Origin of the sequence: Streptomyces sp. V2I9 (assembly GCF_030817475.1) — a bacterium.
Classification (GTDB): domain Bacteria; phylum Actinomycetota; class Actinomycetes; order Streptomycetales; family Streptomycetaceae; genus Streptomyces.
This window is the reverse complement of sequence record NZ_JAUSZJ010000002.1, coordinates 700172-756876: the sequence shown is the minus strand read 5'-3', so window position 1 is coordinate 756876 and position 56705 is coordinate 700172. Positions and strand designations below refer to the sequence as shown.

The following is a 56705-nucleotide window of genomic DNA, read 5'->3' as shown; positions in this document are numbered from 1 at the left end:
CGACGGAAGGCACCGCACGATGACGATCTCCACCCGGGGGGCCCGGACCCCCGCCGTACTCGTCCTGGAGGACGGCCGCGCCTTCCGCGGCCGCGCCTACGGGGCCGTGGGGGAGACCTTCGGCGAGGCGGTGTTCTCCACCGGCATGACCGGCTACCAGGAGACGCTGACCGACCCCTCGTACCACCGCCAGGTCGTCGTCATGACGGCCCCGCACGTCGGCAACACCGGCGTCAACGACGAGGACCCCGAGTCGGGCCGCATCTGGGTCTCCGGCTACGTCGTCCGCGACCCCGCCCGCAAGCCCTCCAACTGGCGCTCGCAGCGCACGCTCGACGAGGAGCTCGCGGCCCAGGGCGTCGTCGGCATCAGCGGCGTCGACACCCGCGCCCTCACCCGCCACCTGCGCGAGCGCGGCGCGATGCGCGTCGGGATCTTCTCCGGCGAGGCGATCCCCGACGAGGGCACCCTGCTGGCCAAGGTCCGCCAGGCCCCCGAGATGACCGGCGCCGACCTCTCCGCCGAGGTGGCCACCAAGGAGAGCTACGTCGTCCCCGCGATCGGCACGAAGAAGTTCACCGTCGCCGCGATCGACCTCGGCATCAAGGGCATGACCCCGCACCGGATGGCCCAGCGCGGCATCGAGGTCCACGTGCTGCCCGCCACCGCCACCCTGGAGGACGTGTACGCGGTGGAGCCGGACGGCGTCTTCTTCTCCAACGGCCCCGGCGATCCCTCCACCGCCGACCACCCGGTCGCCCTCATGCGCGGTGTCCTGGAGCGCTCCACCCCCCTCTTCGGCATCTGCTTCGGCAACCAGATCCTCGGCCGCGCCCTCGGCTTCGGCACCTACAAGCTGAAGTACGGCCACCGTGGCATCAACCAGCCGGTGCAGGACCGCACCACCGGCAAGGTCGAGGTCACCGCGCACAACCACGGCTTCGCCGTGGACGCCCCGCTGGAGAAGGTCTCCGACACGGAGTTCGGCCGCGCCGAGGTCTCCCACGTCTGCCTGAACGACCAGGTCGTCGAGGGGCTCCAGCTCCTGGACCGGCCCGCGTTCAGCGTCCAGTACCACCCCGAGGCGGCCGCCGGCCCGCACGACGCCGCGTACCTCTTCGACCGCTTCGTTTCCCTGATGGAGGGCCAGCGTGCCTAAGCGCTCCGATATCCAGTCCGTCCTGGTCATCGGCTCCGGTCCGATCGTCATCGGCCAGGCCGCCGAGTTCGACTACTCCGGCACCCAGGCGTGCCGCGTCCTCAAGGCCGAGGGCCTGCGCGTCATCCTGGTGAACTCCAACCCGGCGACGATCATGACCGACCCGGAGATCGCCGACGCCACCTACGTCGAGCCGATCACCCCCGAGTTCGTCGAGAAGATCATCGCCAAGGAGCGCCCCGACGCGCTCCTGCCCACCCTCGGCGGCCAGACCGCGCTGAACACCGCGATCTCCATGCACGAGAACGGTGTGCTGGAGAAGTACGGCGTCGAGCTGATCGGCGCCAACGTCGAGGCGATCAACAAGGGCGAGGACCGCGACCTCTTCAAGGGCGTCGTCGAGGCCGTCAAGGAGAAGACCGGCTACGGCGAGTCCGCCCGCTCGGTCATCTGCCACTCCATGGACGACGTGCTCGCCGGCGTCGACACCCTCGGCGGCTACCCCGTCGTCGTCCGCCCCTCCTTCACCATGGGCGGCGCCGGCTCCGGCTTCGCCCACGACGAGGAGGAGCTGCGCCGCATCGCCGGACAGGGCCTCACGCTCTCCCCGACCACCGAGGTGCTCCTGGAGGAGTCCATCCTCGGCTGGAAGGAGTACGAGCTGGAGCTGATGCGCGACCGGAACGACAACGTCGTGGTCGTCTGCTCCATCGAGAACTTCGACCCGATGGGCGTCCACACCGGCGACTCCATCACCGTCGCCCCGGCCATGACGCTCACCGACCGCGAGTACCAGCGGCTGCGCGACGTCGGCATCGCGATCATCCGCGAGGTCGGCGTCGACACCGGCGGCTGCAACATCCAGTTCGCCATCGACCCCGCCGACGGCCGGGTCATCGTCATCGAGATGAACCCGCGCGTCTCCCGCTCCTCGGCGCTCGCCTCCAAGGCCACCGGCTTCCCGATCGCCAAGATCGCCGCCAAGCTGGCCGTGGGCTACACCCTGGACGAGATCCCCAACGACATCACCGAGAAGACGCCGGCCTCCTTCGAGCCGACCCTCGACTACGTCGTCGTCAAGGCCCCGCGCTTCGCCTTCGAGAAGTTCCCCTCCGCCGACTCCACCCTCACCACCACGATGAAGTCGGTCGGCGAGGCCATGGCGATCGGCCGGAACTTCACCGAGGCCCTCCAGAAGGCCCTGCGCTCACTGGAGAAGAAGGGCTCGCAGTTCGCCTTCACCGGCCCGGTCGGTGACAAGGCCGAACTGCTCGCGGAAGCGGTCCGCCCGACCGACGGCCGCATCAACACCGTCATGCAGGCCATCCGTGCCGGTGCCACCCAGGAGGAGGTCTTCGACGCCACGAAGATCGACCCCTGGTTCGTCGACCAGCTCTTCCTGATCAAGGAGATCGCCGACGAGCTGGCCTCCGCCGAGCGCCTGGACGCCGACCTGCTCGCCGAGGCCAAGCGGCACGGCTTCTCCGACGCCCAGATCGGTGAGATCCGCGGGCTGCGCGAGGACGTCGTCCGCGAGGTCCGGCACGCGCTCGGCATCCGCCCGGTCTACAAGACGGTCGACACCTGCGCCGCCGAGTTCGCCGCGAAGACGCCGTACTTCTACTCCTCCTACGACGAGGAGAGCGAGGTCGCGCCCCGCACCAAGCCGGCCGTGATCATCCTCGGCTCGGGCCCCAACCGCATCGGCCAGGGCATCGAGTTCGACTACTCCTGCGTGCACGCCTCCTTCGCCCTGAGCGACGCCGGCTACGAGACCGTCATGGTCAACTGCAACCCCGAGACCGTCTCCACCGACTACGACACCTCCGACCGGCTCTACTTCGAGCCGCTCACCCTGGAGGACGTCCTGGAGATCGTGCACGCCGAATCGCTGGCGGGGCCGATCGCCGGCGTCATCGTGCAGCTCGGCGGCCAGACCCCGCTCGGCCTCTCCCAGGCGCTCAAGGACAACGGCGTGCCCGTCGTCGGCACCTCCCCGGAGGCCATCCACGCCGCCGAGGACCGCGGCGCCTTCGGCCGGGTCCTCGCCGAGGCCGGACTGCCCGCCCCCAAGCACGGCACCGCCACCACCTTCGGCGAGGCCAAGGCCATCGCCGACGAGATCGGCTACCCCGTCCTCGTACGGCCGTCCTACGTCCTCGGCGGACGCGGCATGGAGATCGTGTACGACGAGACGCGCCTGGCCTCGTACATCTCCGAGTCCACCGAGATCAGCCCCACCCGGCCGGTCCTGGTCGACCGCTTCCTCGACGACGCCATCGAGATCGACGTGGACGCCCTCTACGACGGCCACGAGCTCTACCTCGGCGGCGTCATGGAGCACATCGAGGAGGCCGGCATCCACTCCGGCGACTCGGCCTGCGCCCTGCCCCCGATCACCCTCGGCGGCTTCGACATCAAGCGGCTGCGCGCCTCGACCGAGGGCATCGCCAAGGGCGTCGGCGTGCTCGGGCTGATCAACATCCAGTTCGCGCTCTCCGGCGACATCCTCTACGTCCTGGAGGCCAACCCGCGCGCCTCCCGCACGGTCCCCTTCACCTCGAAGGCGACCGCCGTCCCGCTCGCCAAGGCCGCCGCCCGCATCTCGCTGGGCGCGACCATCGCCGAGCTGCGCGAGGAGGGCCTGCTGCCGAGGACCGGCGACGGCGGCACCCTGCCGCTGGACGCGCCGATCTCCGTCAAGGAGGCCGTGATGCCGTGGTCGCGCTTCCGCGACATCCACGGCCGGGGCGTCGACACGGTCCTCGGCCCGGAGATGCGCTCCACCGGCGAGGTCATGGGCATCGACTCGGTCTTCGGCACGGCGTACGCCAAGTCGCAGGCCGGCGCCTACGGCCCGCTGCCGACCAAGGGCCGCGCGTTCATCTCGGTCGCCAACCGGGACAAGCGCTCGATGATCTTCCCGGCCCGCGAGCTGGTCGCCCACGGCTTCGAGCTGCTGGCCACCTCCGGCACCGCGGAGGTCCTCAAGCGCAACGGCATCAACGCCACCGTCGTGCGCAAGCAGTCCGAGGGCGCCGGGCCGAACGGCGAGAAGACCATCGTCCAGCTCATCCACGACGGCGAGGTCGACCTCATCGTCAACACGCCGTACGGCACCGGCGGCCGGCTCGACGGGTACGAGATCCGCACCGCGGCCGTGGCCCGTTCCGTACCGTGCCTGACCACGGTCCAGGCGCTCGCCGCCGCCGTCCAGGGCATCGACGCCCTCAACCACGGCGACGTCGGGGTCCGTTCCCTCCAGGAACACGCGGAACACTTGACCGCGGCACGCGACTAGGGAGCGTCCGGAGAGGGGGACACCGAGAACGGTGTCCCCCTCTCCGCGAGCCCGTCGAGCCCCGTCGAGAACCGAGCACCCGAGGACAACTCCCCATGTACAAGCTCTTCTTCCGGCTGATCTTCCAGCGGATGGACCCCGAGCAGGCCCACTACGCCGCCTTCCGCTGGATCCGCCTCGCCGCCCGGATCCCCGTCCTGCGCACCTACGTCGCCGCCGCCCTCGCCCCCCGCTACGAGGAACTGCGCACCGAGGCCCTCGGCCTGCGGATGCACGGCCCCTTCGGGCTCGCCGCCGGCTTCGACAAGAACGCCGTCGCGATCGACGGCATGGCGATGCTCGGCTTCGACCACATCGAGATCGGCACCGTCACCGGCGAACCGCAGCCCGGCAACCCCGCGAAGCGCCTCTTCCGGCTGGTCGCCGACCGTGCGCTGATCAACCGCATGGGCTTCAACAACGAGGGCTCCGCCGCCGTCGCCGCCCGCCTCGCCGCCCGCAACCCGGTCTTCCGCACCACCGTCGGCGTCAACATCGGCAAGACCAAGGTCGTCCCGGAGGCCGAGGCCGCCGCCGACTACGTGAAGTCCACCGAGCGGCTGGCCGCCCACGCCGACTACCTGGTCGTCAACGTCTCCTCGCCCAACACCCCCGGCCTGCGGAACCTCCAGGCCACCGAGTCGCTGCGCCCGCTCCTCACCGCGGTCCGTGAGGCCGCCGACCGCACCGTCACCACCCGGCGCGTCCCGCTGCTCGTCAAGATCGCCCCGGACCTCGCGGACGAGGACGTCGACGCGGTCGCGGACCTCGCCGTGGAACTGGGCCTGGACGGCATCATCGCCACCAACACCACCATCGCCCGCGAGGGTCTGGGCCTGACGTCCGGCCCGGAGCTGGTGGGGGAGACCGGCGGACTCTCCGGCGCGCCCCTCAAGGAGCGCTCCCTGGCGGTCCTGAGCCGTCTGTACGCCCGCGTGGGGGACCGGATCACGCTCGTCGGCGTCGGGGGCATCGAGAACGCCGAGGACGCCTGGCAGCGCATCCTCGCCGGAGCCACCCTCGTCCAGGGCTACAGCGCCTTCATCTACGAGGGCCCCTTCTACGCCCGCGCGATCCACAAGGGCCTCGCCGCCCGGCTCGCCGCCTCCCCGTACGCCACCCTCGCCGAGGCCGTCGGCGCCGAGACCCGGAAGAAGGCCGCCCCGTGACCCCCGAACCCTTCGGCGCCCGGCTGCGTCACGCCATGGATACCCGCGGGCCGCTCTGCGTCGGCATCGACCCGCACGCCTCGCTGCTCACCTCCTGGGGCCTGGACGACGACATCGCCGGTCTGGAGCGCTTCACCCGGACCGTCGTGGAGGCGCTGGCCGAGCGGGTCGCCGTCCTCAAGCCGCAGTCCGCGTTCTTCGAGCGCTTCGGCTCGCGCGGCGTCGCCGTCCTGGAGAAGGCCGTCGAGGAGGCGCGGTCGGCCGGCGCGCTCGTCCTGATGGACGCCAAGCGCGGCGACATCGGCTCCACCATGGGGGCGTACGCGGCGACCTACCTGGACAAGGACTCGCCGCTCTTCTCGGACGCGGTCACCGTCTCGCCGTACCTGGGCTTCGGCTCGCTGCGCCCGGCGCTGGACGCCGCGGCCGTCTCGGGCGCGGGCGTCTTCGTCCTCGCCCTCACCTCCAACCCGGAGGGCGCCGAGGTCCAGCGGGCCACCGCGGCCGACGGCCGTTCGCTCGCCCAGCTGATGCTCGACCACATGGCCGCCGAGAACGCCGGGGCGACCCCGCTCGGCTCGGTCGGCGCGGTGGTCGGCGCGACGCTCGGCGACGCCGGGGTGAACCTGGCGATCAACGGTCCGCTCCTCGCGCCCGGCATCGGGGCCCAGGGAGCGACCCCCGCGGACCTCCCGGCGGTCTTCGGCGACGCGGTCGGAAACGTGGTGCCCAGCGTGAGCCGGGGCGTGCTCCGCCACGGACCGGACGTGTCCGGGCTGCGCGAAGCCGCCGAACGGTTCGCGGAAGAGGTCCGTGACGCCGTGTCCGGCAGTTGACCCTGACACGTTTACAGCGTGTTGACGAATTACTGACGGGAAACCTGGTTGAAATGCCCGGAAAGTCCTGGTCGGCCACAGCTGACCAGGACTTTTCGTCTGTTCTCGCTGACTACGGCGGCCCTTGGCGCTAGTCTCCGACGAGAGCGGGGAGCACAGTGTGTTCTCCGCTCACCTGGCGGGGGGCGTCCAGCGTCCCGCCGGTCCGTATCCGACAGATCGACATCCGAGGTGACGTAGGCGTGGCTCTTCCGCCCCTTACCCCTGAACAGCGCGCAGCCGCGCTCGAAAAGGCCGCCGCGGCTCGCCGGGAGCGGGCCGAGGTCAAGAATCGACTCAAGCACTCCGGCGCCTCCCTCCACGAGGTCATCAAGCAGGGCCAGGAGAACGACGTCATCGGGAAGATGAAGGTCTCCGCACTGCTGGAATCCCTGCCCGGCGTCGGCAAGGTCCGCGCCAAGCAGATCATGGAGCGTCTCGGCATCTCCGAGAGCCGCCGGGTCAGGGGTCTTGGCTCCAACCAGATCGCATCCCTGGAGCGTGAGTTCGGCGGCAGCCCCGCCTGACGTTCTCAGGCACCCCTGAGAACCTGGATAATCGCCCCATGGCTGCAACATCCCGGGGGACGTCCCCCGTACCCCCGGACGTACGTCCGCGGCTGACCGTGCTCTCCGGCCCCTCGGGGGTCGGCAAGAGCACGGTCGTCGCCCATATGCGCTCCGTGCACCCCGAGGTCTGGCTCTCCGTGTCGGCGACGACACGCAAGCCGCGCCCCGGGGAGCGCGACGGCGTCCACTACTTCTTCGTGGACGACGAGGAGTTCGACAAGCTCATCGCCAACGGCGAACTGCTGGAGTGGGCCGAGTTCGCGGGCAATCGCTACGGCACACCGCGCCGCGCCGTGCTGGACCGCCTGGAGGCCGGCGAACCGGTCCTCCTGGAGATCGACCTCCAGGGCGCCCGGCTGGTCCGCCAGTCGATGGCCGACGCGCGTCTGGTCTTCCTGGCGCCGCCGAGCTGGGAGGAGCTGGTGCGCCGGCTCACCGGCCGGGGCACCGAGCCCCCCGAGGTCATCGAGCGCCGGCTCGCCGCCGCGAAGGTCGAACTGGCCGCCGAGGCGGAGTTCGATACGACGCTGGTCAACACCTCCGTCGAGGATGTCGCACGCGAGCTGCTAGCCTTGATGCTTCAGGCCTAGATCCAGGCGATCGTCCAGATCTCCTCGATCTTTGATCTACACCCCCTTCGGAAGGCAGAGAGTGTCCTCTTCCATCACCACGCCCGAGGGCATCATCAACCCGCCGATTGATGAGCTCCTCGAGGCCACCGACTCGAAGTACAGCCTGGTGATCTACGCGGCCAAGCGCGCCCGCCAGATCAACGCGTACTACTCGCAGCTCGGTGAAGGCCTCCTCGAGTACGTCGGTCCGCTCGTCGACACCCACGTGCACGAGAAGCCGCTGTCGATCGCGCTCCGCGAGATCAACGCCGGTCTGCTGACGTCCGAGGCCATCGAGGGCCCCGCGCAGTAACGCGACAGCACCACGGCACCTTCACTCCAGGCCCGACGGCCCGTCCGTCGGGCCTGAGGTGTGTCCGGGGCCGGATGAACGCGCCGCGCGCGGTGAGGCAGCATGGGGACGGGACGTCGCAGCGCGATGGTGCGACGTCATGGTGCCGAGTGCGGGGAGACGCAGTGGACAAGCCGAAGGTGGTCCTGGGGGTCAGCGGGGGCATCGCCGCCTACAAGGCGTGCGAGCTGCTGCGCCGGCTGACCGAGTCCGGTCACGACGTACGGGTCGTGCCGACCGCCGCCTCACTGCACTTCGTGGGGGCGGCCACCTGGTCGGCGCTCTCCGGCCACCCGGTCTCCGACGAGGTCTGGCAGGACGTCCACGAGGTCCCGCACGTGCGGATCGGTCAGCGGGCCGACCTCGTGGTGGTCGCCCCGGCCACCGCGGACATGCTGGCCAAGGCTGCCCACGGGCTCGCCGACGACCTGCTCACCAACACGCTGCTGACCGCCCGCTGCCCGGTGGTCTTCGCCCCCGCGATGCACACCGAGATGTGGGAGCACCCGGCCACCCGGGAGAACGTGGCGACCCTGCGCTGCCGGGGCGCGGTCGTCATCGAGCCCGCGGTCGGGCGGCTCACCGGTGTGGACACCGGCAAGGGACGGCTCCCCGACCCCGGTGAGATCTTCGAGGTCTGCCGCCGGGTGCTGGCGCGCGGGGTCACCGAGCCCGACCTCGCGGGCCGCCATGTGGTGATCAGCGCCGGCGGCACCCGCGAACCCCTCGACCCGGTCCGCTTCCTGGGCAACCGCTCCTCCGGCAAGCAGGGTTACGCGCTGGCGCGGACCGCCGTGGCCCGAGGGGCCAGGGTCACCCTGATCGAGACCGGCACCGGGCTGCCCGACCCCGCCGGGGCCGATGTCGTGCGCGTCGGCACGGCCGTCCAGCTCCGCGAGGCCGTGCTGAAGGCCGCCCCCGACGCGGACGTCGTGGTGATGGCCGCCGCCGTGGCCGACTTCCGGCCCGCCGCGTACGCCACCGGCAAGATCAAGAAGAAGGACGGCGAGGAGGCGCCCGCCGTCACCCTCGTCCGCAACCCCGACATCCTCGCCGAGGTCTCCGCCGAGCGGGCCCGGCCGGGACAGATCGTCGTCGGATTCGCCGCCGAGACCGACGACGTCCTCGCCAACGGCCGGGCCAAGCTCCGCCGCAAGGGGTGCGATCTCCTCGTGGTCAACGAGGTGGGGGAGCGCAGGACCTTCGGCGCGGAGGAGAACGAGGCGGTCGTCCTCGCCGCCGACGGCCGGGAGACCCCGGTTCCGTACGGGCCCAAGGAAGCCCTAGCCGACACGGTGTGGGATCTGGTTTCCGAAAGGTTCCGTTCGAGGTGACGATCCGCCCCTCGGGTGAGCGAAACCATCCCATAAACCTCAAGTCGGCGGCCTGCGTGAGCGGATTGTCCTATCGGTGAGGTGCGTGGCGCACGTCACGAACCTCCCAAAGAGCGAGACACCTGGTCCGGCCGCCGGATGCGACCGATAAGCTGGCGGGCGGCACGCACCGAGCGCAGCTCTCGGACGCGCCACCCATGATCAGCCAGCAGCCGCTGCAACCCCAGGGAGCGATGTGTCCCGCCGTCTCTTCACCTCGGAATCCGTCACCGAGGGTCACCCCGACAAGATCGCTGACCAGATCAGCGACACGATTCTCGACGCGCTCCTGACCGAGGACCCCTCCTCGCGCGTAGCCGTCGAGACCTTGATCACCACCGGACTGGTGCATGTCGCGGGCGAGGTCACCACCAAGGCCTACGCCGACATCCCCACCCTCGTGCGCAACAAGGTTCTGGAGATCGGTTACGACTCCTCCAAAAAGGGCTTCGACGGTGCTTCCTGCGGCGTCTCGGTGTCGATCGGCGCCCAGTCGCCCGACATCGCCCAGGGCGTCGACACCGCGTACGAGCAGCGGGTCGAGGGCGACGAGGACGAGCTCGACAAGCAGGGCGCGGGCGACCAGGGCCTGATGTTCGGGTACGCCTGCGACGAGACCCCCGAGCTGATGCCGCTCCCGATCCACCTCGCGCACCGCCTCTCCCGGCGGCTGTCCGAGGTGCGCAAGAACGGGACCATCCCCTACCTGCGCCCCGACGGCAAGACCCAGGTCACCATCGAGTACGACGGTGACAAGGCGGTCCGGCTCGACACGGTGGTCGTCTCCTCGCAGCACGCCTCCGACATCGACCTGGACTCGCTGCTCGCCCCCGACATCCGCGAGTTCGTCGTCGAGCACGTGCTCGCGCAGCTCGTCGAGGACGGCATCAAGCTGGACACCGAGGGTTACCGCCTCCTGGTGAACCCGACCGGCCGTTTCGAGATCGGCGGCCCGATGGGCGACGCCGGCCTCACCGGTCGTAAGATCATCATCGACACCTACGGTGGCATGGCCCGCCACGGCGGAGGCGCCTTCTCGGGCAAGGACCCGTCCAAGGTCGACCGCTCCGCCGCCTACGCGATGCGCTGGGTGGCCAAGAACGTCGTGGCCGCCGGTCTCGCGGCCCGCTGCGAGGTCCAGGTCGCGTACGCGATCGGCAAGGCCGAGCCCGTCGGTCTCTTCGTCGAGACCTTCGGCACCGCCGCGGTCGACACCGAGAAGATCGAGCACGCGATCGGCGAGGTCTTCGACCTCCGCCCGGCCGCGATCATCCGGGACCTCGACCTGCTCCGCCCGATCTACGCCCAGACCGCCGCCTACGGCCACTTCGGACGTGAGCTGCCCGACTTCACCTGGGAGCGCACCGACCGCGTGGACGCGCTGCGTGCCGCCGCCGGTCTCTAGGACGGCCGATTCCAGCAGGGCACGACGGCGGGGCCCGGACACCGAACGCGGTGGCCGGGCCCCGCTGCCGTGCCCCGGTCGTTGTCCGAGCTCTCTGGTAGGAATGCAGCTGTGAGCAGCGAGAACGAGCCCTCCGCCGAGCCCGGAGCCGGGGCGCCGGAACAGCTTGCGCTGATCCGGGAGACGGTGCGCCGGGCGAAGGTGCCGCGTGCCAAGCCGCGGACCTGGCGCGGCGCGGCCCTCGCCCGCGAGCTGCCCGTCGCCCGCGTCCTGGTCAACAAGGGCGTCCTCCACCTCGACCAGTTCTTCGACTACGCGGTCCCCGAGGAGCTGGACGCCGACGCCAGGCCCGGCGTCCGGGTGCGGGTCCGCTTCGGCGCCGGGGGGCGCAACGTCCAGGGCGGGCGACGCGAGGGCGGCGGCCTGATCGACGGCTTCATCGTCGAGCGCCGTGCCGACTCCGACTACCAGGGGGCACTGGCCGCCCTCGCCTCCGTGGTCTCCCCGGAGCCGGTCCTCGGGCCCGAGCTGCTCGCGCTCTGCCGCGCGGTGGCCGACCGGTACGCGGGCAGTCTCGCCGACGTCGTCCAGCTCGCCGTCCCGCCCCGCAACGGCCGCGCCGAGTCCAAGCCCTCCCCGGAACCGCTGCCGCCGCCTCCGGCCCCGGAGCCGGGCACCTGGGAGCGGTACGCCCAGGGCCCGGCCTTCCTGCGCGCACTGGCCGAGGGCGGTGCGCCGCGCGCCGTGTGGACCGCCCTGCCCGGACCGTACTGGCCCGCCGAGATCGCCGGGGCCGTCGCGGCGACCCTCTCCTCCGGGCGCGGCGCCCTCGTCGTCGTCCCGGACGGGCGGGCCGCGGCACGGGTCGACGCGGCCCTGACCGAGACGCTCGGCTCGGGCAGGCACGCCCTGCTGACCGCCGAGTCCGGGCCCGAGAAGCGCTACCGCCGGTGGCTCGCCGTACGCCGGGGCTCGGTACGGGCGGTCGTGGGGACCCGTGCCGCCATGTTCGCGCCTGTCCACGACCTCGGGCTCGTCGTCGTCTGGGACGACGGCGACTCCAGCCACAGCGACGACAACGCCCCCTTCCCGCACGTCCGCGAGGTCCTGGAGCTGCGGGCGGCGCAGGGCCGCTGCGGCTTCCTGCTCGGCGGGACGAGCTGCACGGTCGAGGCTGCCCAGCTCGTGGAGAGCGGCTGGGCGCTGCCCCTCCTCGCGGACCGCGAACGGCTGCGCCGGGCCGCACCCCTGATCCGTACGGTCGGGGACGGCGAGCTGGCCCGCGACGGCGCCGCCCGATCGGCCCGGCTGCCCAGCCTCGCCTGGGGGGCGGTGCGCGACGGACTGCGCAGCGGCCCGGTGCTGGTCCAGGTGCCCCGCCGGGGTTACGCCCCCCGCCTCGCCTGCGAACGCTGCCGCACGCCCGCCCGCTGCCGGCACTGCGCCGGCCCTCTCCAGGCCCCGGACCAGCGGGATCTGGACTGCGCCTGGTGCGGGCGGGCCGAGGGAGGCTGGCAGTGCGCGGAATGCGGCTCCACCCGGCTGCGCGCCAGGGTCGTCGGGGCCCGCCGCACGGCGGAGGAGCTGGGCCGGGCCTTCCCCGCCGTGCCCGTCCGCACCTCGGGGCGCGACCACATCCTGGACGCGGTGCCCGGTACCCCCGCCCTGGTCGTCTCCACGCCGGGCGCGGAGCCCGTCGCCGAGGGCGGCTACGCGGCGGCCCTGCTGCTCGACGGCTGGGCCATGCTCGGCCGCCCCGATCTGCGGGCGGGGGAGGAGGCGCTGCGCCGGTGGACGGCCGCAGCGGCCCTGGTGCGCGGGCAGGACGAAGGGGGCACGGTGGTGATCGTGGCCGAGCCGACGGAGCGCGCGGTGCAGGCGCTGGTGCGCTGGGACCCGGCGGGGTTCGCCCGGCGGGAGCTGGCGGAGCGGGCCGAGCTGGGTTTTCCGCCGGTCTCCCGGATGGCCTCGGTGACCGGTCCGGCCGACGCCCTGGCCGCCTTCCTGCACGCGGCCGGGCTGCCGCCGGAGGCCGAGGTCCTGGGACCCGTGCCGGTCCCCTCGGCCGAGCCGGGCAGGCCCCGCAGACCGGGCGACGCCCCGCCGGGCGAGAGCTGGGAGCGGGTCCTGGTGCGGGTGGTTCCGGGCCGGGGCGCGGCGCTCGCCCGCGCCCTGAAGACGGCGCTCGCCGCCCGGATGGCCAAGGGCGCGACCGAGCCGATCCGCATCAGGGTCGACCCGCCCGACATCGGCTGAGGCGGGGGCGCGGACCTGCGCCGTCCGGCCGGCCGCCCCGGACAGCGGAGCGCCCCACCGCGCGACCGGCACGGCGGGGCAGCGGAGCGGACGGAGGGTCAGCCGTTGCGGGGGCCGGGGAAGACACCGGGACGCAACTCCTCGCGGGCCGCCTTCTGGCCCGCCGAAGGCTGCGGCGGCATCGAGCGGGCGGCGGGAACCGAGGGCAGCGGGGAGCCGGGCCCTCCGGCGGAGGCCCCGGACAGGCCGGTGGAGACGGACACCGGGCGCGCCACGGACGTCGTCTCGCCGCCCGTCTCGGCGGCCGGCTGCGGGGTGGCGCGGCGAGCCCCGTAACGACGGTGCACCGCCTGCTTGGTGACGCCGAGGGCGGAGCCCACCGCGTCCCAGGAGAAGCCCAGCGAACGGTCGAAGTCCACCGCCGCGGTGACCAGGGTCTCGACGCTGTCCCGCAGTTCCTGCGCGAGGCGGACGGTGGGGGCCGGGGCCCTGCCGTAGACGACGAAGCCCGCGGAGGGGCCGGAGCGGCGCGGGCGGTAGACGTTGCCCAGCTGGGCGGTGAGGGTGCGCAGCGCGTCCACCTGCCGCCGGACCCGCTCGATGTCCCGCACCAGAAGATGCAGACTGGCCCGCGCTTGGGCGTCGTGCGTTGCGTGGTCGGCCATGAAGAAGCCTCTCGAACCGGCGTTGAAAGGGATCGGGCCGCACCGGGGCGGCCCGCTTCGGTCAATCTCCTTTGACCAACGCCCGAGCCGGGTCTGTGGTCACGCTGTCGGGGCGTATACACCTGTGCGCGGGGCGCGCGCGGAGCGCGTACGCCCCCGTGATCGCCGCTCGCCCGCCGGGCTGCCCGGCTGTGCTCCGCCCGAGGACTCTAGACTGGTGTGCTGCTCGTCACCGTACGTCTCGGCCCGAGAGGCAGTCAGCCACCCATGAAGCTCGTCTTCGCCGGCACCCCCGAAGTCGCCGTCCCCGCCCTGGACGCCCTGATCGCGTCCGACCGCCACGAGGTGGCCGCTGTCGTGACCCGTCCCGACGCCCCGGCCGGCCGGGGCCGCAGGCTCGTCGCGAGCCCGGTGGCCGAGCGGGCGGAGGAGGCCGGGATCGAGGTGCTCAAGCCCGCCAGGCCGCGCGACGAGGAGTTCCTCGCCCGGCTGCGCGAAATCGCCCCGGACTGCTGCCCGGTCGTCGCCTACGGGGCCCTGCTGCCCAAGGTCGCTCTCGACGTGCCCGCGCGGGGCTGGGTCAACCTGCACTTCTCGCTGCTGCCCTCCTGGCGGGGCGCGGCGCCGGTCCAGCACGCGGTGATGGCCGGGGACGAGGTGACCGGCGCGTCCACCTTCCTGATCGAGGAGGGCCTGGACTCCGGCCCGGTCTACGGCGTCCTCACCGAGGAGGTCCGCCCCACCGACACCAGCGGCGACCTGCTCACCCGGCTCGCCTTCGCCGGTGCGGGGCTGCTCGCCGCCACCATGGACGGCATCGAGGACGGCACGCTGCACGCCGTGCCCCAGCCGCCCGAGGGCGTCACCCCGGCCCCGAAGATCACGGTGGAGGACGCCCGGATCGACTGGTCCGCGCCCGCCCTGCGGGTCGACCGCGTGGTGCGCGGCTGCACCCCGGCCCCCGGCGCCTGGACGCTGTTCCGCGGCGAGCGGCTCAAGCTCGTCCAGGCCACTCCGGTGCTCGACCGCACCGATCTGGCGCCCGGCGAGCTGGCGGCGGCCAAGAACAACGTGTACGCGGGCACGGGGTCGCACGCTGTCGAGCTGCTCTGGGTCCAGCCGCAGGGCAAGAAGCCGATGCGGGCCGCCGACTGGGCACGCGGGGTCCGGATCGTTCCGGGCGAGCTGCTGGGGGCGTAGGACCGGCGGGGGCCGGCGCCGGCCCCCGCGGCCGCGGGGCCCTCTCGTTCGAGGGGCCGGGAGCGGCGACGTACGCTGGGAGGGTTCGCCCCACTCACCCCCTGCGGAGCACCTTTCACGTGAACGACCAGCCGCGTCGCCGTCCCGCCAAGCCCCACCGCCGTCCCCGGAAGGACCCGGTCCGCTTCCTCGCCTTCGAGGCGCTGCGGGCCGTCGACGAGCGCGACGCGTACGCCAACCTGGTGCTGCCCCCGCTGCTGAAGAAGGCCCGCGCCAAGGGTGACTTCGACAGCCGGGACGCGGCGCTCGCGACCGAGCTGGTCTACGGCACGCTGCGCCGCCAGGGCACGTACGACGCGATCGTGGCGGCCTGCATCGACCGGCCGCTGCGCGAGGTGGACCCGCCGGTCCTCGACGTCCTGAACCTGGGCGTCCACCAGCTGCTCGGCACCCGCATCCCCACCCACGCGGCCGTCTCCGCCAGTGTGGAACTGGCGCGGGTGGTGCTGGGGGAGGGGCGTGCGAAGTTCGTCAACGCGGTGCTGCGCAAGGTCAGCGCGCACGACCTCGACGGCTGGGTGGAGAAGGTCGCCCCGCCGTACGACGAGGACGCCGAGGACCACCTCGCCGTCGTCCACTCCCACCCCCGCTGGATCGTCTCCGCGCTCTGGGACGCGCTGGGCGGCGGCCGGGCGGGTATCGAGGACCTCCTCGAAGCCGACAACGAGCGCCCCGAGGTGACCCTGGTCGCCCGCCCCGGCCGCTCCACCACCGACGAGCTGGTCGAGGCCCTGGGCGAGGACAACTCCCTGCCGGGCCGCTGGTCCCCGTACGCCGTGCGGATGGCCGAGGGCGGCGAGCCCGGCGCGCTGGCGGCCGTCCAGGAGAGCCGGGCGGGCGTCCAGGACGAGGGCAGCCAGCTCGTCGCCGCGGCGCTGGCCGCCGCCCCGGTCGAGGGCCGCGACACCCGCTGGCTGGACGGCTGCGCGGGCCCCGGAGGCAAGGCCGCGCTCCTCGCGGCGCTGGCCGCCGAACGCGGCGCGACCCTGCTCGCCGCCGAGAAGCAGCCGCACCGTGCCCGGCTGGTCGAACGGGCGCTCGCCGGCAACCCCGGTCCGTACCAGGTGATCACGGCGGACGGCACCCGCCCGCCGTGGCTGCCCGGCTCCTTCGACCGCATCCTGATGGACGTGCCCTGCTCGGGCCTCGGCGCGCTGCGGCGGCGGCCCGAGTCGCGCTGGCGGCGTCGCATCGAGGACCTGGAGGCCTTCGCGCCGCTCCAACGCGGCCTGCTGCGCGAGGCGTTGAAGGCCGTACGGGTGGGCGGCGTGGTCGGTTACGCCACCTGCTCGCCGCATCTCGCGGAGACCCGCGTCGTCGTCGAGGACGTCCTCGCGGGGCGGGGCGGGGAGCCGGTGGAGGCGGAGTGGATCGACGCCCGTCCGCTGCTGCCCGGAGTGCCCGCGGCGGGAGAGGGCCCGGACGTCCAGCTCTGGCCGCATCTGCACGGCACGGACGCGATGTATCTGGCTCTGCTGCGCCGGACCGGCTGAATATCGCCGCGTCAGTCTCTCCGTCCGCAGGGCAAAGGAACGGTAAAGCGCTGGCAAAATGCCCAGAATGTGCGGACTGTGAGGGCCGCGTGAGGCTTCGGAGCCCATCGAGGCGGGGAACCGGCGCGGAACGTGGCAGGCTTGGGTCATGGCGCAGATCAACCCCAGCATCCTGTCCGCCGATTTCGCGCGTCTCGCCGAGGAGGCGAAGGCCGTCGAAGGCGCGGACTGGCTCCATGTCGATGTCATGGACAACCACTTCGTGCCCAACCTGACCCTCGGGGTGCCGATCGTCGAGGCGCTCAGCAGGGCCACGGACACCCCGCTGGACTGCCACCTCATGATCGAGGACGCGGACCGCTGGGCCCCGCAGTACGTGGAGGCAGGAGCCGGTTCCGTCACCTTCCACGCGGAGGCCGCCGCCGCGCCGGTGCGCCTCGCGCGCGAGATCCGGGCGAAGGGGGCGCGCGCCTCGATGGCGCTCAAGCCCGCGACGCCGATCGAGCCGTACGAGGACCTGCTCCCCGAGCTGGACATGCTGCTGATCATGACGGTCGAGCCGGGCTTCGGGGGCCAGGCGTTCCTCGACATCATGCTGCCGAAGATCCGCCGCACCCGAGAGCTGATCGACAAGCACGGACTCGAACTGTGGCTCCAGGTCGACGGCGGGGTCTCGGCCTCCACCATCGAGCGGTGCGCCGAGGCCGGCGCCGACGTCTTCGTGGCCGGATCGGCGGTCTACGGGGCGGCGGACCCGGCGGCGGCGGTACGGGAGCTGCGTGCGCGGGCGGACGCGGTCACGGCCGTCTCCCCCCGGGCGTGCGACCACTGAACCAAGGGCAGATGAACGCGGTCCGACAGGGCCGATCAAGGGTCGCCGGATCTGACAGGATGAACGGCGTATCGGGCGTGTGAACAGCAGTGAGGAGATCGCGGTGTCTGGCATCTCGGCGGGTCGGTCAGCCATGCGGATGGGACCCGCGGAGCTGGTGCAGGCGGCGGCCATGGCCCGCCGGTTCTACCTGGAGGGCAAGTCCAAGATCCAGATCGCCGAGGAGTTCGGCGTGAGCCGCTTCAAGGTGGCGCGGGTGCTGGAGACCGCCCTCGAACGCGATCTCGTACGGATCGAGATCCGGGTCCCGGCCGAGCTGGACGCCGAACGCTCCGACGCCCTGCGCGCCCGCTACGGGCTGCGGCACGCGGTGGTCGTCGAGTCCCCGGCCGACGAGCAGGACGACGCCGCCGACCCGGAGAACCTGGGCGAGGTCGCGGCCGACCTCCTCGGCGAGCTGGTGGCCGAGGGCGATGTGCTCGGCCTGGCCTGGGGCCGCTCCACCATCCACATGGCGGCCGCGCTGGACCGGCTCCCGCCGTGCACGGTGGTCCAGTTGACCGGTGTGTACGACGCGGGGACCGCCGAACGCGGCTCGGTCGAGGCGGTCCGCAGGGCGGCCCAGGTCTCCGGCGGCGAGGCCCACCCCATCTACGCCCCGATGCTGCTGCCGGACCCCGCGACGGCCGCCGCGCTGCGCGACCAGACGGGGATCGCCCGCGCCTTCGAGTACTTCGACAAGGTGACGGTCGCCGCCGTCTCCATCGGCTCCTGGGAGCCGGGCATCTCCACGGTCCACGACATGCTCTCCGACGCCGAGCGCGCCCACTACGCCTCGCTCGGCGTGGCCGCCGAGATGTCCGCGCACCTCTTCGACGCCGACGGCCGCCGGGTCGGCCGCGATCTGGGGGAGCGCTGCATCACCGTGGAGGCGGACCGGCTGCGCCGGATCCCCGAGGTGGTCGCGATCGCGGGCGGCCAGCGGAAGGCGGCGGCGATCGGCGCGGTGCTGCGCTCCGGCCTGGTCACCAGCCTGGTGACGGACACGGCCGCAGCCGATTTCCTGCTCACCGAGTCCGCCGCGGGCGTCCGCCCGGCGCTGGAACGGGCCGACCCCGACGGGGAGTGACGCCGAGAACGTGCTGAGGGCCGTGCACCCCGCGGGGTGCACGGCCCTCAGCACGTCGTCCCTCAGCCTGCCGGCGGGGCGGGGGCCGTGCACCGGCTGGGGGCGGCCTCTCTGCGCGCGGGCGGGACGCCCAGCACGGTCTCCTCCAGATACTCCTCGGGCTCCTCGTACTGGCCCACGTCGGCGGGGTTGTAGCGGGGCGTCTGGCGCGACCAGTCCAGGTTGCCCCGCATCCAGCTCCGCATGCCGTCGAGGTAGGGCACCAGCATCCCGGACAGCTCCGGGTACAGCTCCAGCAGTTCTTCCTCGGCGGTCAGGAACCGCTCGGTCTCCATCGCCAGGCGCTCCGCGACGTGGTCCAGCGCCTGCTGCTCCCCGAAGCCGCGGTGGTGGCGGACCAGGTGGACCAGGTTGTGGATCTCGCCGAGCACCTGCTCCTTCTCGAAGGAGTAGACGTCGTTCGCCCAGCACACGTGGTTGCAGGCGGCTTCCAGGGCGGTGATGAAGCGGGGGTCGTTGTGGATCGACTCCGGGGCCTCGATCTCCGCCACGATCTCTATGAGGTCCATGCAGACGTGGATGGCCCCGGTGTGCCGGCGTTTGGCGATGTATGTCTCCTCCGAGGGCACCACGTCCTCGGCCCGGTTGCCCGCCTCCCAGGTGGTGGCGGTCGTGAGGTAGGAGACCAGGTGCCAGGCGAACCGGGTCCGCCAGTGCGGGGCGGCGTTCGGCGTCGTACGTTTCCACAGATCTGCCAGGGCGGTCACGGCGGCCGGAACCTCTTCGCCCGGCAGCGGCGCGGGGGCCGAGCCGTCGACCACCGCGCGCATCCGGTCGACGACGTCCCTCACCCGTTCGGGCGACCGGCCGAGGTGGCCGTCGTCGAGCTGGTCGTCGACGAGAAAGAGCCAGACGAACCAGTCGGCCACCAGATCGAGGCGTTCCGCGTCGGCGGTCGGGTAGACCATGCCGACGAACGCCCCGAAATCGGCTTGTTCGAACCGGTGCCTCGCGGACTCGCGGTGGACCAGGCCGGTCTGTCTGGTCCAGGCGTCCAGATGCTCCCGTGCGTGTGCCACGTGCGGGTTGGTCCGCTGCGGGAACGGGCAGTAGATGTCCGGCAGTTCGCTGTCCACAGGCGGATCGGGATCCTCTCCGGTCAAACGGTGTGCCCGGGGGTGTCGACGAGTCGGCGTCGACACTTCCGGCACCCCCGAGACCTGCGGCTTTGAAGCTACCTGACCCCTTGTCACCGGGTCCAGGGATGGTGATCACGAATGCTTCGAATCCCGGTCGGGTAGGGTCCGTGGGTAAGGCAGGTTCCACTTGCCCGGAGCCCCCGGCCGCCTCTTCGGAGGATCATACGAACGCGGGGGTCCTTTGCTGTGTCTTCGTGGAAACGACCTGCACCGTTTCGTATGAAAAAATGAGTGTTATGCGTTTTCTTGAGCCGGGCACCGGTCGCTACACAGAGTCCCCCGCGGTCCCGTACGACCTCACGTACGACGACGTCTTCATGGTTCCGGGCCGCTCCGCGGTCGGCTCCCGGCAGGGCGTGGACCTCGCGTCGCCCGACGGAACCGGCACCACCATCCCCCTCGTGGTCGCCAACATGACCGCGATCGCGGGCCGCCGGATGGCCGAAACCGTCGCCCGTCGCGGCGGCCTCGTCGTCATCCCCCAGGACATCCCGATGGAGGTCGTCACCGACGTCATCTCCTGGGTCAAGACGCGCCACCTCGTCCTCGACACCCCGATCGAGCTGGCCCCCGGACAGACCGTCGCCGACGCCCTGTCGCTGCTGCCCAAGCGCGCGCACGGCGCGGGCGTCGTCGTCGACGCCGACCGGCGCCCCGTGGGCGTCGTCACCGACCACGACCTCACCGGCGTCGACCGCTTCACCCAGCTCTCCGAGGTCATGTCCAAGGACCTGGTGGTGCTCGACGCGGACATCGACCCCCGCGACGCCTTCAACAAGCTCGACGGCGCCAACCGCAAGCTCGCCCCCGCGGTCGACGCGCAGGGACGCCTCGTCGGCATCCTCACCCGCAAGGCCGCCCTGCGCGCCACCCTCTACACCCCCGCCACCGACGCCGAGGGCAAGCTGCGCGTCGCCGCCGCCGTCGGCATCAACGGCGATGTGGCCGGCAAGGCCCGGCAGCTCCTGGACGCGGGCGCCGACGTCCTCGTCGTGGACACCGCCCACGGCCACCAGGAATCCATGATCAGCGCCGTGAAGGCCGTCCGCGCGCTCGACCCGCGGGTGCCGATCGTCGCGGGCAACATCGTCGCCGCCGAGGGTGTGCGCGACCTCATCGAGGCGGGCGCGGACATCATCAAGGTCGGCGTGGGGCCCGGCGCCATGTGCACCACCCGGATGATGACCGGCGTCGGCCGCCCGCAGTTCTCCGCCGTCCTGGAGTGCGCCGCCGAGGCGAAGAAGCACGGCAAGCACGTCTGGGCGGACGGCGGCGTCCGGCACCCGCGCGACGTGGCCATGGCGCTCGCCGCCGGCGCGTCCAACGTGATGATCGGCTCCTGGTTCGCGGGCACCTACGAGTCGCCCGGAGACCTCCAGCAGTCCGCGGACGGCCGCTACTACAAGGAGTCCTTCGGGATGGCCTCGGCCCGCGCCGTCAAGAACCGCACCTCGGAGGAGTCCGCGTACGACCGCGCCCGCAAGGCGCTGTTCGAGGAGGGCATCTCCACCTCGCGGATGTTCCTCGACCCGACGCGGCCGGGGGTCGAGGACCTGATCGACTCGATCATCGCCGGAGTCCGCTCCTCCTGCACCTACGCCGGCGCGGGCTCCCTCGCGGAGTTCGCCGAGAAGGCGGTCGTCGGTGTGCAGAGCGCCGCCGGGTACGCCGAGGGCAAGCCGCTGCACGCCAGCTGGAGCTGACTCCGCACGGCCCCGGCCGACCCGCCCCCGCCGGTACTTCGCGCCGGTGGGGGCGCGGCCGTTTCCGGGCGCTGTTTCCGGGAACCGGAGGTGGCTGGGGAGGCGCTACAACTCTGTTGGGTTATAAGTAATATGAAGCGCACTCAGCTACCCGCCTCTCTGCGGTAAGGGATCTCATGTCCTTCTTCACTGACCTGGCCCACCAGTACATCGACGGCGAGTGGAGGCCGGGGAAGGGGTCCTGGGACATCATCGACTTCAACCCGTTCGACGGGGAGAAGCTCGCCTCGATTCCGGTCGCCACCGCGGGCGAGGTCGACCAGGCGTACCGCGCCGCCGAGCGGGCCCAGCAGGCGTGGGCGGACACCAACCCGTACAGCAGGCGGGCCGTCCTGGAGAAGGCGCTGCGCATCGTCGAGGAGCGCGAGCCGGAGATCGGCGAGGCGATCGTCACCGAGCTCGGCGGCACCCGGCTGAAGGCCGCCTTCGAACTGCACCTGGCCAAGGAGTTCCTCCGCGAGGCGATCCAGCTGGCCCTGCGCCCGGCCGGGCAGATCCTCCCCTCCCCGACCGAGGGCAAGGAGAACCGCGTCTACCGGGTCCCCGTCGGGGTCGTCGGCGTGATCAGCCCGTTCAACTTCCCCTTCCTGCTCTCCCTCAAGTCCGTCGCGCCCGCGCTGGCCCTCGGCAACGCCGTCGTCCTCAAGCCGCACCAGAACACCCCGATCTGCGGCGGCACCCTGCTGGCCAAGGTCTTCGAGGACGCAGGTCTGCCCGCCGGCCTGCTGAACGTCGTGATCACCGACATCGCGGAGATCGGCGACACCCTGCTGGAGCACCCCGTGCCGCAGGTCATCTCCTTCACCGGCTCGGACAAGGTCGGCCGCCACGTCGCCACCGTCTGCGCCACCAACCTCAAGCGGGCCGTCCTCGAACTCGGCGGCAACAGCGCCCTGATCGTGCTCGACGACGCGGACGTGGACTACGCCGTCGACGCCGCCGTCTTCAGCCGCTACATCCACCAGGGCCAGGTCTGCATGGCCGCCAACCGCATCCTGGTGGACCGCGCCGTCGAGGCGGAGTTCACCGAGAAGTTCGTCGCCAAGGTCGCCTCGCTCACCGTGGGCGACCCCGCCGACCCGGCGACCCAGATCGGCCCGCTGATCAACTCCTCGCAGGCCGAGTCCGTCTCCAAGCTCGTCGACCAGACCGTGGCGGCCGGTGCCACCGCCCTCCTGCACGGCCGCGCCGACGGCAACCTGGTCAGCCCCTCGGTGCTCACCGGCCTCGCCCCCGACTCGCCCGTCCTCCAGCAGGAGATCTTCGGACCCGTCGCCCTGCTGATCCCCTTCGACGGCGAGGACGAGGCCGTCCGCATCGCCAACGACACCCCGTACGGGCTCAGCGGCGCCGTCCACACCGGCAACATCGAGCGCGGCGTGCGGATCGGGCAGCGCATCCACACCGGCATGATCCACATCAACGACGGCACCGTCCACGACGAGCCGATCGTCCCCTTCGGCGGCGAGAAGAGCTCCGGCCTCGGCCGGCTGAACGGCGACTCGATGATCGAGGCGTTCACCACCCAGAAGTGGATCTCCATCCAGCACGGACGCTCGCAGTTCCCCTTCTGACCCCGCCCGACCCGTTCACCGCACTGCGCCGGGCACGCCCGCGACCGGCGGCTCGTGGTCTACTGCGGGAGGCGGCACACGCCGCCTCCCGCAGCCCCGGCCCACCGCAGAGAAGTGAACCGCCCGACGTGCGCCTGAACGACCTCGACGAACGCATCGTCCACGCCCTCGCCGAAGACGCCCGGCGCTCCTACGCCGACATCGGCGCCGTCGTCGGCCTCTCCGCCCCCGCCGTGAAACGCCGCGTCGACCGGCTGCGCGCCGAGGGCGCCATCACCGGCTTCACCGTGCGGGTCGATCCGGCCGCGCTCGGGTGGGAGACCGAGGGGTTCATCGAGATCTACTGCAGCCGCAACACCTCCCCGGACGCCATCAAGCAGGGCCTCGCCCGCTACCCGGAGATCGCCTCCGCCTCCACCGTCACCGGCGAGGCGGACGCCGTGGTGCAGGTCTTCGCCGCCGACATGCGCCACTTCGAACAGGTCCTGGAACGGATCGCGGGGGAACCGTACGTCGAGCGCACCAAGTCCGTCCTGGTGCTCTCCCCCCTGCTGCGCCGGTATTCGGCGGAGGCCCCACCGGTCTGAGGCAGTGGCTCACATCACCCCGCTGACCTGCGGTGATGCCTGACGCAACGATTCACCGCCGGGCGCGCTCCCCGCGCAACGAATCGACGGTCGATGCGCAACACTCGCGCCTTGTCGGGGCCGATCGGGGCCACGTACCTTCGATACGTCTCCCCACTCCGCCCGCACCGCCCGAGGTCAGCCATGCCGTCGTTGCGCACCGCCCTGCTCCAGAGCTCCGGCCGGCCCGGCGTCGTCCCCGAGAACCTGAGGACGCTGGATGCCGCCGCCGCGCGCGCCGCCGCCGCGGGGGCCCGGCTGCTGGTCTCGCCCGAGCTGTTCCTCACCGGATACGCCATCGGCGACGCCGTCCCCGAGCTGGCCGAGTCCGCCGACGGACCCGGCGCCGAGGCCGTCGCGGAGATCGCCCGCCGCCACGGGCTCGCCGTGCTGTACGGATACCCGGAGCGCGACGGGGAGCGGATCTTCAACGCCTCCCAGCTCATCGGCCCCGACGGCGCGCGGCTCGCGAACTACCGCAAGACCCACCTCTTCGGCTGCTTCGAGCAGAAGTGGTTCACCCCCGGCGAGCGAACCGTCGTCCAGGCCGACCTGGACGGCGTCCGGATCGGCCTGTTGATCTGCTACGACGTCGAGTTCCCGGAGAACGTCCGGGCGCACGCCCTGGCCGGCACCGATCTGCTGCTGGTGCCCACCGCGCAGATGCACCCCTTCCAGTTCGTCGCCGAATCCGTCGTCCCCGTACGGGCCTTCGAGAGCCAGCTGTACGTGGCGTACGTCAACCGGGTCGGCCCCGAAGGGGAGTTCGAGTTCGTCGGGCTCAGCTGTCTGGCGGGCCCCGACGGCACCGTGCGCACCCGCGCCGGACGCGGCGAGGAACTCGTGATCGGCGAGGTGGACCCGGAGTTCCTGGCCGCCTCGCGGGAGGCCAACCCCTATCTGCACGACCGCCGCCCCGGTCTGTACGGCTCCCTCGCCTGAGCCCGCCCCGCCTTCACCCCGTACCGCGCAAGGAGTCCGTACCCCATGACGTCCACGGTGCCCAACGCCGTCCAGCACAACGACGCCGCCGCCCCGCCGATCACCATGTTCGGGCCGGACTTCCCGTACGCGTACGACGACTTCCTCGACCACCCGGCGGGGATCGGGCAGATACCGGCGACCGAGCACGGCCAGGAGGTCGCCGTCATCGGCGGCGGCCTGTCGGGGATCATCGCCGCGTACGAGCTGATGAAGATGGGGCTGAAGCCCGTCGTCTACGAGGCCGATCAGATCGGCGGGCGGCTGCGCACGGTCGGCTTCGACGGCTGCGACCCCGGCCTGACCGCCGAGATGGGCGCGATGCGCTTCCCGCCCTCCTCCACGGCGCTCCAGCACTACATCGACCTGGTGGGCCTGGAGACCCGGCCCTTCCCCAACCCGCTCTCCCCGGCCACGCCCTCCACCGTGGTGGACCTCAAGGGTGAGTCGCACTACGCCGAGACCATCGACGACCTGCCGCAGGTCTACCGCGACGTGGCCGAGGCGTGGGCCGCCTGCCTGGAGGAGGGCGCCGACTTCTCCGACATGAACCGGGCGCTGCGCGAGCGCGACGTCCCGCGCATCCGGGAGATCTGGTCGCAGCTCGTCGAACGGCTCGACAACCAGACCTTCTACGGGTTCCTCTGCGAATCCGAGGCCTTCAAGTCCTTCCGCCACCGCGAGATCTTCGGCCAGGTCGGCTTCGGCACCGGAGGCTGGGACACCGACTTCCCCAACTCCATCCTGGAGATCCTGCGCGTCGTCTACACCGAGGCCGACGACCACCACCGCGGCATCGTCGGCGGCAGCCAGCAGCTCCCGCTGCGCCTGTGGGACCGCGAGCCGCAGAAGATCGTCCACTGGCCGCTCGGCACCTCGCTCTCCTCGCTGCACGGGGGAGAGCCGCGAGGCGCCGTGACCCGGCTGTCCCGTACCGCCGGCAACCGCATCACGGTGACCGACGCCACCGGCGACATCCGCACCTTCCGGGCCGCCGTCTTCACCGGACAGTCCTGGCTGCTGCTCTCCAAGATCGACTGCGATGACGCGCTGTTCCCGATCGACCACTGGACGGCGATGGAGCGCACCCACTACATGGAGTCGTCGAAGCTGTTCGTCCCGGTCGACCGGCCCTTCTGGCTGGACAAGGCCGTCGACGGCCAGGGCAACGCCACCGGCCGCGACGCCATGTCCATGACGCTCACCGACCGCATGACCCGCGGGACGTACCTCCTGGACGACGGGCCGGACAGGCCCGCCGTCATCTGCCTCTCCTACACCTGGTGCGACGACAGCCTGAAGTGGCTGCCGCTCTCGCCGCGGGAGCGCATGGAGGTCATGCTCAAGTCGCTCGGGGAGATCTACCCGAACGTCGACATCCGCAGCCACATCATCGGCAACCCGGTCACCGTCTCCTGGGAGAACGAGCCCTGGTTCATGGGCGCGTTCAAAGCCAACCTGCCCGGCCACTACCGCTACCAGCGGCGGCTGTTCACCCACTTCATGCAGGACCGGCTGCCGGAGGACAAGCGGGGCATCTTCCTCGCCGGGGACGACATCTCCTGGACGGCCGGCTGGGCCGAGGGCGCCGTGCAGACCGCGCTGAACGCGGTGTGGGGCGTCATGCACCAGTTCGGCGGGGCGACGGACGCGACCAATCCGGGCCCCGGCGACGTCTTCGACGAGATCGCGCCGGTCGAGCTCCCGGAGGACTGAGCCCGAGGACGGGGACCGGCACGGGCGTCAGCGGCAGGGGGTGAGCAGAAGCCGCCCCACCAGGCCCGCGCCCGCGTCGGTCCGCTGCCTGAACTCCTCGGCCAGCGAAGGGAAGTCCCGCAGCCGCCAGAGCGTCCGGGCCGCCGACCAGGCGGCCTCGCGGGCCCGCTCCAGACTCCACGAACTCACCAGGTGGGTCAGCGGGTCCGCGATGCCCAGGGCGTCGGGGCCCGGCATCAGGTCGTCGTGGACGCGCTCCTCCAGCAGCGCGAGGAGATCGCCCACCCGCTCGAACTCCCCTTCCAGGTCCGGCGGATCGCAGCCGAGCGTACGACAGGTGTCCACCACCGCCAGCACCAGGTCGTGGCCCACGTGCGCCTGAAGACCGCTCAGCGCGAACTGCGGCGGGCGCACGCCGGGATGGCGGCGGTACGGAAGCAGCGGACGCCAGCACCGCGGCGGCCGTCCGCCCGCAGCCGCCGTCTCCACCGCCGACAGATAGCGCTCCGCGCAGCGCACGCCCAGCAGGGCGGCGGCTTCCCGGTCGTCGAAACCGGCTCCGCCGAGGTCCGGGGCCACCCGCTCGACGGCGTCCAGATAGACCGCGTTGAAGACGGCCACCCCGCCCCCGGCCGACCACCGGGAACGCCACTCCCGCATACGTTCGATCACCGGGAAGCCGCCCGGAGGCGGGTCGCCGGCCCCGGCCGGGACCGCGGACTGCTCGATCTGCGTCATGCGCGGAGCGTCCCAGCCAGGGGCCCGCCACGGCGCCGGCCGGCCCGAGATTCATCGGAACGGACGAACCACGGCCCCGGAAGGGGGCCGGGGGGTGACGGGCAGCCCCCGAGGATCCGGACCGGGGAGCCCCGGATCGACGCATACCTGTGGGTGAAGCGGCCGGGGAACCGGACGGCTGTTCCGGCGTGCTGGGCTCCTCCGCCCCGGAGTACGCCCCCGCCCTCGCCACCGGCCGGCCCTCGTGCCGGTCCGGGCCGACTTCCTCAAAACTTCCGGGCGCGGGCTCTTCGGAGCGGCCCCGGCGACGGGCACGCGAGGAGGTGGCCACTGTGCGCGCCGACCGGGGACGGCCGACTGCCGACGGGCCACCCGGCCTCTCCGGTCGGTAGCGAACGGGATGACGGGGTACCAGTTGCTGCGGACGGCGAATTCCGCCCTCCTCCCCTAGGACAAGGGCGTCAGATGGGCCTCTCGCTGCCCGCGGACCACGCGTTCGCGGCACCCGTGACCCGAGGCACCGACCCGGCAGGACCCCGCGGCTTCGGCGACACCCCCGAGGAGGCACAGGCCGTCGACCACGATGTGGCGGGCGGTGTCCACCGGATGGCCGAAGCCGTTCTGGCGGAGCGGGTCGCCGAAGCCGCCCAGCACGATCCCGTGTTCGCCGAAGAGGTGGCGCACCGGGTCGCCGACTTCACCCCGCGCGGGGGCAAGCGGATGCGGCCCCGTCTCCTCTGGTGGGCCATGCGCGCCTGCGGTGCGGCCGCCACCACACCCGCGCTGCGGCTCGGCGTGGGCCTGGAGCTGATCCAGACCTGCGCTCTCATCCAGGACGACGTCATGGACCGGTCGCGTACGCGGCGGGGCAGGCCCGCCGTCCACCTCGCCCTGGCCCAGCGCCCGGGACTCCCGCCCGACTCGGGACCGGGCGAGGCGTTCGGCGCCTCGGCCGCCGTGCTCGCGGGGGACCAGGCCCTGGTCCGGGCCGACGACACGGTCACCGAGACGGCCCTGCCGCCCGCCCGGCGGAGGCGGGTCGCGGCCGTGTGGCGGGCCATGCGCGGCGAGATGATCGCCGGGCAGTACCGGGACCTGCGCGATCAGGCCGTCGGCACCGCCTCGGCGGCGAGCGCGCTGCGCACCTCCTGCCTGAAAGCGCCCTGTACTCGGTGGAGCGGCCCATGGCCCTGGGGGCCGCCCTGGCCGGGGCGGACGAGCGGACCACCGACGGGCTGCCCTCGGCCGGCCGGTACGCGGGAACGGCCTTCCAGCTCCGGGACGACCTGCTCGGGGTCTTCGGCGACCCGGTGGCCACCGGGAAACCGTCCGGGGACGACATCCGCGAAGGCAAGTCCACCTATCTGCTGGCGGTCGCCCGCAGCCGCGCCGACGCCGCCGGCGACCACCGCGCCCTGGCCGTCCTGGACCGCGCCGTGGGCGACCCGGGCCCCGGCGACGAAGGTCTCGCGGAGGCCCGCGCCGTCCTGGAGGCGACCGGCGCCCGCGCCCATGTCGAGAACAGGGCGCGGCTCCTGGGGAGCGGGCCGCGCGCCACCTGGCCCGCGCCGTCGACGTCGAGGCGCACGCGGGGGACCGGCTGATGGGACTGCTGCGCACGGTCGCGGAGAACCGTCCGCCCGTCCCCGGCACGCCGCACACCCCGTACCGGGGAGCCGCGAAGCCCGCAGCCCCGGCCATGGTCGAAGGAGGCCGTTTCCCGTGATCACGATCGAGGGCCGGACCGACCACGTGGTGGTGGTCGGCGCGGGGCTGTCCGGACTGTCCGCCGCGCTCCACCTGCTCGGCGCGGGCCGCAGGGTGACCGTCGTCGAACGGGACGCGCTGCCCGGCGGACGGGCCGGACTGCTGGCGCGGGACGGCTTCCGCATCGACACCGGCCCGACCGTGCTGACCATGCCGGACCTGGTGGAGGACGCCTTCGCCGCCGTCGGCGCACGGATGGCCGACCGACTGGAGCTGATCCGGCTGGACCCCGCCTACCGGGCCAGGTTCGCGGACGGGTCGCAGCTCGACGTGCACACCGACGGAGCGGCCATGGAGGCAGCCGTCGAACAGTTCGCCGGAGCCCGCCAGGCGGTCGGCTACCGGCGGCTGCGGAGCTGGCTGGAGCGGCTCTACCGGGTGCAGATGCGCCGCTTCATCGACGCCAACTTCGACTCGCCCCTCCAGCTTCTCCACCCCGACCTCGCCCGCCTCGCCGCCCTCGGCGGATTCGGCCGGCTCGACGCCCGGATCGGCCGCTTCGTCTCCGACGAGCGGCTGCGCCGGGTCTTCTCCTTCCAGGCGCTCTACGCGGGCGTCCCCCCGGCCAGAGCCCTGGCCGCGTACGCCGTGATCGCCTACATGGACACGGTCGCCGGGGTCTACTTCCCGCGCGGCGGCATGCACGCCCTGCCCACCGCGATGGCCCGCGCCGCCGCCGAGGCGGGTGCCGACTTCCGCTACGGACGGACGGTGACCCGGCTGGAGCGTGCGGGCGACCGGGTCACCGCGGTCGTCACCGACCAGGAGCGCATCCCGTGCGACGCGGTCGTCCTGACACCCGATCTGCCGGTCGCCTACGGCCTCCTCGGCCACGCGCCGCGCAGGCCCCTGCCACTGAGGCACTCGCCCTCCGCGGTGATCCTGCACGCGGGCACGGACCGTACCTGGCCGGATCTCGCGCACCACACCATCTCGTTCGGGGCCGCCTGGAAGAGCACCTTCCATCAGCTCACCCGGACCGGCGAGCTGATGTCGGACCCCTCGCTGCTGATCACCCGGCCCACGGCCACCGACCCCTCCCTCGCCCCGCCGGGCAAACACCTCCACTACGTCCTGGCGCCCTGCCCGAACACCACGATCGGGCCCGGCGTCAGGGAGTGGCGGGAGCTCGGACCCCGCTACCGGGACGAGCTGCTCGCCTGGCTGGAGCGGCGCGAGATGCCCGGTCTGGGCGCGGCGATCGAGCAGGAGGGGCTGGTCACACCGGTCGACTGGGCCGCTCAGGGACACGCGGCCGGCACCCCGTTCGCCGTGGCCCACACCTTCCCCCAGACCGGTCCCTTCCGTCCGCGGAACCTGGTGCGGGGCACCGCCAACGCCGTCCTCGCCGGGTGCGGCACCACCCCGGGTGTCGGCGTGCCGACCGTGCTGCTCTCCGGGAAGCTGGCGGCGCAGAGGATCACCGGCCCACCCGCCGCTCCATCCCGACGCACGAGAGGCTCCGCCGTATGACCGCCCGTGAGCTGGACGCCGCAGGCATCCACGAGCCCGGCCTCCGCGCCGCCTACACCCGCTGCCGTGACCTCAACGCCCGGCACGGCAGGACGTACTTCCTCGCGACGCGGCTGCTGCCCGTCGACCGGCGGGCGGCCGTCCACGCCCTGTACGGCTTCGCCCGCTTCGCCGACGACATCGTGGACGACCTCGAATCCACCGCCACCACCGGGCAGCGGGCCGCCGCCCTGGTGGCGCTGGAGGAGCAGCTGGAGAGCGGGCTGCGGAGCGGGCGGGCCACCGACCCGGTCATCCGGGCGCTCGCCGACACGGCCGGGCGCCACGGCATCGACCACCGGCACTTCACCGACTTCCTGGCCTCGATGCGCGCCGATCTGACCGTCACCGGATACGCCTCGTTCGCGGACCTGGACGGCTACATGCACGGATCGGCCGCCGTGATCGGCCTGCAGATGCTGCCGGTGCTCGGGACCGTCGTCCGGCACGAGGAGGCCGCCGCCCCCGCGGCGGCGCTGGGCGTCGCCTTCCAGCTGACCAACTTCCTGCGGGACGTCGGCGAGGACCTGGACCGCGGCAGGGTCTACCTCCCGGCCGACCTGCTCCACGCCCACGGCGTGGACCGGGAACTCCTGGAGTGGAGCCGCCGTACCGGGGCCGGGGACCCCGCGATCACCGCCGTGCTGCGGGCGTTCGCCGCCCACACCCGGACGGTCTACCGGCAGGCTCTGCCCGGACTCGGGATGCTGGACCCGGTGTCCCGGCCCTGCATCCGTACGGCGTTCGTGCTCTACAGCGGCATCCTCGACGCGATCGAGGCCGGCGAGTACGCGGTCCTGCACCGACGCGCGGTCGTCCCGCGCCGGCGCCGGGCGGCCGTGGCGCTGGACGGGCTGGTGCGCGCGCTCGCCGCCCGCGCGTGGGCGGACCGCCGGACGGAGACCGTGGCCGCGCCGTGTCCCGCCGCCCCGGCCCGCACCGCCGTCATGCCCGTACCGGGGGAGGCTGCATGAGCCCGTCCGCACGCCGCCGTATCCCGCTGCGGCTGCGCCGCGCACCCGTGCCGTGGGACCGGCAGGAACCGACCTGGCGGGCGGCGAAGCCCTCCCTCATCGCCCGGGCCCTCGAACGTGCCCGAAGCCGTCCCTCCGGGAACTGGTACGTCATCGGCGCCTCGCGCGACCTTCCGCCGGGTCGGACGCTCGGCCTCACCGTCGCCACCACCGAGATCGTCGCCTGGCGCGACAGCGACGGCAGGCTGCGCGCGGGCCCGGGCGCCTGCCCCCACCTCGGGGCGCCGCTGCGGGAGAGCCCCGTGCGCTGCGGCACGCTCGTCTGCCACTGGCACGGGCTCGCCCTGGACGGCGGGCCGTTCGCCGGATGGGAGCCCTACCCCGCCTTCGACGACGGGGTGCTGCTCTGGGTGCGGCTGGACCGCACGGGCGGCGAGCCCCCCACCGAGCGGCCCCGCATCCCGGCACGGCCGCGCCTGCGGGAAGGCGTCGACGCGGTCTGCACCGGGGTGGGGCGGTGCGAGCCGGAGGACGTGGTCGCCAACCGGCTCGACCCGTGGCACGGCGCCTGGTTCCACCCGTACTCCTTCGTCGACCTGGTCGTCATCGACGCCCCGGACGACGGTGCCGCGGACGACGACGGGTTCCTGGTGGAGGTGTCCTTCAAGGTGGCCGGGCGGCTGGTCGTGCCCGTCGTGGCCAGGTTCACCGCGCCCGAGCCCCGTACCGTCGTCATGCACATCATCGAGGGCGAGGGGGCGGGGTCCGTGGTCGAGACCCACGCCACCCCGCTGGCCCCGGACGAGCGGGGGCGGCCCCGCACCGCCGTCGTCGAGGCGCTCGTCGCTGCCTCGGACCGCCGCGGGTTCGCGGTCGCCCGCGCCGCCGCGCCGCTGCTCCGGCCGCTGATGCGGGCATCGGCCGGCCGGCTGTGGCGTGACGACCTGGCGTACGCGGAACGGCGCTGGGAGCTGCGGGCCGCGGGGCGGTTCCCCGGCTGACGCCCGGGCGGGGGCGCGGACTCCGGGGCCGGGTGTCAGCCGCCGTGCGCGGCGAGCCACCGCAGCGGAAGGGACCGTCCGCTGCGCGGCACGGTCCACAGGGTCTGCCCGCGCACCCCCCACCGCTCCAGGTGCGCGTTGGCCGCCAGGAACCCGCTGGTGACCGCGCGCTCCATGAGCGCCACCGGCAGCCCGGTGCGGACCATGTCGCCGGCCACCGTGACCGCCGGGTCGGGGCTGCGCACCGCGGGCCGGTCCCCGTAGCCGCCGACGGGGAACATCGGGCAGTCCGCCCGCCACTCGTGGCGCTCGTCGACGATCCGGGCTCCCTGTGTCTCCGGGTAGATCCGGTGCAGTTGGCGCCGGGCCTCCGCCTGCACGGCGGCCCGGTCGGCGTCCGGGGAGACGGCGTACGCGTGGAGTTCGAGCACCGAACCGCCCGTGCGCCGCGCCCACCGTGCGGCCTCGCCCTCCCAGCGTTCCAGGACGCTCACGTTGTCCAGCGGCCCGTACCCGCTGGTGCCGAGGAAACCGGGGCGGTCGTGCGCCACCGGCCTGTCCAGCCACAGCCGCGAGACCAGGAACGGCGGGGCGGAGCGCAACCGGTCGACCGCGCCCCGCCAGGGGGCGTCGCCGAGTCCGGGGGACGCCTGTACGAGCCGCCGGAGTCCGGCGCCGTCCAGGGCGAGGACCAGGGCGTCGTAGCGGGAGGCGCCCTCGTGTGCGTCGACGTCGAGGCCGCCGTCGGGCAGCGACCGGACCCGGTGGACGGGCGTGCCGGTGCGCACCTCGACACCGTGGCCCTCCAGGTAGCCGGCGAGGGGGTCCCACAGGGCCGTGGGGAAGGGCTCGGCCGGGACGTCGAAGAGCAGTCCCTCGCTGGAGCCCAGGAAGTAGATGTGGAACATCAGGACCAGCTCGGCGGCGGACAGTTCGCGCGGGTCCGCGAAGAAGCTGCGGGAGAAGACCTCGAAGGCCAGGTGATGGGCGGCCTCGGGGAAGCGGATGCGGGCCAGGAAGTCGTGGGCGCTGACCCCGTCGAGCTGTTCGTAGACGTCGGGCACCCGCACGTCCAGCAGCGGCAGGGCGGCCCGGGGGTTCATCCCGGCCAGATCGCGGACGCCGAAGGTCGGGCTCAGCGCGACGAATCCGAGGGCGCTCAGCGGAGGGGTGCGCGGGATACGGGCGAAGCTGTCGTGGAGCCCGGAGCTGTGCCTGAGCGGATAGTCGGGCAGAGCGGTGAGCGTGTCGAGGTCCGGGTCGACCCGGCGCAGCAGGCCGCGCAGGTTGTAGTACTGGCGGAAGAAGGCGTGGAAACCACGGCTCATGGTGACGGTCGTACCGTCGGCGAGCCGGGTCGGCCAGCCTGCCAGCCTTCCGCCAAGGCTCTGCTCGCCCTCGTAGAGGGTCACCCGTACGCCCCGCTCGGCCAGCCCGGTGGCGGCCGCGATCCCGGCGAGGCCGCCGCCGACGACCGCGGCGGCGGGGGCCTCGCCGGCGAACCGGGCGCGGCCGCGCGGGGCGTGGAGTACCGCGGCCCGCCGGTCCCTGCCGTGTCGGTGGGCTCCGCCGTGCCTCTTCGACGGCATCACGTCTCCTTCCCTGTGCGGCCGACGAAGGTGTGCGTGATGCCGGTCTGCCAGCCGGGGAGCGGCAGGGCCCGTACGTCCCGGAACCCGGCCCGGCGCAGTCGCCCGGCGAACTCGGGGGCCGTGTCGAAGGTGTTCACGCTGTCCTGGAGGTGCCGGTAGAGGCGGGCGTCCCCGGTGAGCCGTCCGGCGGGCCGGATGACCGCGGAGCAGACGGCGTTCCAGACGGCGCGGTGCACCGGCGAGCCGCCGAGCGTGTACTCGTGCACCGCCAGTCGGCCGGACGGGACCAGCAGGCGGTGCGTCAGGCGCAGAGCGGCGTCGGGGTCCCGGAGGTTGCGGAAGAGGTAGCCGGCGAACACGGCGTCGAAGGAGCCCGGAACCAGCCGCCCAGCCAGCTCCTCCACCGGGGCGTGCACGAAGTCCACCCGGGTCAGCCGGGGTTTGGCCGCCGCCCGCTCCAGCATGCCCGCGGAGGCGTCGACGCCGGTGATCCGGGCGAGCGGAGCGGCGCAGAGCAGCGCCTCGGTGGAGGCGCCCGTACCGCATCCCAGGTCCAGGACGCGCAGCCCCGCGCCGCCGTCCGGCAGGTCGAGCCGCCGTGCGGAGCGGCGCAGATGCGCGTGGTAGCCGGGGCTGGCCGCGACGAGACGGTCGTAGGCGGCGGAGCCCTGGTCGAAGGCTTCGGACAGTGCGGCACCGCGCAACAGGCTCATGAACGGCTTTCTTCCGGTCCGGAGGGTGGGGGAGGCAGAGGAAGGGCGGGACGGCGGGGCGTGAAGGGGAGTTCCGCGACGGTCCGCAGCATGGGGGCGACCGGCGTCCGGACCCCGATGAGCAGGTCCTCGTACCACCGGGAGCCGCCGTCCAGGAAGGTCAGCAGCCGCTCGGCGGGCACGCCGCGGAAGAGGCGGCCGAAGAAGTCCGATCCGTCGATCCGGCCGGTGTCCAGCGCCCGCAGCATGACCGCGTCCATCGCGCGCGACCGGCGGCTGTGGGCGGCCGGCACCCGGAGGGGGCGCCCGGCCCGCAGGGCGGCGGCGATGGCGCGGCTCTGCCGCTGCACGGCGGCGAACGTGTAACCGGTCGAGGGGCGGGTCGCGCCGCCGGCGGTGCCGATGCGGTACACCGACCGCCCCGCGCGGCGCGGGAAGCGGCCGTCGGTCATCGGGATCGCGCCGTGCTCGCGCGCCGTCACCTCGAACGGGCCCAGACGCAGGACCTCCCGCGTGTAGTGGTCCAGGGCCTGCCGGTAGGCGTCGGCGTCCAGCGGCGCGGGGGAGAACTCCGTGTACTCGACGAGCGCCGTGCGCGCGTCGATCGGCAGGACGTAGCCGAACGAGAGCCCCCGCGCGGGCCGCGGCGTGCGGAAATCCATCAGGTCCGGCACGGCCGGATCGAACACGGGCCGTTCGGTGCGGACGAACCAACCGGAGAAGTGCTGGAGGAGGGTGGTGCGGGCGGGCGGCAGCAGCCGGGGCGGCCGGGAGTCGAAGACGTGCCGCCCGCGGAGCCGGACGCGTTCGCCCGCCGCGTCCCGGCCGAGGACCTCGGCCCCGCCGCCGGGCAGGTCGCGCACGGACTCGACCGTCGCCGTCGTCCGGCGCAGCCCGCGGGAGCCGGCGAGCCGGCGGCCGACGAGGGTCTCGAAGTCGTCGGAGCGCAGCATCTTGTAGCGCAGCTCCGGCAGGCGGGCCGTCACGGCGCTCCCGTCTGCCGTGCGGACCCGCAGCCGGGACCAGGAGGCGGTCAGCGACCCGTCGTACGGGCCCGCGCCCCGTTCCCAGAAGCACCAGGTGCGACGGGGCGGGCTCAGCGGGCCCGGCGGCGCACCGACGAGGGCGATGGACAGCGGCGTACGGCCGCCCGGCGCGCACAGGTGGTGGGCCAGGCTCAGCCCCGCCGCCCCGGCACCGACGATGACGACATCGAAGTCGGGTACGTCGGTCGGCACGGCTCCCTCTCGGTCGGGCATCAGGTGGGGGCGCTCCACCACTGGCAGGACCGTACCCCCGGACGGCCCGCACACTCCGGACCATCGCCCCTTCGGGGCGTGACGGCGCGAGCCGGTCCGCAGCGCGCCCGCGGAAGAGAGGGATGGTCGAGGTGTGCCCATCTGCCGGATGGGTACCCGAATGTCCGCCCGGACGTCCTGCGGCCCGTCCCCCCACCGCACGGGCCCCGTCCCGGCGCTCCGCACGGAAGGAACCCATGAGCACCTACCGAGTCGTCAACCCCGCCACCGGCGAGACCGAGAAGGAGTACCCCACCGCCACCGACGGGGAACTGCGTGAGGCTCTCGCCCTGGCCGACGGGACCCAGCGTGCCTGGGCCGCCCGGCCGCCCGCGGAACGAGCCGGCGTACTGCGACGGGTCGCGGAGCTCTACGAGGAGCGCAAGGACCGGCTCGCCGCCGTCATCACCCGCGAGATGGGCAAGCCGGTCAAACAGGCACTCGGGGAGCTGGCCACCGTCGTGGCCGCCAACCACAAGCTGGTCAGGCTGGTGCGCTGACGCCCCGTGCGGTGGGTCGGCGGCGGCCCGGGGGGCTGGATGCCCCCCCCCGGGCCGTCGTCGCGCTCCCGCCGACCCCGCGTCGCCCGGCCGGTCAGGCGCGGCAGAGGCAGAAGGGGTGCCCGGCGGGGTCGGCGAAGGCGCGGAAGCCGGCATGGGCGTCCTCGTCCACGTCCAGCTCGCGCGCGCCGAGTTCCAGCACCTTGGCGTGGGCGGCGTCCATGTCGGTGACGGTCAGGTCCAGGTGGAGCTGCTGGGAGTTGCGGTCGGCCCGCGGCCACTCCGGGGGCGTGAGGTCCTCGGCCCGCTGGAAGGCGAGCCGGGAGCCGTCGTCCAGGTGCAGGTCCACCCAGTCGTCGTCCTCGCCGCCCTCGATGCGGCCGCCGAGCACGGCAGCGTAGAACTCGGCGAGCCGCAGCGGCCGCGGGCAGTCGATCGCGGTGAGCTGGAGCGTGGCGAAACCCATGGGTCCTCCTCGGTTGCGTGAGGGGCGGGTACCTCGCGCGGCCGGTGGTCAAACGCGACGCCGCTCAGCGGGGCCGCCCCGGCCGTGAGGACGCGCGCCCCCGGCCGGCCCGCGGTCAGGACTTCCCGGGCTTTTCGTCCCGGCCGCCCGCGCTCTTGCCTCCCGCGTGCCCGTCGCCGTCCGTGCCCTCGTCGTACGTGGAGGTGCCGGAGTCCAGCAGGGGTTCGTGGGTCTTGAGGTGGGCCGGGGCGAACGCGCGCAGCACGTGGTAACCGGTGATCACGACGAGGGTGCCGAGCGCGATGCCGCCCAGCTCGAAGGTGTCGGTGATCTTCAGGCTGACGCCGCCGACACCGATGATGATGCCCGCGGCGGCCGGGACGAGGTTGAGCGGATTACGCAGGTCCACCCGGCCGTTGAGCCAGATCTGCGCGCCGAGCAGGCCGATCATCCCGTACAGGATCACGGTGATCCCGCCGAGCACCCCGCCCGGAATCGCGGCGACGACCGCGCCGAACTTGGGGCACAGGCCGAAGAGCAGGGCGAAGCAGGCCGCCGCCCAGTACGCGGCGGTGGAGTAGACGCGCGTCGCGGCCATCACGCCGATGTTCTCGGAGTACGTGGTGTTCGGCGGCCCGCCCACCGCGGTGGAGAGCATGGAGGCCGCGCCGTCCGCCGCGATGGCGGTGCCGAGCTTGTCGTCCAGCGGGTCGCCGGTCATCTCACCCACGGCCTTCACATGCCCGGCGTTCTCCGCGACCAGCGCGATCACCACGGGCAGCGCCACCAGGATCGCCGACCACTCGAAGGCGGGCGCGTGGAAGGACGGCAGCCCGATCCAGTCGGCCCGGCCGACGGCCGAGAGGTCCAGCCGCCAGTGGTCGACGGCCTCGGCCCCGCCCACCGGGGAATGGATCTTCCCGAACACCAGGTCCAGCACCCACGACAGCACGTACCCGAAGACCAGCCCCAGGAAGATCGCGATCCGGGAGAGGAAACCGCGCAGGCACACCACGGCGAGGCCGGTGAACAGCATCACCGCCAGCGCCGTCCACTGGTCCTGCGGCCAGTACGTGGAGGCCGTCACCGGGGCCAGGTTGAAGCCGATCAGCATCACGACCGCGCCCGTCACCACCGGCGGCATCGCCGCGTGGATGATCCGCGCGCCGAACCGCTGCACGGCGAGACCCACCAGGAACAGGGCCGCGCCGACCACCAGCACCGCGCCCGTGACGGTCGCGCTGTCACCGCCGCTCGCCCGGATCGTGGCCGCGACACCGACGAAGGAGAGCGAGCAGCCCAGATAGCTGGGCACCCGGCCCTTGGTCGCCAGCAGGAAGATCGCGGTCGCCACGCCCGACATCATGATCGCCAGGTTCGGGTCCAGGCCCATCAGGACCGGAGCGACGAACGACGCCCCGAACATCGCGACCACGTGCTGGGCGCCGAGTCCGAACGTCCGGGGCCAGGAGAGCCGTTCGTCGGGGCGGACCACCGCCCCGGGCGCGGGGGTCTTCCCGTCGCCGTGCAAGGTCCAGCGCACGCCGAGGCTCATGGTTGCTCCCTGAAGGTCTGCTCGGTGTGCCGGCCGGTCTGCGACCCGGTGTTCGGTGATCACCTGCGGAAAAGATCAGCGCCATGGTAGTGGTGCGGCGCGCGGCGGCCGCGCGGAGGTCGCCCCCGCGCGCCGCCGCGATCCCCGGCCCCGCGCCGTCCTCGTCCGGGGCGGCCCGTCAGCCGCCGGTGACGCTCTTCGCCGCCGTACCCCCGCCGACCGCCGAACCGGTGACCTTCCGGTCGGCCGACCGGAGCACCCCGGCACCCAGCACCAGACCGAAGGCCAGCACCGTCACCACGCCGAACGACACCACCAGGGAGGTCGCCTCGGCCAGCGAGCCGATCGCGGAGGGGGCGATCAGACCGGAGGTGTACGTGATGGTGGCGACACCCGCGATGGCCTGGCTCGGGTTCGGCCCGCTGCGCCCCGCCGCGGCGAAGGCCAGCGGGACCACGACCGCAACGCCGAGGCCCAGCAGCCCGAAACCGCACATCGCGGCCGCAGGGGAGGGTGAGAACACGACCAGCAGCCCGCCCGCCGTGGCCATCGCTCCCCCGGTCCGCACCGTGCGGACCGCGCCGAACCGGTCGACGATCCGGTCCCCGGCGATCCTGGCCACCGCCATCGTCAGGGCGAACGCCGTGGTGGACGCGGCCGCGAGACCGTCCGAGCTGTCCAGGACGTCCCGCAGGTAGACCGCCGACCAGTCCAGGCTGGCACCCTCGGCGAACACGGCGCAGAATCCGATCGCCCCGATGATCAGGGCCGACTTCGGCGGCAGCGTGAACCGCGGCGGCGGCTCCTCGTCCGGGCGGCTCTGGATGTCGAGGACGTCCCGGCAGGCGATCAGACCCAGCGCCGTGAGCAGCAGGGCCGCGACGAGATGGTGCGTCCGGGCGTCGGTCGCGGTGTGGGCCGCGACCGTGCCCGCCGCCGAACCGATCAGCGCGCCCACGCTCCACATGCCGTGCAGACCCGACATGATCGACTTGTCGAGACGGGTCTCCACCTCGACGCCCAGGGCGTTCATCGCCACGTCGGACATCCCCGCCGTCGCCCCGTAGACGAACAGGGCGGCGCACAGCGCCACCAGGCTCGGTGCGAGGGCGGGCAGGATCAGCGCCAGCGTCCAGAGGGCCAGCAGCCCGCGCAGGGCGTTCCGCGCGCCGAAGCGGTGACTGATCCGTCCGGCGAGCGGCATCGCGATCGACGCGCCGATCGCCGGGAAGGCCAGAGCCAGGCCGAGCTGGCCCGCGCTCACCCCGGCGTGGTCCTGGATCCACGGCACCCGCGTCGCGAAGCTGCCGGTCACCGCGCCGTGCACGGTGAAGACCGCGGCGACGGCGTAACGGGCCCGTCCCACCTGCTGTGTGCTGTAGACCGTGACGGTCGAGTCGTTCGTCATGCCGTCGTGTCCCTCCCCGGGAATCCCTCGGATGCCGACGGCCCCGGAGGTCCCGGCGCTTCGGTGCGGCGATGCGTGGCGTAAACTATCAGGAACCCTGCCTGATAAATAGCCGCTTTCTCGTGGCCGCGGACGGACCGGCGGGCGGGCCGGGGGAGCGGCCCGGACACGGGTGGCCGGCGGTCTGGAAGGATTCCCGCTATGCGCGCATCTCCGAGCACGGCTCGGGCCATCAACGACCGGCTCGCCCTGCGGCTGCTCCAGCAGGACGGTCCGCTGACGGCCGCCCAGCTCAAGACGGAGACCGGTCTCTCCCGGCCCACGGTCGCCGACCTCGTCGAACGGCTCGGCGCCGCGGGGCTCATCGAGGTGGTGGGGGAGTCCGGGGCCGTCCGCCGCGGCCCCAACGCCAAGCTGTACGGGATCGTCGCGGACCGCGCCCACCTCGCGGCGCTCGACGTGCGCCTCGGCAGTGTCGGGGTGGTCGTCACGGACCTCTTGGGGGCCACTCTCGCCGAGGACACGCTGCCCGTCGGCGGCGACACCGGCACCGGTCCGGCCGTCGAGCGGTCCGTCGCCCTGCTGGAGCGCGCCGCCCGCGCCGCGGGTCCGGTCCCCCTGCACAGCGTCGGGATCGGGGCGCCGGGGCTGATCGACCCCGCCACCGGCGAACTGCGCGACAGCACCGGCCTGCCCGCCTGGCACCGGGGGCTGGTCCGGGAGCTCCGACGGCGGCTGCCCGCCACCGTCCTGGTGGAGAACGAGACCAACCTGGCGGCGGTGGCCGAGCTCCGGGAGGGCGCCGCTCAGGGCCGGGACACCTTCGTCCTGCTCTGGCTCGGCCAGGGGATCGGGGCCGCGGTGATGCTGGACGGCAGGCTGCGTCAGGGGGCGTCCGGCGGCGCCGGTGAGATCGGCTTCCTGCCCGTCCCCGGCGTGAGCGGGCTGCCGTCGGCGGTCGACTGCGCAGGAGGCTTCCACTCCCTCGCCGGCTCGGTCGCGCTGTGCGAACTTGCCTCCGCGCACGGCCTGTTGGACCTCGGCACGGTGCCGGCCGGCGGCGAGGAGGCTGCCGCCGTGAAGACGCTGCGGGCCGCGCTGGAGGCGGGGGAGCCGGGCGAACCGTTCCTGAAGGAGGTGGCCGACCGCCTCGCCCTCGGGGCCGCCGCCGTCGTGTCGGTGCTGGACCCCGGCTGCGTCCTGCTGGCGGGGGCCGTCGGCCAGGCGGGCGGAGCCGCGCTCGCCGCGCGGGTCGAGGAGCGGCTGGCCGCGATGTCACCCCTGCGCACGGAGGTCCGCGCCGGTTCGCTGGGCGACGGGGCCGTCCTGCGCGGTGCGCTGATCACCGCGCGGGACGCGGCGCAGGACGCGCTGTTCGCCCCGGAGGGCTGACCGGCAGGGCGGCCCCGTGGAACGCGCGAGGGCCCGGCGGCGGTCCGCCGGGGCCCCGTGTGCGCGACCGGACGCCCGGCCCGTGCCCTTCGCGCCGGCCCGGACGCCCGGCCCGTGCCCTCCGCGCCGGCCCGGACGCCCGGCCCGAGGTCCTTCCGCCCGAGGCCGGCCGGCGGCCCGGCGGCCGGCAGGGGTGGGGCCGCTCAGGCCGGGCCGCCGGGTGGGCCGCCGCCCGGGGGCCGGAGGGGTCAGCAGGCGCCGAGGTCCTTCCAGACGCCCCACTGGCCGGTCGATCCGGGCGTCTCGCCCTTCGTCCACCACGACGCCTTCCACTGGTGGCCGCCGTGGCTGACGGTCGAGCCGCCGCCGTACTCGGTGGCCGCGCTCCAGGCCGGGGCCGTGCAGGTGCCGCCCGGCTGGGTCGGGGACGGGCTCGGGGTCGGGCCGGTCGGGTCCGGCGTCGGCGTGGGGCCGGTCCCGGTGCCGGGCTCGACCACGGTGGTGCCGCGGGCCAGGTCACCGGCGAGGGAGTAGGACTTCCCGCCGAAGGTGACGGTCCAGTTCGACGGCGTGGACGTGGGCAGGTAGTAGACGAAGTCCAGCTCCACCGAGGCGCCGGGGGCCAGGGTCTGCCAGGCCGGGAGCTTCAGCGAGACGCGGTTGTAGTCGCCCTTGAGACCGCCGATGTTGTTGGCCGCCTTGTGGTCGCTGCGGACGATCGTCGTGCCGAAGCCGGACTGGTCCTTGGCGTTGGCCGGGGCGGAGGTGGAGTAGTCGAACTGGAACTCCGTACCGCCGGGCAGGGTGGCCTTGGTCCGGTTGGTGATCTTCAGCTTGGGGCTGATCGGGTAGTTGGAGTCGCCCAGCGGGAACTGCCCGAAGGAGACGTCGATGTTCACGGCCTGGGTGGGCAGGTCGATCGTGGAGCGCTTCGCGCCGTACGGGGAGGCCGACTTGAACGCGTCGTACATCGCGGTCGTCAGCGTGTCACCGCTCTCGTACTGGCCCTTGGCGGCGTTCCACCGGTAGTCGCCGGCCAGCTCCCAGATCATCGTGCCGCCGATGCCCTTGTCCACGACGTAGTCGGCCTTGGCCTTCACCGACTGCTCGTCCTCGGTGGAGAGGAACACCTTCTTCTCGGCATTCCACAGCCACGGGGCGACCAGCGTGGAGTCGTACTTGCGGGCGTACGTGCCGGTCAGCCGGGTGTTCGCCGGGAAGCCGTAGTCCGTGACGTAGTCCCCGACGATGCCCTTCTCCAGGTTCTTCGCGTGCCACATCGGGTTGGAACCGGCGGGCGATTCCTTGCCGCCCGTGTCCTTGTCGTGCCAGAGGTTGTCGATGCCGACCGCGCCGTCACCGCACTTGGTCAGCCCCGCGCCCGCCGGGCAGTCGGTCGTGGCCGCCCGGCCCCACAGCCCGTCGGTGCCGCCCTGCACGTTCTTGAAGCCGCGGGTGTAGTACGGCAGGCCGATGTTGATCCGGCCGGCCGGCATCGAGCCGCGGAAGTAGTGGTAGGCCCAGTCGGTGTTGAGGTAGCCGGTCCCGCCGTACTGCGAGGTGGAGTACACGCTCGCCTGGGCCAGTTCGGCGTCCTTGCCGTCGTCGAACAGGGAGGCGTTCGGGCCGACGTACTCGTTCCAGGCGCCGTGCAGGTCGTAGGACATGATGTTGACGTAGTCCAGGTACTTCTGCATCTGGTACGTCTCCATGCCCCGCAGCAGGTAGCCGGAGGAGGGGGCGGCGACGGTCAGCAGGTAATGCTTGCCGTCGGCGGCGCCCGCGCGGTCGAGCTTCTCGCGGAGCGTCTTCATCAGGGCGTCGTAGCCCTTGACCAGCCCGGCGCGGCGGCCGTTGGACAGCGTGTGGTCCAGCGGGTTGCCCGCGTCCTTCATCGTGGTCGCGTACTCGTAGTCGATGTCGACGCCGTTGAAGCCGTACTTCTTGATGAAGTCGACGGCCGAGTCCGCGAAGGTGTCGATGCCGGCCTGGTTGACCGAGCCGTCGGCGTTGGTGGCCATCGCGTAGAAGCCGCCGGAGTCCACCCGCTTGCCGTCGGGACCGAAGTAGCCGCCCGTCTCGGCCCAACCGCCCACGGAGACCAGGGTCTTCACGTTCGGGTGCTGCTTCTTGTACTTCGTCAGCAGGTTGAAGTGCCCCTTGTAGGGGAGCGCCGGGTCCATCTCGGCGCCCGCGACACCGGGCCAGGTCATGCCGGTGGAGGCATTGTCGGCGCTGTCGGGTCCGACCGAGAGCTTGTTGGAGCCGTCGACGTGCGCGAAGGCGTAGTTGAGGTGCGTGACCTTGTCCCACGGGATGTCCGGGACGAGGTAGGCGCCCTTGCCGTCCTTGCCGGTACGCCAGTTGGTGAAGTAGCCGATGACGCGCCGCTGGTGGTCGGCGCCCATCTTCTCGCGTCCGTCCGCGTCGTAGACGGAGCAGTAGGGGACGTCGACGCCGGGGGTCTGGTACAGGCCGTCGGGGCGACAGGAGTTCTGGTCGGCGGCGGCCGAGGGGCCTGCGGCGAGGGAGCTCAGCAGCAGTCCGGCGACGGCGGCGCCGGCGGCGAGAAGGGTGGCTCGCGCTCGGGTGGGGGACAGCATGTGGTCGTTCCTCCTGGGGAGGTCGGCAGAACACAACACAACTGGCTGAAAAGGGGGTGGGTCTGTCGGGGTCCCGGTGTGCGCGCACCGTGGGACCGAGCCTCGGAGGTGACGCAGAGATTAAGAGGACTAGACCAGAGCGTCAATAGGTCTGGACCTTTAAGGGTCAACTTCCCGCATGACGACGTTGTCGCGTTCGCGCCGACGAAAACGCGCCAGCCCGCCCTGTGACCCAGGCCACAGCGGTCACCCGCATGGCCGTGCGGCGTCCATGGCAGACTGATTGCGTACCAGTAGCAGCGCACTCCGGGGTCGGTGCAATTCCGAACCGGCGGTTACAGTCCGCGACCCGTCCGCAGCCAGCGGCCGGTTGACCAGGTGAAATTCCTGGACCGACGGTGAAAGTCCGGATGGGAGGCAGTGCGCGGCGGTTCGTCATCGGTACGCCGCCGTCGGCGGACGCGTGGCCGGGATTCCTTCCGGGCCCGTGCGTTCCCGGCGTTCCCCGTTCGTAGGGGATTTCCGGCGTTTCCGCAGGTGAACCGCTCTCTGTCGTCATCGACAGGCCCCGGAGTCCGTGCCCGAAGAGGCAGGAGGACCCGGTGGACACCGCAGCCGACATCACCGCCATGCGCCGAGCCGTCACGCTCGCCGCGCGCGGTCTCGGCTCCACCAGCCCCAATCCGGTCGTCGGCTGTGTGATCACCGACGCCTCCGGAGCCGTGGTCGGCGAAGGCTTCCATCAGCGCGCCGGAGGGCCGCACGCCGAGGTCCACGCGCTGCGCGCGGCCGGCGGGCGGGCCCGCGGCGGCACCGCCTACGTCACCCTCGAACCCTGCGACCACACCGGCCGCACCGGCCCCTGCTCGCGGGCCCTCCTGGCCGCCGGGATCAGCCGGGTCGTGTACGCGGTCGGCGACCCGGACCCGCAGGCCACCGGCGGCGGCGACACCCTGCGCGCCGCCGGGGTCCGGGCCGAGCGGGGGCTCCTCGCCGACGAGGCCGAGGCCGTCAACGCCGCCTGGCTGACCTCGGTGCGCCTCGGCCGCCCGTACGTCCTGTGGAAGTACGCCGCCACCCTCGACGGCCGGATCGCCGCCGCCGACGCCACCAGCCGCTGGATCACCTCGCCCGAGGCCCGCGCCGACGTCCACCGGCTGCGCGCCGAGGCCGACGCCGTCCTCGTCGGCTCCGGCACCGCCCGCACCGACGACCCCCAGCTGGGCGTACGCGGCATCGACGGCGCCACCCAGCCGCTGCGGGTCGTCCTCGACACGGACGCCACCGCCGTGAAGCCCGGCGCCCGGGTCCTGGACGGCACCGCGCCCACCCTGATCGCCGTCGCCGACGACGCCCCGGACGGCCATCTCCCCGGCGTGTCCGTCCTGCGTCTGCCCCGCGCCGCCACCGGCCCGGGCCTGGACCTCGACGCCCTCCTCGACGCCCTGCACGCCCGTGGCGTCCGCTCCGTACTCCTCGAAGGCGGCCCCACCCTCGCGGGCGCCTTCGTCGCCGCCGGGAAGGTCGACAAGGTCGTCGGCTACCTCGCCCCCGTCCTGCTCGGCGCGGGCCCCGCCGCCCTCGCCGACGCCGGAATCACCACCATCTCCCGCGCGTTGCGCCTCGAAGTGACGGAGACCGCGGCGATCGGCCCCGATCTGCGCGTCACCGCCGTACCCGCCCCTGCTCGGAAGGGAAACTGATGTTCACCGGAATCATCGAAGAACTCGGTGAGGTCACCGCCGTCGAGCGCCTCGCCGACGCCTCCCGCTTCCGGCTGCGCGGCCCCCTCGTCACCGAGGGCGCGCGGCACGGCGACTCCATCGCGGTCAACGGCGTCTGCCTCACGGTCGTGGACACCGCGGACGGCGAGTTCACCGCCGTCGTGATGGCCGAGACCCTGGAGCGCTCCAGCCTCGGCGCACTCGCCCCCGGCTCCCGCGTCAACCTGGAGCGCCCGATGGCGCTCGGCGGCCGGCTCGGCGGACACCTCGTCCAGGGCCACGTGGACGGCACGGGCACCATCGTGGAGCGCACCCCCTCCGAGCACTGGGAGATCGTCAAGGTCTCCCTGCCGCCGGAGCTGGCCCGGTACGTCGTGGAGAAGGGCTCCATCACCGTCGACGGAGTCAGTCTCACCGTCGTCGACGCGGCGGCCGGCCACTTCACCGTCAGCCTCATCCCCACCACCCTCGCCCTGACCACGCTCGGCCACAAGCAGCCCGGCGATCCGGTCAACCTGGAAGTGGACGTGATCGCCAAGTACGTCGAGCGGATGCTCGGCGACCGGACCGGACAGGACCCGCGATGAACCCCGCGAACTGGCTCAACTCCGAGGCGTTCGCCGTCTTCGGCCAGCACATCAAGTGGTCGGACATGATCGGCAACATCGTCGGCCTGATCGCCCTGGCCCTCGGCTGGCGGCGCTCCATCTGGACCTGGCCCGCCCAGCTCCTCTCCGGCGTGATCCTGCTCGTCGCCTTCGCCTCCGCCCACCTCTCCGGCAGCGCGGGCAAGCAGCTCGTCGTCATCGTCGTCGCCCTGTGGGGCTGGTGGTCCTGGAACCGGGGCAGGCAGCAGGCCCAGGACGGCTCCATCGCCGTCCGCTTCGCCACCTGGCGCGAGCGCGGCGTGCTCATCGGCGCCGCCGCGCTGGGCACCCTCGCCGTCGGGGGCCTGTTCACCGCGTTCCCGTCGCTGTCCTGGGACCCGTGGCCGGACGCGTACATCTTCGTCGGCACCGTCGTCGCGATGTACGCCCAGGCCCGCGGCATGGTCGAGTTCTGGTTCGCCTGGCTGCTGGTCGACCTGGTCGGCGTCCCGCTGAACTTCGCCAACGGTTTCGCCTTCTCCGGTTTCGTCTACGTGATCTACGGCGCCCTCGTCCTGTGGGGGATGCGCGACTGGTGGCTGCGTTCGCGGACACCCGCTCTGGAAGGAGCCACGGCATGACCGACCGGCCCACCTGGCCGCCCGCCGGCCACGACCCGCTGCCCGAGACGTTCTCCCTGGACCCGGTCGAGCAGGCCGTCCGCGACATCGCCGCAGGCCGCCCCGTCGTCGTCGTGGACGACGAGGACCGCGAGAACGAGGGCGACCTCGTCATCGCCGCCGAGAAGGCCACCCCGGAGATCGTCGCCTTCATGATGAGCGAGTGCCGCGGGCTGATCTGCGCCCCCATGGAGAGCGACGAGCTGGAACGGCTCGAACTCCCGCAGATGGTCGCGGAGAACACCGAGTCGATGCGGACCGCGTTCACCGTCTCCGTCGACGCCTCCGCCGCCCACGGCGTCACCACCGGCATCTCCGCGGCCGACCGCGCCACCACCCTGCGCATGCTCGCCGGCGGCGTCGCGGGCCCCGGCGACTTCGTCCGCCCCGGCCACGTCTTCCCGCTGCGGGCCCGCTCCGGCGGTGTCCTGGTCCGCAACGGCCACACCGAGGCCGCGGTCGACCTCGCCCGGCTCGCCGGACTGCGCCCCGCCGGGGCCATCGTCGAGATCGCCGGCGAGGACGGCGTCATGCTGCGGCTGCCCGAGCTGATCCCGTTCGCCCGCAAGCACGGCCTGACGATCATCTCCATCGAGGACCTGATCGCCTACCGCCGCAGCAACGAGCCGGTCGTCCGCCGCGAGGCCGCGACCCGGCTGCCCACCGCGTTCGGCGACTTCACCGCGTACGGCTACCGCTCCATCGTCGACGGCGTCGAGCACGTCGCCCTGGTCCACGGCGGGATCGGCGACGGCGAGGACGTCCTCGTCCGCCTCCACTCCGAGTGCCTGACCGGCGACATCTTCCAGTCCCAGCGCTGCGACTGCGGCCCCCAGCTGCACGCCTCCATGCGGCGCATCACGGAAGCGGGCCGGGGCGTCGTCGTCTACCTGCGCGGCCACGAGGGGCGCGGCATCGGCCTGCTCTCCAAGCTGCGCGCCTACGAACTCCAGGAACGCGGCGTGGACACCCTCGACGCCAACCTGGAGCTGGGCCTGCCCGCCGACGCCCGCGACTACGCGGCGGGCGCGCGCATCCTCGCGGACCTCGGCGTCTCCAGCCTGCGGCTGATGACCAACAACCCGGAGAAGACCGCGGCCCTCGTCCGCCACGGCCTCACCGTCACCGGCCGCGAGCCCATGCCCGTCCAGGCCGGCGAGCACAATCTGCGCTACCTGCGCACCAAGCGCGACCGCATGGGCCACGATCTGCCCTGGCTCGACGGCGCCCCGCCGTCGACCTGCGCCGACCAGTGACCACCACCACCCCATCACCATCAGGAGAGACATGAGCGGCAAGGGTGCACCCGAACTGTCCGTACGCAACTGCGGCGACCTCCGCGTGGCCGTGATCGCGGCCCAGTGGCACGAGAAGGTCATGGACGGACTCGTCGACGGCGCCCTGCGCGCCCTGCACGAGCTGGGCATCGACGAACCGACCCTCCTGCGCGTCCCCGGCTCCTTCGAACTGCCCGTCGTCGCCAAGGTGCTCGCCGGACGCGGCTACGACGCGATCGTCGCCCTCGGCGTGGTCATCCGGGGCGGCACCCCCCACTTCGAATACGTCTCCCAGGGCGTCACCCTCGGCCTCACCCAGGTCACCGTCGACACCGGTGTTCCCGTCGGATTCGGCGTACTGACCTGCGACACCGAGGAGCAGGCGCTCGACCGCGCCGGGCTCGAAGGCTCCAACGAGGACAAGGGGCACGAAGCGGTCACCGCCGCCGTCGCCACCGCGGCCACGCTGCGCACCGTCAGCGAACCCTGGCGCTGAGTGCCCCCGCGCGACCCCGTATTCTGAGGACCATCATGGGACAGAAAACCTTCGAAGAGCTCTTCGCCGAGCTCCAGCTCAAGGCCGCCGAAGGCGACCCCGCGACCTCCCGCACCGCCGAACTGGTGGGCAAGGGCGTGCATGCGATCGGCAAGAAGGTCGTCGAGGAGGCCGCCGAGGTCTGGATGGCCGCCGAGTACGAGGGCAAGGAGGCCGCCGCCGAGGAGATCTCCCAGCTGCTGTACCACGTCCAGGTGATGATGGTCGCCCGCGGGATCTCGCTCGACGACGTCTACGCCCATCTCTGAGCCGCCCCCCGGCCTGCCCTCGGGCCGGGCCCGAGCGACACCAGCGCGACACCACCCGCACACTCCCTCCGCACGAAGGAAGCCGACCTCATGCTGCGCATCGCCGTCCCCAACAAGGGTTCACTCTCCGGGCCTGCGATGGCGATGCTCCATGAGGCCGGCTACCAGCAGCGCAAGGAGTCCAAGGAACTGGTCCTGGTCGACCCCGAGAACGAGGTCGAGTTCTTCTACCTCCGCCCCCGCGACATCGCGATCTACGTCAGCTCCGGCAAGCTCGACATCGGCATCACCGGCCGCGACCTGCTGCTGGACTCCGGGGCCGACTCCGAGGAGATCCTCCAGCTCGGCTTCGCCCGCTCCACCTTCCGCTACGCCACCAAGCCCGGCACCGCGGCGGGCCCGCAGGACTTCGACGGCATGACGATCGCCACCTCCTACGAGGGCATCGTCGCCGACCACCTCGGCAAGGCCGGCGTCAACGCGTCCGTCGTCCACCTCGACGGGGCGGTCGAGACCGCCATCGAGCTGGGCGTCGCCCAGATCATCGCCGACGTGGTCGAGACCGGCACCAGCCTGCGCAACGCCGGACTGGAAGTGATCGGCGAGCCGATCATGACCTCCGAGGCCGTCGTCATCCGCCGCAACGGCGCCCCCGCCGACGACCCCAAGGTGCAGCAGTTCCTCCGCCGCCTCCAGGGCGTCCTGGTCGCCCGGTCGTACGTGATGATGGACTACGACTGCCGCGTCGAGCACCTGGAGCGCGCCGTCGCCCTCACCCCCGGCCTGGAGTCCCCGACCATCTCCCCGCTGCACCACGAGGGCTGGGTCGCCGTCCGCTCCATGGTCGCCGCCAAGGAGGCGCAGCGGATCATGGACGACCTGTACGAGCTCGGCGCCCGCGCCATCCTCACCACGGCCATCCACGCCTGCCGTCTCTGACGGCCCCGGCCGTCCGCACCTCCCGAGAGAAGACCCCGATGTCCGCGCCCAGGCCCGAACTCCCCACCCTGCCGGTCACCTTCCGGCCCACCCTCACCCGGGTGGTCCTGTTGAGCGTGGGCCTGGCGATGTTCCTCGTCATCACGGTCGTCGCGCTGATGCTGGAACGGCTCAACCCGGGGGAGCGGGCCAGCTTCATCTTCGTCGCGGTGCTCTTCTTCGGTGTCCTGGCCCTGCTCAGCAGGCCGCGGGTCTCCGCCGACGAGGCCGGGGTCACCGTCGTCAACCTCACCCGGACCCGCAGGCTGGCCTGGCAGGAGATCCTCCGCGTCAACCTGCGCTCCGGCGACCCCTGGGTCTTCCTCGACCTCAGCGACGGCACCAGCCTGCCCGCCCTCGGCATCCAGCCCGGCCTCGCCAAGCAGCAGGCCATCCGCGACGCCCGCGCCCTGCGCGCGCTGGCCGAGACGCGCGGCGCCGGAAGCGACGACACCCCCGCCGACGCCTGATCCCCCGCCCGGTGGGCCGCCTTCTTGTCTACTCTGGTGGACGGCGGCGCCCCGTGCGCCCCGCCCCGCCCGTACCACGGCCCCGACCGGGCCCGCGGGGCTTCCCTGCGACCCAAGGAGTGACTCCTTCCAGCAATGGACGGATCGTCCGGTAGTACCTGCGCCGCCCCTTCCCCGGAGGCGGCGGCCTCATGACCACCCCCCTGCTGCTCCTCGCGGCTGCCTTCCTCCTCATCCTCGCCAACGGATTCTTCGTGGCGGCCGAATTCGGGCTCGTCACCGTGGACCGGCCCGACGCCGAGCGCGCCGCCGCCGAGGGCGACCGACGGGCCCGCACCGTCGTCCACGCCCTGCGCGAACTCTCCTTCCAGCTCTCCGGCACCCAGCTCGGCATCACCCTCACCTCCCTGGTGGTGGGCATGCTCGCCGAACCGGCCCTCGCCCAGCTGCTCGCCGGACCCCTCACCGCCACCGGGCTCCCGGCGGAGGCCGTCCCCGGCATCGGCGTCGTCGTCGGCATGCTGCTCGCCTCGGCCGTCCAGATGGTCGTCGGCGAACTCGTCCCCAAGAACTGGGCGGTCTCCCGGCCGCTCCAGGTGGCCCGCTTCGTCGCCGGACCGCAGGCCCGCTTCGCCGCCCTGCTGCGCCCGGTGATCACCCTCCTCAACGCCCTGGCCAACCGGCTGGTGCGGCTCCTGGGCGTCGAGCCCACCGACGAGCTGGCCTCCGCCCGCACGCCGGGCGAGCTGGTCTCCCTGGCCCGGCACTCCGCCCGCGCCGGAGCCCTGGAACAGGACACCGCCGACCTCTTCGTCCGGTCGCTCGCCCTGGCCGGCCTCACCGCCCAGCACGTCATGACCCCGCGGGTGAAGGTCAGCGCCCTGCACTCCTCCGCGACCGCCGAGGACGTCCTCAACCTCACCCGTGCCACCGGCCTCTCCCGCTTCCCGGTCTACCGGGACCGCATCGACGAGGTCGTCGGCATGGTCCACCTCAAGGACGCCCTCGCCGTCCCCGCCGCCGAGCGCCTCCGCACCCCGGCCGGACTGATCGCCGTCGCCCCGCTCCTGGTGCCCGGAACGCTCCCGGTGGAGCCCCTGCTGCGGCGGCTGCGCCACGAACAGCCGATAGCCGTGGTCGTCGACGAGTACGGCGGCACCGCCGGCGTCGTCACCCTGGAGGACATCATCGAGGAACTCGTCGGCGAGGTCCGCGACGAGCACGACGCCGAGGGCGCGGGCCGCCCCGAGCTGACGGCCACCACCGGCGACGACGGCCGCCCGGCCTGGGACGCCGAGGGCAGCTGCCGGGTCCACACCCTGCGCCGCGGCGGCCTGGACGTACCCGAAGGGCCGTACGAGACCGTCGCCGGGCTCGTCGCCGGGCTGCTGGGCCGCATCCCCGCCCCCGGAGACGTGGCCGAACTCCCCGGCTGGCGGATCTCCGTCCGCCAGGTCGGCCACAACCGCGCCGAACGCGTCCGGTTCACCCGGACGCCCGGCCTCCGGCCCGACCGGGCCGGCCGGACCCTGCTGGAGGCCGCGCGATGAGCCTGCTCCACCTCCTGCTCGCCGTGATCCTGGTGCTGGCCAACGGCTTCTTCGTCGGCGCCGAGTTCGCCCTCGTCTCGGTCCGCCGCAGCCAGATCGAACCGCTGGCCGCCCAGGGCTCCGGCCGCGCCCGCACGGTCCTGCACGGCCTGGAGAACCTGCCGCAGATGATGGCGGCCGCCCAGTTCGGCATCACCGTCTGCTCCCTCACCCTCGGAGCCGTCGCCGAGCCGACCGTCGCCCACCTCCTGGAGCCGGTCTTCCACGCCGCACACGTTCCCGACGGACTGGTCCACCCCCTCGGCTTCGCCCTCGCGCTGCTGTCCGTGGTGGTCCTGCACCTGGTCATCGGGGAGATGGTCCCCAAGAACCTCGCCATGGCGGCGCCCGAGCGGACCGCGCTGTGGCTCAGCCCCGCCCTGGTCGCGTTCGCCCGGCTCTGCCGCCCGGTCACCACCGCGCTCGGTGCCTGCGCCGGCCTGGTGCTGAGGCTGTTCGGCGTGGAACCGAAGGACGAGGTGGAGGCCGTCTTCACCAGTGAGCAGCTCAACCGGCTCGTGGAGGACTCCGGACAGGCCGGCCTCCTCGCCCCGGCCGCGGCCGAACGCCTGGAGGACGCCCTCGAACTCGGCAGCCGGCCCGTCCTCGGCGTCCTGCTGGAGCGGGCGTCCCTGGTCACCGTCGACCCGTCGGTGACCCCGCGCGGGATCGAGGAGCTGACGGTACGCACCGGCTTCTCCCGCTTCCCGGTCTGCGCGGAGGGCGGCGGCCCCTTCATGGGCTACCTGCACGTCAAGGACGTCCTGGAGCTGGAGGACGCCGACCGGGCGGTCCCGCAGCAGATCTGGCGTCCGATGACGACCGTACGGGCCGAACTCCCGCTGGGCGACGCCCTGACCGTCATGCGCCGCGCCGCGACGCACCTGGCGCAGGTGGCCGACGCCTCGGGCCGGATCCTCGGCCTGGTCGCCATGGAGGACGTCCTGGAGACGCTGGTGGGGGAGGTGCGCGACCCCGCCCACCGGGTCGTGTCGGTACCCCGCCGCACGGTGGACGTACCGAAGGGGCCGGGGAGGCTTCCGGCGCCCGGAGCGCTCGTGCACTGAGGTCCCCGGCCGCCGTTCGCCCACAGGTCCGCGGCCGCGCCGGGGGTTCACCTCCGGCGCGGCCTCACACCGCGCCCGGCTCCTGTTTGCCCCGACCCAACGGACCGCGCCCCGACAGCACCTCGCCGTACGCCTGCATCAGGTCCGGGAGCCGTAGCGTCGACAGGTCCTCCCTGGTCGGCGCGGACCGGTAGCCGGAGAGCCGCAGATCGCGGTAGGCACAGCTCTTCTCGTACAGCGTCCGCAGGAAGCGGCCGTTGCCCAGCTCGTCGATCCACCCCTGGTCCACCACATGACCGCTGATGGACCGCAGCTCCTCCACCGCCTCCTCGTCCCACACGTCGTCGTTCTCGGCGGCCAGGACGCCCCCGATCGCGGTCAGTTCGAGCGGCCGGTAGCTGGGGAAGTCGACCCGGCTGGTGAACCGGGAGGAGAGGCCCGGATTGGTGGCGAGCAGCCGGTCCATGCCCTCCGGGTACCCCGCGAGGATGACGACGAGGTGGTCCCGGTTGTCCTCGGCCCGTTTGAGGAGCACCTGGAGCGCCTCGTCGCCGTACGCGTCGCCCTTGCTGTAACCGGAGTTGGCCAGGCTGTACGCCTCGTCGACGAAGAGCACCCCGCCCAGCGCCGAGTCGATCAGTTCGTTGGCCTTCACCGCCGTCTGACCGAGGAACTCCCCGACCAGGTCGGACCGTTGCGCCTCGACCAGATGATCGCCGCCGAGCAGCCCGAGGGCGTAGAAGACCCGGCCCAGGATGCGCGCCACCGTGGTCTTGCCGGTGCCGGAGGGCCCGGAGAAGACGAAATGGCGCTTGGGCGGCTGCACGGGAAGCCCCTGCTCGGCCCGCAGCCTGGCCATGTTCAGCTGCGCCGAGAGTGCCTTGACCTGCCGCTTCACCGGCTCCAGTCCGACCATCCGCTCCAGCTGCGACAGCGCCTCGGCCAGCAGGGCGGAATCACTGGGCCCGGCCGGGAAGGGCGGCGGCTTACCGGTCCTGGTGCGGCGGACCTTCTCGACCGGGTCGGGCGGGCCCGGCACGGGCTCGTCCCCGAGCAGCACCGCGTCGCCCAGCGTCCAGGACTCGCGCCCGTCCACCGGATCGACGCCGAGCAGCGCGTCCCCCTCCGGCAGCGCCTCCGCGCCCGGCACCCCCGCCCCGAAACCGGACAGGGTCACCGCGGCCAGGTCCGCCGACTCGTCGTATCCGTCGCCCTCCACGAGCGCGGCGAGCCGGGCAGAGGTGTCCATGAAGGCCGGATCGACCCGGTGCACCGCCCGGTACAGCGGCAGGGCGGCGGCGCTGCGCCCGGTGCCCTCGTGGGCCCGCGCCAGCCAGTAGCGCAGCTCCTTGCGCTGCGGCTGCTCGCTGCGACATCGCATCAGCGCGGCCGACAGCAGCGGCTCCGCCTGCCCGAACATCTCCAGCCGCACGCGGGCCATCCCGCCGAACAGGCCCGCCTCGATCCCCAGCATCGGGTCGTCGACGAGCTGCTCGGTACAGCGCACCAACTGCTCCCAGTCCTTGACCAGATACGCGCGGCAGGCGTGCAGGAACCGCACCTGCGGGTCCGCGTCCACCGGCGGCAGCCCGGCCAACGCCCGGTCCAGCTCGGGCACATGGCGGCCGTCCAGCCAGTGCGAGGCGTGCGCCAGCAGCAGATCGCGCCCGCTCTCCAGCACCGGCTGCACCCACCAGCCCAGCCAATACCAGGAGTTGAGCGTGCGGCGGTGGCGGGCGCGCTGCTCGCCGAAGCGCTCGCGGTGCTGGTGCATGCGCAACAGGGCCGTGGTGGTGTCGACGCGCAGCGCGTGGAGGCCGAGCCAGCCGTCCGCCATGCCCGGATCGAGTCGCACCGCGGCTCTGAACTCCTCCTCGGCCTGCGGGTAGGCGCCCATCGTGTAGGCGTCCATGCCGCGCAGCCAGGCGAGGTCGGCAGGGGCGCCGGCGCCCTGTGTGCCGATGTTCATCAGGTCCCCCACAAACCGTGCCCCCAGGATGTCCCGCCCGCACAGCATGCCCACCGGAGCGTGCTGAATCACGGCGCGGGGGAAGGGAATTGACCACACCGTGGTGCATCGTACCCGCGCACGGGGGAGAGTCCGCCCGGCTGCCGAGCGGTGGGGAGGGTGACCGAGAGTGAGTGAATCGCTCTGCGTGGTCGCCGGAACAGCGGGGGGAGCACAGAGCGAAGCCCCCGATCACGGGGGAACAACCGGGGACTTCGCGTCTGCGGGGGCTCCGAAAAGCCGCACAATGAGAACGTAAGACCAGTAAGGGCCCCCGGTCAAGCGGAGTTGGGGCTCTCCGGGGCCAAAATGCGACGGCTCAGCGGGGTGGCCCGATTCGGCTACCGTCCGTGACGGGCCGGTTCGCTCCCGCTGTCGCTCCCGGCCCCGGCAGCCACGCGTACCCCTCCGGCAACTGGCGTACCAGGACGTCCGCGTGGGGGCGTGAGGGGTCGTCGGCGAAATGCCGGTCCTCGGCCCGCGTCCACCCGTCCCAGAACCGGGTGAGCGCGGCGCCGTCCCGCCGCCGTCCGCGCTCGTGGGACGCCTCGCGGCCCACCTCCATCCAGCAGAGCGCCGCCAGCCACGGCCGCACCTCCCGGCGTCCCGCGCCGACCCCCTCCACCAGCACCACCGGGGCCGGCTCCAGGGTCCGCACCGGTCCGAAGCGGCGTTCCGTCCAGTCGTACGGGGCGTAGCGCGCGCTCTCGCCACGTGCGAGCGGCAGGAGCACCTGGTCCCGCAGCCGCCCCGGCCAGCCGAACAGCTCCGCGTGGGTGGCGAGATCGTCCAGATGGAGGACCGGCGCACCGCCCAGCGCCACCGCGAGGCGGGCGGCGAAGGTGCTCTTGCCCGAACCGGCGTGCCCGTCCACCGCCACCAGCCGGACCGGCCCGCAGGACGGGGGGAGTGAGGCGAGGTCATCGGCGTGGCGGGCCAGGTCGTCCATGGCTCCAGGGTACGTTCCGGCACGCGGGCACCCGCGAGCCTGTGCAGGTCACGCCCATGGTGCGGGCCGATGGACCCGCCAGTGGTCCAGACCCATATTGGTCCGGCGGCCACGGGCGAACCGCTGGCCCGACCCGCCCGCCGCGCGCGATAGTTGGCGCACCGCACCGCCCGCACCACCTTGTACGGCGCCGCACCCCGGCGCACCGCACGGCACCCGCAGACCACCTTCCGCATCCGACCGGGGGTCACGCCCATGACCAGTCCGACTTCGCGCAGAACCGTTCTGACCGCCGCGATCGCCGCGGTGGCCGGCGCCGGCACGGTGGCTTCCGCCGCTTCCGCCGCCTCCGCCGTCCCGTCGGCGTCCGCCGCCGCCCCGAAGGCCCTCGTGGACAACCGCTTCTGGCACACGTACACCGACTGGCGCTGCGGCACCGGCGACGGGATCCGGGTGCTTTCCGGCCCCCGGCCCGGCCTGGTGGTCGCGGTCCCGGCCGGCCGCACCGACTACACCGACCCGCACACCGGTACGACAGCCGCGTGGGAGTACGCCACCTGGACCTCTCCCGTGCACCGCTCCACCGTTCCCGCCACCGAGGTGATCGCCTCCTGGAACGCCCGTACCCCGGCCGGCACCTGGATCCAGGTCGAGCTCAGCGGCCGGTACGCGGACGGCACCGCGACCCCCTGGTTCGTGATGGGCC

Annotated in this window: 49 protein-coding genes, 1 pseudogene and 1 riboswitch (2 of these 51 running past the window's edge); of the genes and pseudogenes, 37 read left to right on the top strand and 13 right to left on the bottom strand. The window is 72.9% G+C overall.

Annotated features, from left to right (window positions below):
* From QFZ71_RS03345 to QFZ71_RS03295, 11 genes are all read left to right on the top strand, one after another.
* Window positions 1–23, top strand: partial view of a hypothetical protein gene (locus QFZ71_RS03345; protein ID WP_307666747.1) — the final stretch only. Its footprint begins 586 nt before the window's first position; the window shows 23 of its 609 coding nt (coding positions 587–609); its start codon lies beyond the left edge, outside the window; the stop codon is at window positions 21–23.
* Window positions 20–1159: a glutamine-hydrolyzing carbamoyl-phosphate synthase small subunit gene (gene carA, locus QFZ71_RS03340; protein ID WP_307666746.1), complete on the top strand. Its 1140-nt coding sequence runs from the start codon at window positions 20–22 to the stop codon at window positions 1157–1159. Before QFZ71_RS03345 ends, carA begins: the two co-directional genes overlap by 4 nt.
* Complete coding sequence (carB, locus tag QFZ71_RS03335; RefSeq protein WP_307666745.1) at window positions 1152–4460, top strand: carbamoyl-phosphate synthase large subunit; 3309 nt, start codon at window positions 1152–1154, stop codon at window positions 4458–4460. Before carA ends, carB begins: the two co-directional genes overlap by 8 nt.
* 95 nt (window positions 4461–4555) lie before the next feature.
* Window positions 4556–5668, top strand: coding sequence for a quinone-dependent dihydroorotate dehydrogenase (locus QFZ71_RS03330; RefSeq protein WP_307666744.1), 1113 nt, complete (start codon window positions 4556–4558; stop codon window positions 5666–5668).
* Window positions 5665–6504 carry an orotidine-5'-phosphate decarboxylase gene (gene pyrF, locus QFZ71_RS03325; RefSeq protein ID WP_307666743.1) on the top strand — a complete coding sequence of 280 codons (840 nt, stop codon included), beginning with the start codon at window positions 5665–5667 and terminating at the stop codon, window positions 6502–6504. Before QFZ71_RS03330 ends, pyrF begins: the two co-directional genes overlap by 4 nt.
* Before the next feature lie 242 nt (window positions 6505–6746).
* Entirely contained in the window at window positions 6747–7070 is a 324-nt protein-coding gene (locus QFZ71_RS03320) for an integration host factor (RefSeq protein ID WP_003970367.1), read from the top strand.
* Between the two features lie 38 nt (window positions 7071–7108).
* Window positions 7109–7702, top strand: a complete 594-nt coding sequence (gene gmk / locus QFZ71_RS03315) for a guanylate kinase (RefSeq protein WP_307666742.1) — start codon at window positions 7109–7111, stop codon at window positions 7700–7702.
* A 61-nt stretch (window positions 7703–7763) separates the two neighbouring features.
* A complete protein-coding gene (rpoZ, locus tag QFZ71_RS03310; protein ID WP_003970369.1) occupies window positions 7764–8036 on the top strand; it encodes a DNA-directed RNA polymerase subunit omega in 273 nt (90 codons plus the stop codon).
* Window positions 8037–8200: 164 nt separating this feature from the next.
* Window positions 8201–9409 (top strand): bifunctional phosphopantothenoylcysteine decarboxylase/phosphopantothenate--cysteine ligase CoaBC, encoded by a 1209-nt coding sequence (gene coaBC, locus QFZ71_RS03305; protein ID WP_307666741.1) that lies wholly within the window; start codon window positions 8201–8203, stop codon window positions 9407–9409.
* A 235-nt stretch (window positions 9410–9644) separates the two neighbouring features.
* Window positions 9645–10853 carry a methionine adenosyltransferase gene (metK, locus tag QFZ71_RS03300; protein ID WP_307666740.1) on the top strand — a complete coding sequence of 403 codons (1209 nt, stop codon included), beginning with the start codon at window positions 9645–9647 and terminating at the stop codon, window positions 10851–10853.
* Window positions 10854–10964: 111 nt separating this feature from the next.
* The gene (locus tag QFZ71_RS03295; protein WP_307666739.1) at window positions 10965–13109 is read left to right on the top strand and encodes a primosomal protein N'; all 2145 of its coding nucleotides are present in this window, start codon (window positions 10965–10967) and stop codon (window positions 13107–13109) included.
* A 98-nt stretch (window positions 13110–13207) separates the two neighbouring features.
* Here QFZ71_RS03295 and QFZ71_RS03290 read toward each other — a convergent pair whose 3' ends face one another.
* Window positions 13208–13774, bottom strand: a complete 567-nt coding sequence (locus QFZ71_RS03290) for a hypothetical protein (RefSeq protein ID WP_307666738.1) — start codon at window positions 13772–13774, stop codon at window positions 13208–13210.
* Window positions 13775–14041: 267 nt separating this feature from the next.
* Here QFZ71_RS03290 and fmt point away from each other — a divergent pair, with 267 nt between their 5' ends.
* The 4 genes from fmt to QFZ71_RS03270 all read left to right on the top strand — a co-directional run bounded on the left by fmt (window position 14042) and on the right by QFZ71_RS03270 (window position 18488).
* Window positions 14042–14974 (top strand): methionyl-tRNA formyltransferase, encoded by a 933-nt coding sequence (gene fmt, locus QFZ71_RS03285; RefSeq protein ID WP_307666737.1) that lies wholly within the window; start codon window positions 14042–14044, stop codon window positions 14972–14974.
* A 119-nt stretch (window positions 14975–15093) separates the two neighbouring features.
* Window positions 15094–16527, top strand: a complete 1434-nt coding sequence (locus QFZ71_RS03280; RefSeq protein ID WP_307666736.1) for an RsmB/NOP family class I SAM-dependent RNA methyltransferase — start codon at window positions 15094–15096, stop codon at window positions 16525–16527.
* 148 nt (window positions 16528–16675) lie between these two features.
* Window positions 16676–17359, top strand: a complete 684-nt coding sequence (gene rpe / locus QFZ71_RS03275) for a ribulose-phosphate 3-epimerase (protein ID WP_307666735.1) — start codon at window positions 16676–16678, stop codon at window positions 17357–17359.
* Between the two features lie 133 nt (window positions 17360–17492).
* A complete protein-coding gene (locus QFZ71_RS03270; RefSeq protein ID WP_307666734.1) occupies window positions 17493–18488 on the top strand; it encodes a sugar-binding transcriptional regulator in 996 nt (331 codons plus the stop codon).
* 62 nt (window positions 18489–18550) lie between these two features.
* Here QFZ71_RS03270 and QFZ71_RS03265 read toward each other — a convergent pair whose 3' ends face one another.
* The gene (locus QFZ71_RS03265; RefSeq protein ID WP_307666733.1) at window positions 18551–19624 is read right to left on the bottom strand and encodes a terpene cyclase; all 1074 of its coding nucleotides are present in this window, start codon (window positions 19622–19624) and stop codon (window positions 18551–18553) included.
* A gap of 299 nt (window positions 19625–19923) precedes the next feature.
* On the opposite strand from QFZ71_RS03265, the gene QFZ71_RS03260 reads away from it, so the two are divergent.
* The 5 genes from QFZ71_RS03260 to QFZ71_RS03240 all read left to right on the top strand — a co-directional run bounded on the left by QFZ71_RS03260 (window position 19924) and on the right by QFZ71_RS03240 (window position 26347).
* The gene (locus QFZ71_RS03260) at window positions 19924–21390 is read left to right on the top strand and encodes a GuaB1 family IMP dehydrogenase-related protein (protein WP_307666732.1); all 1467 of its coding nucleotides are present in this window, start codon (window positions 19924–19926) and stop codon (window positions 21388–21390) included.
* A gap of 176 nt (window positions 21391–21566) precedes the next feature.
* Window positions 21567–23024, top strand: a complete 1458-nt coding sequence (locus QFZ71_RS03255) for an aldehyde dehydrogenase family protein (RefSeq protein ID WP_307666731.1) — start codon at window positions 21567–21569, stop codon at window positions 23022–23024.
* Window positions 23025–23152: 128 nt separating this feature from the next.
* Window positions 23153–23611, top strand: a complete 459-nt coding sequence (locus QFZ71_RS03250; RefSeq protein WP_307666730.1) for an Lrp/AsnC family transcriptional regulator — start codon at window positions 23153–23155, stop codon at window positions 23609–23611.
* A 183-nt stretch (window positions 23612–23794) separates the two neighbouring features.
* Entirely contained in the window at window positions 23795–24592 is a 798-nt protein-coding gene (locus tag QFZ71_RS03245) for a carbon-nitrogen hydrolase family protein (RefSeq protein WP_307666729.1), read from the top strand.
* Between the two features lie 45 nt (window positions 24593–24637).
* The gene (locus tag QFZ71_RS03240; RefSeq protein WP_307666728.1) at window positions 24638–26347 is read left to right on the top strand and encodes an NAD(P)/FAD-dependent oxidoreductase; all 1710 of its coding nucleotides are present in this window, start codon (window positions 24638–24640) and stop codon (window positions 26345–26347) included.
* Window positions 26348–26374: 27 nt separating this feature from the next.
* Here the strand turns inward: QFZ71_RS03240 and QFZ71_RS03235 are convergent, their stop codons facing one another.
* The gene (locus QFZ71_RS03235) at window positions 26375–27085 is read right to left on the bottom strand and encodes a DUF5995 family protein (protein WP_307666727.1); all 711 of its coding nucleotides are present in this window, start codon (window positions 27083–27085) and stop codon (window positions 26375–26377) included.
* Between the two features lie 447 nt (window positions 27086–27532).
* Window positions 27533–27769, bottom strand: a complete 237-nt coding sequence (locus QFZ71_RS03230; protein ID WP_307671635.1) for a hypothetical protein — start codon at window positions 27767–27769, stop codon at window positions 27533–27535.
* Between QFZ71_RS03230 and QFZ71_RS30405 the strand changes: the two are divergent.
* From QFZ71_RS30405 to QFZ71_RS03200, 4 genes and pseudogenes are all read left to right on the top strand, one after another.
* Window positions 27692–28811: pseudogene (locus QFZ71_RS30405) on the top strand (polyprenyl synthetase family protein). The gene QFZ71_RS03230 and the pseudogene QFZ71_RS30405 sit on opposite strands and share 78 nt — an antisense overlap.
* Window positions 28808–30325 carry a phytoene desaturase gene (locus tag QFZ71_RS03210; RefSeq protein WP_307671328.1) on the top strand — a complete coding sequence of 506 codons (1518 nt, stop codon included), beginning with the start codon at window positions 28808–28810 and terminating at the stop codon, window positions 30323–30325. Before QFZ71_RS30405 ends, QFZ71_RS03210 begins: the two are co-directional and overlap by 4 nt.
* On the top strand, window positions 30322–31338 hold the full coding sequence (locus QFZ71_RS03205) for a phytoene/squalene synthase family protein (RefSeq protein ID WP_307666726.1): 1017 nt from the start codon (window positions 30322–30324) through the stop codon (window positions 31336–31338). The genes QFZ71_RS03210 and QFZ71_RS03205 overlap by 4 nt, the downstream gene beginning before the upstream one ends.
* On the top strand, window positions 31335–32339 hold the full coding sequence (locus tag QFZ71_RS03200) for a DUF5914 domain-containing protein (RefSeq protein ID WP_307666725.1): 1005 nt from the start codon (window positions 31335–31337) through the stop codon (window positions 32337–32339). Before QFZ71_RS03205 ends, QFZ71_RS03200 begins: the two co-directional genes overlap by 4 nt.
* A 35-nt stretch (window positions 32340–32374) precedes the next feature.
* Here the strand turns inward: QFZ71_RS03200 and QFZ71_RS03195 are convergent, their stop codons facing one another.
* The 3 genes from QFZ71_RS03195 to QFZ71_RS03185 are packed head-to-tail and all read right to left on the bottom strand — an operon-like array spanning window position 32375 to window position 35903.
* Window positions 32375–33928 (bottom strand): NAD(P)/FAD-dependent oxidoreductase, encoded by a 1554-nt coding sequence (locus QFZ71_RS03195; RefSeq protein WP_307666724.1) that lies wholly within the window; start codon window positions 33926–33928, stop codon window positions 32375–32377.
* On the bottom strand, window positions 33928–34644 hold the full coding sequence (locus QFZ71_RS03190) for a class I SAM-dependent methyltransferase (RefSeq protein ID WP_307666723.1): 717 nt from the start codon (window positions 34642–34644) through the stop codon (window positions 33928–33930). The genes QFZ71_RS03195 and QFZ71_RS03190 overlap by 1 nt, the downstream gene beginning before the upstream one ends.
* Window positions 34641–35903: a lycopene cyclase family protein gene (locus tag QFZ71_RS03185; RefSeq protein ID WP_307666722.1), complete on the bottom strand. Its 1263-nt coding sequence runs from the start codon at window positions 35901–35903 to the stop codon at window positions 34641–34643. The genes QFZ71_RS03190 and QFZ71_RS03185 overlap by 4 nt, the downstream gene beginning before the upstream one ends.
* 236 nt (window positions 35904–36139) lie before the next feature.
* Here QFZ71_RS03185 and QFZ71_RS03180 point away from each other — a divergent pair, with 236 nt between their 5' ends.
* Window positions 36140–36442, top strand: a complete 303-nt coding sequence (locus tag QFZ71_RS03180) for an aldehyde dehydrogenase family protein (protein ID WP_307666721.1) — start codon at window positions 36140–36142, stop codon at window positions 36440–36442.
* 94 nt (window positions 36443–36536) lie between these two features.
* On the opposite strand, the gene QFZ71_RS03175 is transcribed toward QFZ71_RS03180, so the two are convergent.
* The 3 genes from QFZ71_RS03175 to QFZ71_RS03165 form a co-directional block, all read right to left on the bottom strand.
* A complete protein-coding gene (locus tag QFZ71_RS03175) occupies window positions 36537–36908 on the bottom strand; it encodes a VOC family protein (RefSeq protein WP_307666720.1) in 372 nt (123 codons plus the stop codon).
* 115 nt (window positions 36909–37023) lie between these two features.
* Entirely contained in the window at window positions 37024–38463 is a 1440-nt protein-coding gene (locus QFZ71_RS03170) for a uracil-xanthine permease family protein (RefSeq protein WP_307666719.1), read from the bottom strand.
* Window positions 38464–38641: 178 nt separating this feature from the next.
* A complete protein-coding gene (locus QFZ71_RS03165; protein WP_307666718.1) occupies window positions 38642–39871 on the bottom strand; it encodes an MFS transporter in 1230 nt (409 codons plus the stop codon).
* 201 nt (window positions 39872–40072) lie between these two features.
* Here QFZ71_RS03165 and QFZ71_RS03160 point away from each other — a divergent pair, with 201 nt between their 5' ends.
* Window positions 40073–41263 (top strand): ROK family transcriptional regulator, encoded by a 1191-nt coding sequence (locus QFZ71_RS03160; protein WP_307666717.1) that lies wholly within the window; start codon window positions 40073–40075, stop codon window positions 41261–41263.
* A gap of 248 nt (window positions 41264–41511) precedes the next feature.
* Here QFZ71_RS03160 and QFZ71_RS03155 read toward each other — a convergent pair whose 3' ends face one another.
* Window positions 41512–43866, bottom strand: a complete 2355-nt coding sequence (locus tag QFZ71_RS03155; RefSeq protein WP_307666716.1) for a chitinase C-terminal domain-containing protein — start codon at window positions 43864–43866, stop codon at window positions 41512–41514.
* Between the two features lie 297 nt (window positions 43867–44163).
* Window positions 44164–44294, top strand: a riboswitch (FMN riboswitch).
* Between the two features lie 174 nt (window positions 44295–44468).
* Here QFZ71_RS03155 and ribD point away from each other — a divergent pair.
* The 10 genes from ribD to QFZ71_RS03105 all read left to right on the top strand — a co-directional run bounded on the left by ribD (window position 44469) and on the right by QFZ71_RS03105 (window position 53042).
* On the top strand, window positions 44469–45569 hold the full coding sequence (ribD, locus tag QFZ71_RS03150; protein ID WP_307666715.1) for a bifunctional diaminohydroxyphosphoribosylaminopyrimidine deaminase/5-amino-6-(5-phosphoribosylamino)uracil reductase RibD: 1101 nt from the start codon (window positions 44469–44471) through the stop codon (window positions 45567–45569).
* Complete coding sequence (locus tag QFZ71_RS03145) at window positions 45569–46177, top strand: riboflavin synthase (RefSeq protein ID WP_307666714.1); 609 nt, start codon at window positions 45569–45571, stop codon at window positions 46175–46177. Before ribD ends, QFZ71_RS03145 begins: the two co-directional genes overlap by 1 nt.
* Window positions 46174–46818: a nicotinamide mononucleotide transporter family protein gene (locus QFZ71_RS03140; protein ID WP_307666713.1), complete on the top strand. Its 645-nt coding sequence runs from the start codon at window positions 46174–46176 to the stop codon at window positions 46816–46818. The genes QFZ71_RS03145 and QFZ71_RS03140 overlap by 4 nt, the downstream gene beginning before the upstream one ends.
* Window positions 46815–48113 carry a bifunctional 3,4-dihydroxy-2-butanone-4-phosphate synthase/GTP cyclohydrolase II gene (locus QFZ71_RS03135; protein ID WP_307666712.1) on the top strand — a complete coding sequence of 433 codons (1299 nt, stop codon included), beginning with the start codon at window positions 46815–46817 and terminating at the stop codon, window positions 48111–48113. Before QFZ71_RS03140 ends, QFZ71_RS03135 begins: the two co-directional genes overlap by 4 nt.
* Window positions 48114–48144: 31 nt before the next feature.
* On the top strand, window positions 48145–48630 hold the full coding sequence (gene ribH / locus QFZ71_RS03130) for a 6,7-dimethyl-8-ribityllumazine synthase (protein ID WP_003970409.1): 486 nt from the start codon (window positions 48145–48147) through the stop codon (window positions 48628–48630).
* Between the two features lie 35 nt (window positions 48631–48665).
* Complete coding sequence (locus QFZ71_RS03125) at window positions 48666–48938, top strand: phosphoribosyl-ATP diphosphatase (protein ID WP_307666711.1); 273 nt, start codon at window positions 48666–48668, stop codon at window positions 48936–48938.
* A 90-nt stretch (window positions 48939–49028) separates the two neighbouring features.
* Complete coding sequence (gene hisG, locus QFZ71_RS03120; RefSeq protein ID WP_307666710.1) at window positions 49029–49877, top strand: ATP phosphoribosyltransferase; 849 nt, start codon at window positions 49029–49031, stop codon at window positions 49875–49877.
* Window positions 49878–49915: 38 nt separating this feature from the next.
* On the top strand, window positions 49916–50386 hold the full coding sequence (locus QFZ71_RS03115) for a PH domain-containing protein (RefSeq protein WP_307666709.1): 471 nt from the start codon (window positions 49916–49918) through the stop codon (window positions 50384–50386).
* A gap of 191 nt (window positions 50387–50577) precedes the next feature.
* Window positions 50578–51936: a hemolysin family protein gene (locus QFZ71_RS03110; protein ID WP_307666708.1), complete on the top strand. Its 1359-nt coding sequence runs from the start codon at window positions 50578–50580 to the stop codon at window positions 51934–51936.
* Window positions 51933–53042, top strand: coding sequence for a hemolysin family protein (locus QFZ71_RS03105; protein ID WP_307666707.1), 1110 nt, complete (start codon window positions 51933–51935; stop codon window positions 53040–53042). The genes QFZ71_RS03110 and QFZ71_RS03105 overlap by 4 nt, the downstream gene beginning before the upstream one ends.
* 64 nt (window positions 53043–53106) lie before the next feature.
* Here QFZ71_RS03105 and QFZ71_RS03100 read toward each other — a convergent pair whose 3' ends face one another.
* Together QFZ71_RS03100 and QFZ71_RS03095 are read right to left on the bottom strand one after the other, a co-directional pair.
* On the bottom strand, window positions 53107–55011 hold the full coding sequence (locus tag QFZ71_RS03100) for an AAA family ATPase (protein WP_307666706.1): 1905 nt from the start codon (window positions 55009–55011) through the stop codon (window positions 53107–53109).
* 358 nt (window positions 55012–55369) lie between these two features.
* Window positions 55370–55999, bottom strand: coding sequence for a uridine kinase (locus QFZ71_RS03095; RefSeq protein WP_307666705.1), 630 nt, complete (start codon window positions 55997–55999; stop codon window positions 55370–55372).
* A gap of 255 nt (window positions 56000–56254) precedes the next feature.
* On the opposite strand from QFZ71_RS03095, the gene QFZ71_RS03090 reads away from it, so the two are divergent.
* Window positions 56255–56705, top strand: partial view of a peptidase C39 family protein gene (locus QFZ71_RS03090; protein ID WP_307666703.1) — the beginning only. 908 nt of this gene lie beyond the right edge of the window; the window shows 451 of its 1359 coding nt (coding positions 1–451); the start codon lies at window positions 56255–56257; its stop codon lies beyond the right edge, outside the window.

Excerpts from the sequence above, each read along its gene's own strand:
- QFZ71_RS03110 (WP_307666708.1), top strand. The coding sequence starts at position 50,578 with ATGACCACCCCCCTGCTGCTCCTCGCGGCTGCCTTCCTCCTCATCCTC.
- QFZ71_RS03135 (WP_307666712.1), top strand. The coding sequence starts at position 46,815 with ATGACCGACCGGCCCACCTGGCCGCCCGCCGGCCACGACCCGCTGCCC.
- gmk (WP_307666742.1), top strand. The coding sequence starts at position 7,109 with ATGGCTGCAACATCCCGGGGGACGTCCCCCGTACCCCCGGACGTACGT.
- QFZ71_RS03245 (WP_307666729.1), top strand. The coding sequence starts at position 23,795 with ATGCCGTCGTTGCGCACCGCCCTGCTCCAGAGCTCCGGCCGGCCCGGC.
- QFZ71_RS03205 (WP_307666726.1), top strand. The coding sequence starts at position 30,322 with ATGACCGCCCGTGAGCTGGACGCCGCAGGCATCCACGAGCCCGGCCTC.
- QFZ71_RS03145 (WP_307666714.1), top strand. The coding sequence starts at position 45,569 with ATGTTCACCGGAATCATCGAAGAACTCGGTGAGGTCACCGCCGTCGAG.
- QFZ71_RS03270 (WP_307666734.1), top strand. The coding sequence starts at position 17,493 with ATGCGGATGGGACCCGCGGAGCTGGTGCAGGCGGCGGCCATGGCCCGC.
- carA (WP_307666746.1), top strand. The coding sequence starts at position 20 with ATGACGATCTCCACCCGGGGGGCCCGGACCCCCGCCGTACTCGTCCTG.
- QFZ71_RS03240 (WP_307666728.1), top strand. The coding sequence starts at position 24,638 with ATGACGTCCACGGTGCCCAACGCCGTCCAGCACAACGACGCCGCCGCC.
- fmt (WP_307666737.1), top strand. The coding sequence starts at position 14,042 with ATGAAGCTCGTCTTCGCCGGCACCCCCGAAGTCGCCGTCCCCGCCCTG.
- QFZ71_RS03190 (WP_307666723.1), bottom strand. The coding sequence starts at position 34,644 with ATGAGCCTGTTGCGCGGTGCCGCACTGTCCGAAGCCTTCGACCAGGGC.
- QFZ71_RS03200 (WP_307666725.1), top strand. The coding sequence starts at position 31,335 with ATGAGCCCGTCCGCACGCCGCCGTATCCCGCTGCGGCTGCGCCGCGCA.
- QFZ71_RS03095 (WP_307666705.1), bottom strand. The coding sequence starts at position 55,999 with ATGGACGACCTGGCCCGCCACGCCGATGACCTCGCCTCACTCCCCCCG.
- QFZ71_RS03100 (WP_307666706.1), bottom strand. The coding sequence starts at position 55,011 with ATGAACATCGGCACACAGGGCGCCGGCGCCCCTGCCGACCTCGCCTGG.
- QFZ71_RS03180 (WP_307666721.1), top strand. The coding sequence starts at position 36,140 with ATGAGCACCTACCGAGTCGTCAACCCCGCCACCGGCGAGACCGAGAAG.
- QFZ71_RS03185 (WP_307666722.1), bottom strand. The coding sequence starts at position 35,903 with ATGCCCGACCGAGAGGGAGCCGTGCCGACCGACGTACCCGACTTCGAT.
- QFZ71_RS03195 (WP_307666724.1), bottom strand. The coding sequence starts at position 33,928 with ATGCCGTCGAAGAGGCACGGCGGAGCCCACCGACACGGCAGGGACCGG.
- QFZ71_RS03140 (WP_307666713.1), top strand. The coding sequence starts at position 46,174 with ATGAACCCCGCGAACTGGCTCAACTCCGAGGCGTTCGCCGTCTTCGGC.
- QFZ71_RS03115 (WP_307666709.1), top strand. The coding sequence starts at position 49,916 with ATGTCCGCGCCCAGGCCCGAACTCCCCACCCTGCCGGTCACCTTCCGG.
- QFZ71_RS03160 (WP_307666717.1), top strand. The coding sequence starts at position 40,073 with ATGCGCGCATCTCCGAGCACGGCTCGGGCCATCAACGACCGGCTCGCC.
- ribH (WP_003970409.1), top strand. The coding sequence starts at position 48,145 with ATGAGCGGCAAGGGTGCACCCGAACTGTCCGTACGCAACTGCGGCGAC.
- QFZ71_RS03175 (WP_307666720.1), bottom strand. The coding sequence starts at position 36,908 with ATGGGTTTCGCCACGCTCCAGCTCACCGCGATCGACTGCCCGCGGCCG.
- QFZ71_RS03260 (WP_307666732.1), top strand. The coding sequence starts at position 19,924 with ATGCGTTTTCTTGAGCCGGGCACCGGTCGCTACACAGAGTCCCCCGCG.
- QFZ71_RS03290 (WP_307666738.1), bottom strand. The coding sequence starts at position 13,774 with ATGGCCGACCACGCAACGCACGACGCCCAAGCGCGGGCCAGTCTGCAT.
- QFZ71_RS03330 (WP_307666744.1), top strand. The coding sequence starts at position 4,556 with ATGTACAAGCTCTTCTTCCGGCTGATCTTCCAGCGGATGGACCCCGAG.
- QFZ71_RS03170 (WP_307666719.1), bottom strand. The coding sequence starts at position 38,463 with ATGAGCCTCGGCGTGCGCTGGACCTTGCACGGCGACGGGAAGACCCCC.
- hisG (WP_307666710.1), top strand. The coding sequence starts at position 49,029 with ATGCTGCGCATCGCCGTCCCCAACAAGGGTTCACTCTCCGGGCCTGCG.
- QFZ71_RS03255 (WP_307666731.1), top strand. The coding sequence starts at position 21,567 with ATGTCCTTCTTCACTGACCTGGCCCACCAGTACATCGACGGCGAGTGG.
- rpe (WP_307666735.1), top strand. The coding sequence starts at position 16,676 with ATGGCGCAGATCAACCCCAGCATCCTGTCCGCCGATTTCGCGCGTCTC.
- QFZ71_RS03105 (WP_307666707.1), top strand. The coding sequence starts at position 51,933 with ATGAGCCTGCTCCACCTCCTGCTCGCCGTGATCCTGGTGCTGGCCAAC.
- QFZ71_RS03235 (WP_307666727.1), bottom strand. The coding sequence starts at position 27,085 with ATGACGCAGATCGAGCAGTCCGCGGTCCCGGCCGGGGCCGGCGACCCG.
- QFZ71_RS03155 (WP_307666716.1), bottom strand. The coding sequence starts at position 43,866 with ATGCTGTCCCCCACCCGAGCGCGAGCCACCCTTCTCGCCGCCGGCGCC.
- QFZ71_RS03125 (WP_307666711.1), top strand. The coding sequence starts at position 48,666 with ATGGGACAGAAAACCTTCGAAGAGCTCTTCGCCGAGCTCCAGCTCAAG.
- QFZ71_RS03165 (WP_307666718.1), bottom strand. The coding sequence starts at position 39,871 with ATGACGAACGACTCGACCGTCACGGTCTACAGCACACAGCAGGTGGGA.